Source organism: Pseudomonas sp. W2Oct36 (genome assembly GCF_041060465.1).
GTDB lineage: Bacteria > Pseudomonadota > Gammaproteobacteria > Pseudomonadales > Pseudomonadaceae > Aquipseudomonas > Aquipseudomonas graminis_B.
On sequence record NZ_JAUERW010000006.1, the window covers coordinates 1 to 57671 of the forward strand.

Sequence of the window (57671 nt, forward strand, 5' to 3'; positions counted from 1 at the left end):
TGGGGTTTCCCCATGTGAGAGTAGGTCATCGTCAAGATTAAATTCCAGAACCCCATTTGCGAAAGCAGATGGGGTTTTGTTTTTGCGCGCGGAAATAGCTGCCAACCTCTTATCGCTGCATCACCACCCATAAGGGAATGTTCGCCAGTCGCCCTAGCAACATCGAACGCTAACAAGTCCGCTCCCTCTGGTAGTCTTCTTCCTCTTTTGAAAGACCAAGGGGCGCAGCTATGCCGGTGACATCCAATCTTAACCCCGGATTTATGGTGGTCCATGGGAATCGCCTGGATGAGCTGCGTGGCCTAGTGGTGTCATGGATGCGGCGTTACCCGCTGACGCCCCTTGAGAACGAAGTGGCGCTGGTACAAAGCAACGGTATTGCTCAATGGCTGAAGCTCGCGTTGGCCGAAGATGCACAGGACGATGATCAAGGGGGTTGCGGCATTGCCGCTGCGATTGATGTGCAGTTACCTGGCAGCTTCATGTGGCAGCTGTATCGGGCGGTGTTGGGCAAGGCCGAGATTCCGGAAACCTCGTTACTCGATAAAGCTCCCTTGACCTGGCGTTTGATGCGATTGCTCCCAGGCCTGATCAATCAGCCACACTTCGAGCCACTGCAGCGATTCCTGACGGCCGATACGGACCTGCGCAAGCGTTACCAACTGTCCGAGCGACTCGCTGACCTGTTCGACCAATATCAGGTGTATCGCGCCGACTGGTTGGAAGACTGGGCTGCTGGCAAGCACCAACTCAGGACCGGTCGGGGAGAGGCAAAGCCGCTGAAAGCAGAGAACTGCTGGCAAGCCGAACTGTGGCGTGCGCTGCTCCATGATGTCGGGGCAGAGGGCATGGCCCAGAGCCGTGCCGGTGTGCATCAGCGTTACATCGAGCGCATCAACAGCCTGACCGAGGCGCCGGCCGGTTTGCCTGCGCGGGTTATCGTTTTCGGTATTTCCTCATTGCCGGCCCAGGCACTAGAGGCGCTTGCCGGGTTGGCTCGTTTCAGTCAGGTCCTGCTCTGCGTTCATAATCCTTGCCGCCATCACTGGGCAGACATCGTGGCTGACAAGGATCTCCTGCGTCACGAATACAAGCGTCAGTCGCGAAAACCCGGCATGCCGGTGGTGCTGAATCCTGACGCGCTGCACCAGCACGCTCACCCCTTGCTGGCGGCGTGGGGCAAGCAGGGTCGTGATTACATCAATCTGCTGGACAGTCATGACGACCCAAACAGCTACCGATCGATTTTTCGCGACGGGCGCATCGATCTGTTTAGCGAGAGCGAGCCCACGACCCTCCTGAACCAACTCCAGGACGATATCCTCGAACTGCGCCCTTTGAGCGAGACCCGTGACGTCTGGCCGCCCGTGGACATCAAGACTGACCGCTCCATTCGCTTTCATGTCGCCCACAGTGCCCAGCGCGAAGTGGAGGTGCTGCATGACCAACTGCTCGCGCGCTTCAGCAAGGATCCGGACCTGCGTCCCCGGGACGTCATCGTCATGGTGCCGGACATCGACAGCTACGCTCCCCACATTCGTGCGGTATTCGGCCAGCTGGACCGTGACGATCGCCGCTTTATCCCCTTCACCCTCGCCGACCAGGGCCAACGCGGCCGTGATCCGCTGCTGATCGCCGTTGAGCATCTGCTGAAAATTCCGGACAGTCGATTCCCGGTCAGTGAAATCCTCGATCTGCTGGACGTTCCCGCATTACGCGCGCGGTTCGGCATTGATGAGCGTGACCTGCCAACCCTGCATCGCTGGATTGAAGGGGCGGGTGTGCGGTGGGGGCTCAATGCAGACCAACGCGAAGGGCTGGGTCTGCCGGAACAGCTTGAGCAGAACAGCTGGCATTTTGGCCTGCGTCGCATGCTGTTGGGCTACGCCGTCGGTGCGGGTGCGGCTTACGACGGCATTCAGCCGTATGACGAAATCGGCGGGCTGGACGCGGCTTTGATTGGCCCTCTGGTGTCCCTGATCGATGCGCTTCAGGTCGCGCACAACGAACTCTCCCGGCCCGCCACACCCGCCATATGGGGCGCGCGCCTTCAGGCGATCATGCAGCTGTTCTTCATGGCTGACAGCGAGCATGACGACTACCTGCTCAGTCAGCTGGAAACCCTGCGCGAAACCTGGCTGCAGACCTGCGAGACCGTTGCCCTGGAAGAAGAGCTGCCCTTGACGGTCGTGCGTGAAGCCTGGCTGGCCGGGCTTGATCAAGGGCGGCTATCCCAGCGCTTTCTGGCCGGTTCGGTCAACTTCTGCACGCTGATGCCGATGCGCGCGATTCCTTTCAAAATCGTCTGCCTGCTGGGCATGAATGACGGCGATTACCCCCGAGCGCAGCCGCCGCTGGATTTCGATCTGATGGGCAGCGACTACCGTCCCGGCGACCGTTCCCGGCGTGAGGATGATCGTTATCTCTTGCTCGAAGCGTTGCTGTCTGCACGTGATCAGCTGTACATCAGCTGGGTCGGGCGCAGCATTCGCGACAATTCCGAGCGGCCGGCTTCGGTGCTCATCGGGCAGCTGCGCGATCATCTGTCCAGCGGCTGGCGACGGGCCGATGCCATCGAGCCCGAGGACGATAAAAAGCGTGATCCGGGGCAACAGTTGCTGCACAAACTGACCGTTGAACATCCGCTCCAGCCATTCAGTGCCAAATACTTCCAGGAGAACCCCGAGTTCTTCAGCTTCGCCCGTGAGTGGCAGGTGCTGCACGAAGCCGTCATGGAAGCGGGTGAAACAAAAGCGCTGAAAAAGCACCAGCAGGAAGAGCCCTTGAGCCTGATGCAGTTGCAGGATTTCCTGCGCAATCCGGTGAAGCACTTCTTTAGTCAGCGCTTGAAGATATTCTTTGAGGTCGCCGAGGCGCCATTGGCGGACGAGGAGCCTTTCGTGCTCGACGCGCTTGAGCGCTATGGCCTCAGCGACAGCCTGTTGCAAGCAGCGCTAACAGATCCTGAGCACATTCAGGAATCCCTATATGCTCAGGCAACGCGCTTGCAGGGAAGCGGCTTGCTGCCGATGGCCGGCTTCGGCACGTTGCTTCAGGATGAATTGATCGAACCGCTGCCCGACCTCGTCGCCCGTTATCACGAGCTACTGATTCGCTGGCCGGTGCGGCTGCACAGCGCGCTGCCGGTCAGTTATCAGCATCAGGGCGTCGAGCTCGATGGCTGGGTCGATGGGCTTTATCAGAACCCTCAGAACGAGTTACTCGCGATCACCGCTATTCCCAATGCCATCGCCAGCAAGAAGACGCGCAAGTGGCATCGTCTGACCAAGCCGTGGGTGAACCACTTGGTGGCCTGCGCGTGCGATCTGCCGTTGACCACGGCGCTGGTGGCCAGCGACGAGACGCTTTTGCTGCCGCCGCTGGACAAAGACACCGCCACGCGCACGCTGAATGACCTGCTGCTTGCCTGGCATCAAGGCATGCAACGACCGCTGCCGATTGCGGTCAAGACGGCGTTTGCCTGGCTAGGGCAGAACGATGAGGCCAAAGCCGACGCTGCCGCGCGCAAGGCCTATGAAGGCGATGGCCAGAACAGCAAGGGTGAGCGTGCTGAAAGCACCGCCCTGGCGCGTCAGTTCCCGGACTTCGACGCGTTGCTGGGCAGCGAGGAATTCGTGGGCTGGTGCGAGGCGCTGTACAAACCGATTTTTGAAGCGCCCTGGCAGGCACTTTCTCGCGAGGAGGCCGGCGCATGAGTGACGCACAACAACCATTGGCCCTGCGCTTCCCGCTGAAAGGCAGCCAGCTGATTGAGGCCAGCGCCGGCACCGGCAAGACGTTCACCATCTCGGCGCTGTACCTGCGTCTGGTGTTGGGGCATGGCAGCGAGGACTCAGGGTTTGGCCGTGAGCTGTTGCCGCCGCAGATTCTGGTGGTGACGTTCACCGACGCGGCGACCAAGGAACTGCGCGACCGCATTCGCACGCGACTGACTGAAGCCGCGCGGTTCTTCCGTGAAGAAATTGAAGCGCCCGACGCGTTGATCGCTGGCTTGCGGGATGAGTTCGCCATTGAGCAATGGCCCGCCTGCGCCAGCCGTCTCGACATCGCGGCGGAGTGGATGGACGAAGCGGCGGTATCGACCATTCACAGCTGGTGTCAGCGGATGCTGCGCGAGCACGCCTTCGACAGCGGCAGCCTGTTCACCCAGAGTCTGGAAACCGATCACACCGATTTGCTGAGCGAAGTGCTGCGCGATTACTGGCGCAAGTTCTGCTATCCCATGAGCGGTGACGCGCTGATCTGGGTGCGCGAGAACTGGGGCGGCCCTGCGGCGCTGCTGCCAAGGGTGCGCGCGTTGTTCGGCAGTGAGCGGGCGAGCGTGACGCAAAGTCCGACGCAGATCATCGAGCAGTCGATCCAGGAACGGCGCGAAACCCTCCGCCAGCTCAAGGCGCCCTGGGCCAACTGGGCCGCGGAGCTGCACGCGATCTGCATCGACGGCGTCGCGTGCAAAGTCGTCGATGGTCGCAAGATGCAGGAGCGTTATTTCCGGCCTTGGTTCGACAAGCTGATTGCCTGGGCCAATGACGATGAGCAGGAGCAACTCGACCTTGGCACCGGTTTCACTCGGCTGACGCCCGACGGCATTGCTGAGGCGTGGAAGAACAATCCGCCGTCGCACCCGGCGTTCGAGGCGATGGTCGAGCTCAAGGTGGCGCTGGACACGCTGCCAACGCCCGATGCGGCGGTGCTCGAACACGCAGCTCAATGGGTCGGCGCCCGCTTTGAAGAAGAGAAGCGACGCCGCGCGGAAATGGGTTTCGACGACATGCTGCTGCGCCTGGATGCGGCATTGCGCGGAAGTGGCGGCGAGCGCCTGGCGACCCTGATCCGCGAGCAGTTTCCCGTCGCCTTGATCGATGAATTCCAAGACACCGACCCGGTGCAGTACCGCATTTTCGACGGCATCTACCGGCTTGAGGCCAACGACGAAAGCACTGGCCTGTTCCTCATCGGCGACCCGAAGCAGGCGATCTACGCCTTTCGCGGCGCCGACATCTACACCTACTTGCGCGCCCGGCAGGCCACGACCGGACGCTTGCACACGCTGGGCACCAACTTCCGTTCCAGCCACGCGATGGTCGATGCGGTGAACCACGTGTTCACGCGCGCGGAAACGAGCGAGGCCGGTCGCGGTGCGTTCTTGTTCCGCACGCCTGAGGACAATCCCGTGCCGTTTCTGGCAGTCGGGTCTCAGGGCCGTAAAGAGACGTTGCAGGTCGACGGTGAGGTCCTCGCGGCGCTCAACGTCTGGCAGCTGGAAACCGATCAGCCGGTGTCGGGCACGGTCTATCGTCAGCAACTGGCGGCGAGTTGCGCCAGTGAGATCGTCCGTTTGCTCAACGCCGGTCAACAAGGGCAAGCGGGCTTTGCGAAAGCTGGGGAGCCGTTGAAGAACCTGTTGCCCGCCGACATCGCGATTCTGGTGCGTGACGGCAAGGAGGCTCAGGCCGTGCGAGGCGAGTTGTCGGCGCGGGGCGTGCGCAGTGTGTACCTCTCGGACAAGGACTCGGTGTTTGCGGCGCAAGAGGCCCATGACCTGCTCGCCTGGCTCAAAGCCTGCGCCGAGCCTGACGCCGAGCGAACCCTGCGCGCGGCCTTGGCCTGCATCACCCTTGCGTTGCCGCTGGCCGAACTTGAGCTGCTGAATCAGGACGAACTGGCGTGGGAAAACCGCGTCATGCAGTTCCGCGATTACCGGCGCATCTGGCGCACCCAAGGCGTGCTGCCCATGCTGCGTCGGCTGCTGCACGACTTCAAACTGCCGCAGGCGCTGGTTCAGCGAACCGATGGCGAGCGTGTGCTGACCAACCTGCTGCACCTCAGCGAACTGATGCAGCAGGCCGCCGCCGAGTTGGATGGCGAGCAGGCGCTGATTCGTCATCTGAGCGAGCACTTGGCGCTGTCAGGTCAAGCGGGAGAAGAGCAGATCCTGCGCCTCGAAAGCGATGAACAACTGGTCAAGGTGGTGACCATCCACAAATCCAAAGGCCTGGAATACCCGCTGGTGTTCCTGCCCTTCATCTGCTCGACGAAGCCAGTGGACGGCAGCCGTTTGCCGCTGCACTTTCACGACGCCGATGGCCACGCGCAGATCAGCCTCAAACCCACGCCTGCGCTGATCGAGCAGGCGGATGACGAGCGTCTGGCGGAGGACCTGCGTCTGTTATATGTGGCCCTGACCCGCGCGCAACACGCGTGCTGGCTGGGCGTTGCCGATCTCAAACGCGGCAGCAACAGCGCCTCGACACTCCATCGTTCGGCGCTGGGCTACTTGCTTGGCGGCGGGCAGAAGCTGGCTGAATCGGTGGCGTTGGGGCAGTGGCTGCGTTCGCTGGCAGAAGGTCATCCCGCCGTTAAGGTTGAGCCTGTGCCGCTGCCCACGACCGAGTCCTTCAGCGCGCCGCGCAGCGAGGTCGCGTTGAGCAAGCCGCGCGTGCCCAGGCGCAGCGCTCGGGAGAACTGGTGGATTGCGTCCTACAGCGCGCTGCGCATCGGCGACACCATCACCGACAGCGGCGATCAGTCGCCAGACAGCCCGCAAGCGCAGAAGCTGTTCGACGATGAGCGTCTTGCCCCGGATGCGCCGCGGGAGGTGATGGTCAGCGGCGGCGATATCCACCGATTCCCGCGCGGCCCCAACCCCGGCACCTTTCTGCACGGCTTGCTGGAATGGGCCGGTGAGAAGGGCTTTGCCGAAGCGACGGCTGATCCGCTGGCGCTGGAGAAAGTCGTCGCCCAACGCTGCAACCGGCGCGACTGGAAAGGCTGGATCAACACGCTGACCGACTGGCTGCAGCATCTGCTGACCCTGCCGCTGCGTTTGGGCACAGACGTACAGCCCATGGCCTTGTGCGAGCTGGATCAGCCGAACCAGTACCGCGTCGAAATGGAATTCTGGTTCGCCTGCTCGAAGGTCGATGTGGCGCAGATGGACGCGCTGGTGCGCCGCTACACCCACAACGGCGCCCCTCGTGCGGCCGCTGAGACGGTTTCGCTGAACGGCATGTTCAAGGGCTTCATCGACCTGACGTTCGAGCACGAAGGTCGTTACTTCGTCGCCGACTACAAATCCAACTGGCTGGGCGTCGACGACGATGCCTACACCGAGCAGGCGATGGAAAACTCGATTCTGGAGAACCGCTACGACCTGCAATACGTGCTCTATCTGCTGGCCTTGCACCGTCAGCTCAAAGCGCGTCTTGCCGATTACGATTACGACCAGCACATGGGCGGAGCGGTCTACCTGTTCGTGCGCGGCAGTCGCGCAGCGAGTCAGGGCGCGTGGTTTACCCGACCGCCCCGCGCGCTGATCGAAAGTCTCGATCTGCTGTTTCAGGGCCGAGCGCCGATTACGGAAGACGTGCTGTCAGGAGACCTCGTATGAACCGCACCTTCGCTCACTTGATGCCCACGGCGCTGGACGCCGACAGCCTGGCCGACCTGAAACCCCTCAGCCGCGTGGAGGATTTGCTGCTGTTGCTGCAGCGCTGGGTCGAACGCGGCTGGTTGCGCGCGCTGGACAAAGCCTTCGTGGCGTTTCTGGCCGACCTTGATCCTGCCGCCGATTCCCTAGTGCTGTTGGCGGCCACGTTGACCAGTCACCAGTTGGGTCACGGCCACGTTTGCCTGGACCTCTACGAAACCCTGAAAGAGCCGGACTTCGCTTTGTCGCTGCCGCCCGAGGGTGATGTGTTGTCGACGCCGATGCTGTTGCCGTCCTCACTGCTCAAATCGCTGGACGGCGCAACGTGGTGCAAGGCGCTGGAAGCCAGCGCGCTGGTTGCTCACGCGGGGGATGTCTCTGAAGCGGCGGCGCAGAGGCCGTTGGTTTTATCCGATCGGCGCCTGTACCTGCGCCGTTACTGGACCTATGAGCGGCGGATCGATGCGGCGTTGCGTCGTCGGCTGGCTCAGGTGGAAACGGGGTTCAGCGATTTGCCCCAGCGGCTGGATGCGCTGTTCGGCCCGGCCAACCCCGCGCCTGACGCGTTGATCGACTGGCAAAAGCTGGCCTGCGCCCTGGCGACCCGTGGCGCTTTCAGCATCATTACCGGGGGCCCCGGCACGGGCAAGACGACCACGGTCGTGCGTTTGCTGGCGCTGCTGCAATCGCCGGCGGTTGAGCGCGGCAAGCCGTTGCGCATTCGCCTGGCGGCACCGACCGGCAAGGCCGCGGCACGGCTGACCGAGTCGATCAGTCATCAGGTGCAGTCGCTGCAAGTGCCGGAAGACGTGCGGCAGAAAATCCCCAGCGAAGTCACCACGGTTCACCGCTTGCTGGGCAGCCGTCCGGGCACACGGCATTTTCGTCATCACGCGGGCAACCCGCTGCCACTGGACGTGCTGGTGGTGGATGAAGCTTCGATGATCGACCTGGAAATGATGGCCAATCTGCTCGACGCGCTGCCGCCCCATGCGCGCATGGTGCTGCTGGGCGACAAGGATCAATTGGCGTCAGTTGAGGCGGGCGCCGTGCTGGGCGATTTGTGCCGCGATGCGGAGGCGGGGATGTACAGCCCGCAGACCCAGGCGTGGCTTGAATCGGTCAGTGGCGAGGATCTTTCCAGAAGCGGTTTGCAGCAGGGCGACGATCAGCATCACGCGTTGGCCCAGCAAGTGGTGATGCTGCGCCATTCCCGGCGCTTCGTCGCGGGCAGCGGTATCGGTCAGTTGGCCAAACTGGTCAATCAGCAGCAGGACCAGGACGCGCGTGCATTGCTCGCGGCTCGCCAGTACCCGGATCTGTTTTCCCTGGTGCTCAAGGGAGAGCAGGACCGTGCGCTGTCGCGGCTGTTGCTCGACGGTCACGGCGATGGCCCACAAGGCTACCGTCATTATCTGGGCGTGATGCACGCGCAGCGGCCGCAAGACCTGACGCAGATCGAAGACCCGCGCAGCGTCGAGTGGGCGCGGCAGGTGCTGAACGCGTTCGATGAGTTTCAGCTGCTGTGTGCCGTGCGCAAAGGGCCGTGGGGCGTGGAAGGGCTGAACCGAAGGATCACTGAAACGCTGTTCAGCGCCGGGCTGATCGAGAGTGATCATCAGTGGTACGAGGGCCGCCCGGTATTGATGACGCGCAACGATTACGGGCTGGGTTTGATGAACGGCGACATCGGCATTGCCCTGCGTCTGCCCGAGGGACCGATCGAGGAGAACCGTCAGGCGCTGCGTGTCGCGTTCCCCCGTAACGACGGCAGCGGCGGGGTGCGTTTCGTGCTGCCGAGCCGGCTCAATGACGTGGAAACGGTGTACGCGATGACGGTGCACAAGTCCCAGGGCTCGGAGTTCGCCCACACGGCGCTGATCCTGCCCGAGGCGCTGAACCCGGTGCTGACCAAGGAGCTGATCTACACCGGCATCACCCGGGCCAAGCACTGGTTCAGCCTGATCGAGCCGCGCCAGGGCGTGTTTGAAGAAGCCCTGCGGCGCAAGGTCAAGCGCCTGAGCGGGTTGATGTTGGGGCTGTGAGGCTCACGCCTCTTTGAGCGCAGGCGCTGATTGCGTAACGGCGTGATCCAGCCCCATGAACGTGCGCACGCGCGCGCCGCACTGGTCGGCAAGAATCGTTTGCGGTGCTGCGTCGACCTGCACGATGCCGTTTTCCATGAAGATCACCCGGTCGGAAATCGACAGGGCGAAGTCCATTTCGTGAGTCACGATGAGCATGGTCATGCCTTCCTTTGCCAGGTCGGCGATGACCTTGAGCACGTCGCCCACCAGCTCCGGGTCCAGCGCAGACGTCGGTTCGTCGAACAGCATGATCTGCGGGTCCATGGCCAGGGCCCGGGCAATCGCCACGCGCTGTTGCTGACCGCCGGATAATTGATGGGGGTATTTGTGCGCGTGGGCCAGCAGCCCGACCTTGTCGAGCAGGACGTAGGCGCGTTGCTCGCTGACGTCGCGGTCGCGGCCGTGATACCGCGGCGCGAGGGTCACGTTGTCGAGGATGGTGCGGTGGGGGAACAGGTTGAAGTTCTGAAACACCATGCCAATGCGCTGTACGCCCCGGCGAATCTGCGGCGCGTTGGGGTTGTCGCCGGCGTGAATGTAGCCCTCGCCAAACAGGATGATCTCGCCCTTGTCGATGGTTTCGAGGCTGTTGACCGTACGAATCAGCGAGGTCTTGCCCGAGCCTGACGGGCCAATGATGGAAATGACCTGCCCGGCGTCCACCTCCAGATTGATGCCCTTGAGCACTTCATGCTGCCCGTAGCTTTTATGGATGTTGACCAGTTGCAGCGCCGGTGCCGAGCCCGGTCCTGTTGTCGGCTGGCGCACCACCGTGGGCTGCACGACCAGGCTGGCGCGCAGGTCAGTCAGGGCAGTGTCGTCGAGGGTCTGCGGCTTGCGATTGCTCAGCTCCAGGTGCTGCTCAAGCCAGTGAAACAGCCAGCCGAACACCGTCACGATCATCACGTAATACACCGCGACGGCCGACAGCGTTTCCATGACTAAAAAGTTTTGCGCGTACAGGCGTTGGCCCACGGTGAGCAGTTCGGTGAGGGAAATCACTGACACCAGCGAGGTCAGTTTCACCACGGTGATGTATTCATTCACCAGCGTCGGCAGGGAGATACGGAACGCCTGGGGGATGACGATAAGCCGCTGCATGCCGATCAGACCGACGCCCAGGGCGCGGCCGGCTTCTTTCTGGCCCTTCGCAACAGAGATCAGGCCGCCCCGGTGAATCTCCGCCATGTAAGCCGCTTCCGTGACCACCAACGCAAGGAGGCCCGAATAGAAGGGGTTGGACAGCACGTCGCGGGTGACCGGAAACATCTGCGGCAGGTTGTAGGTAAACACCACCAGCACCAGCAGCGGGACACTGCGGAAGAACCAGATATAAATCGACGCCGGCACGCTGATCCAGCGCGCGGTCGACAGCTTGGCCGAGGCCAGCAGGAAACCCAGCAGCATACCGATGAACCAGCCCAGCGCGCTGAGCTCGATCACGGTGATGCAGGACTCCCAGAAGTCAGCGACCGAGAACAAAGAAAAAAAGTAGGACCATTCGAATTGCATACACACCTCAGCAGGGCGGGGCCCGGCGGGATTCTCTTATCAGACACGATCCCTGTAGGAGTGAGCTTGCTCGCGATGACTTCGGCACAGCCGACCCACCTTCATCGTCTGTCACGGCCAATCGCGAGCACGCTCACGCCTACACGGGATGAAGCATCAAGCCGTCAGTTGGCAGGCTCTTCCAGGTTGTATTTCTTCAACAGCGCAGCGTATTCGCCGGATTTTTTGGTCTCGTCGAAGGCCTTGAGCAACGCCTGATACAGCTCGTCATTGCCCTTCTTCACGTAGATGCCGAGCGTCTGCTGGTAGATCGAATGCTCGGTGCTGACCACCACGCGGCCTTTGGTGCGTTCGGCGATCATGCCGGCGGCGCCGTCGATTTCCACTTGCGCCTGAACGTTGCCCGACAGCAGCGCCTGGGTCACTTCCGGTGCCGACGGGAATTCGCTGACGGCGACCGGGCCTTTGCCCTTCGGCACGCAGTATTCGGCGGACAGCTTGTTGAACTGGGTGACCCACGTGGTGCCTTTTTCCAGGCCGATTTTCAGCCCGCACAGGTCTTCCGGCACCTTGGGTTTGAGCGGACTGTCCTTGAGCACCATGATCGCTGCGCCCGTTACGGCGTAGGGAATGGTCTGGGCCTGGGTCTGGCGCTCCGGCGTGATGTACATGCCCGAAATGATCGCGTCGTAGTGCCCGGCATTGAGGCTGAGGATCAGGCTGGAGAATTTGGTGTCGACAAACTCGGCCTTGAGGTCCATGTGCTTGGCGAGCAGGCGTGACAGGTCCGGGTCGGCACCAACGACGTTCTTCTTCTCGTCGTAGGATTCGAAGGGCGGGTAGGTGATCTCCATGCCGACCTTGAACTGCCCGGGCGTCACCGTGGTGGCAGCCTGAGCGGCGGTTGCAGCAAACAGGGACGCGCCGAGCACGGCAGAGGCAAGCACGGTCAAGCGGACAGCAGTGTTCAGAGTGTTGCGCATCGTCGGTGACTCCACGTCAGGAAGGTAGGGCTGGGTGTGCTGATTAGTCGGGCGGGGCAGAGGGACGTACCGCATCACGATGCGTCATGTGTCTGATTCTTCAGGTGGCCGAAGCTCGACGGCTTGCGTGCCTTTTCGTACAACTTGATTTCGCCGTTCTCGACCTTGCGCCGCAGGTACTGGTAGGTCTGCAGCGCCTGACCGAACATGTGCTCGCCGATGGTGATCTCTTCGTAGTCGGCCGTGCCCTTGTCGAACTGCGGAAGGGGCTTGATCTGGGTGTGGAAGTCGCAGGCGAAGAACAGCGGAAACGAATAGCGCTCCTCGCTGACGGTGCGTACCCGGTGAGCCGTAGCAACGAACGTACCAGCGGTCATGACCTCCAGCATGTCGCCGATGTTGACCACGAACGCGCCGTCCACCGGCGGCGCGTCGATCCATTGACCCAGGTCGTTCATCACTTCAAGACCGGGCTTGTCGGCCAGCAGCATGGTGAAGCACTCGTAATCGGTGTGCGCACCAATTCCGGGCGCGTCCTGGGCGGCGCCGTCGAACGGGTAATGAATCAAACGCAGCTTGGAGGGCGGACGGGTGACCATCCCTTCGAAGTAGCCTTCCTCCAGGCCCAGCGCCAGCGCAAAGCCGTCGAACAGGCGGCGGCCCAGGGCAAATACTGCCGCGTAATACGCCTCCACCGCAGAGCGAAAACCGGGCAGGTCCGGCCATTCGTTAGCGCCGATCAGCGGGGTTTTAGCGATCACCAGCGGGTCTTCGTCGCCCACTTCAAAACCGATATCGAAGGCTTCCTTGTGGTCCGGCTTGCCCTTGGCGTACACCTCTTCGCCCTCGGGTACGAAGCCTTTGTGGCTGCGTGAAGTGCCGATGTAGTGCTGCATTTTGTAGTCGAGGGATTGGGCGAACAGGTCCTTGGCGGCCTGGCGCAGATCGTCGATCAGCGACGGCGCGATGCCGTGATTCCTGACGTAAAGAAAACCCACTTCCCGCGCCGCCTTGCCCAGTTGGTCGGCGACGGCCTGACGCAGGGCGACGTCGGGGCTGAACAGCCCGGCGATATCGACCACCGGGATGCTGCTGAAATTGGCGACCTTTGGGGCTGCCGCGTGCGACGGATCTGGCATGACGAAACGCTCCTTATCGGCTTGTTGTGTGGGTGAAGCGCTGGAAATGTTCGCGTTCGGTCTGGCCCATCCACACGTTCAGCGACCAGAGATCGGCCACCGGTACATTGGTGAAGGGCAGGTGATGCAGATAGCCGTCGGCACCGAATTCAGGCGTCATCGTGCTGACCTGACAACCCCGCGAATGCTGGGATTTCCACACGGCTTCCCAGTGCTGCTGATGGAAAGCCAGCTCGCGGGCGTACTCGGGGGCAGCGGGATGGGGGACTTGCGGGCCCTGGTCGTAGCCGACCCGGGCCTGAATGTGATGAACGCGCTCGACGAACGCGCTGAGGTCGTCTTCGGGGTCGTCGAGCAAACGCTCGCAGGCGACGATCCAGTGACTGATGTCGCTGGTAAAGCGCAGATCGGGCAACTGGCGGATCAGCTCAAGGGTGACCCAAGGATTGAAAAGCGAGCGCGCGCGGTGGGTTTCAAAAGTGACCGTCTGCCCGTGCTTGCGTGCGACCTCCAGCGCCTGACCGAAGAAGTCCACCTGCTGCGGCAATTGCCAGCGATCGTTGCCGGCCAGCACGTTGACGAAGCGTGGCGCCAGTTCGGTTGACCAGGCGAGCTTCTGCTCTAGGTCAGTGAGGTGTTCTGCGGTGGTCGCTGATTGTTCCGGGAGGACATCGTAGGCGGTGAAAACGGTGGCGATGTAAGGCACGTGATTGGCGCGCAGGAAGGCGCCGAATTCCGCGCGCTCCACCGGCGTCAGCGGCAGGCGTGCTTCCATGCCGTCGAACCCGGCTTCCAGCAGCTCATCCAGCGCCTGGGCCTTGCTGGAGCGGTAGCCCCAGAGCGTGCGGAAGATTTCCAGTTTCATCGAGCGTCCTCAAAGATTGCGTCGTGCGGCTGACGTGTGACCCCAGACAGGGCTCCGCCACGGCGCAGGCCGAGACGGGGTACAGTGGCAGTCACATCAGAAAAGGCAATCTTCGGGCCGTGTCTCTACTGGACGGGCTCCTTTATTGGGGCCGATCTTAGATTCGGCCGATGAACGGGAAGAATAGGAAAGCTTAAATGCATAGTTCAGAGATTTCTGAACTATGACGGGGAGGGGCCTTCTAGACGGCAAATCCTGCGCGTACCCCGTAGGAGCAAGGCTTGTCCCGCGATCTGCCGGGTACCGGCAGCAGGAGCAGCAGATGTATTTTTTCCTGATATACCGCGGGAGTCGGGACGACGACTGCGTCGCCGATCGCGGGACAAGCCACGCTCCTACACAGGCTCGGCAGGTCTAATCCACAAACGCCATCCGCCCGGTCTTGCCCAACAGAAACGCCTGATTGCGCTCGGTGGCCTCGCGGATGTAGTCCCACAACAACGTAATCCGCTTGAGCTTTCTCAGGTCCTCCCGGCAGTACATCCAGAACTGCCGCGTGATATCCACCTCACTCTCCAGCACCGGCAGCAGTCGCGCATCCTGCGCCGCCAGAAAGCACGGCAGAATCGCCAGCGCTCGTCCCTGCAATGCAGCGACGTATTGGGCGATGACGCTGGTGCTGCGCAGGGTGGCATGGGCGCCGGGGAGGAGGTTGCTGAGGTAGAGCAATTCCGAGCTGAAGGCCAGATCGTCGACGTAGCTAATAAACGGATGGTCAGCGAGGTCTTCGGTCTTGAGGATCGGCGCGTGGTTGTCGAGATAATCCTGGGTGGCGTAGAGCCTCAGGCTGTAGTCGCACAGCTTGCAGCACACGTAAGGCCCGTGCTCCGGACGCTCCAGCGCGATAACGATGTCTGCCTCGCGCTTGGACAGGCTGATGAAGTGCGGCAGCGGTAGGATATCCACTGAAATGGCCGGGTACGTGTCGGTGAAGTGACTCAATTGCGGGGTGATGAAGAAGCTGCCGAAGCCTTCAGTGCAGCCCATGCGCACATGCCCCGACAATGCGACGCCGGAGCCGGACACCTGCTCGCAGGCGATGTGCAGCGTGCTTTCGATGGACTCGGCCGCGCCCAATAATCGCTGGCCTTCTGCCGTGAGGATGAAGCCGGTGTTGCGGGATTTCTCGAACAGCAGCGTGCCCAGTGACGTTTCCAGCGAGCTGATCCGTCTCGACACCGTTGTGTAGTCCACCGCGAGGCGTTTGGCCGCGGAACTGGCCTTGCGCGTGCGCGCCACTTCGAGGAAAAACTTCAGGTCATCCCAATTGAGGGCGCTCAAGGACGTGATGTTTTTTTGCATGTTGAACCTGCTTTTATGTGCGTTCTTATTAGAAGTTTGCACATCTATACTCCGAAGCGCGGCCGGATCCAACCAGCCCTTTAATGCCTGATGCAGTGCCTGAATCCAACGAGGAAACGCCCCGGCAAATCGCTCTACCCCCAAACGCCATAACACCCTGCACAACAATAAATAAGCGGAGGAGTTTATGAAGAACGCTATTACGGCGGACGCTGGCGCACTCGATGCCAGTCCCGTGAAAAACGCCCGATCCTACCGGCTTGCCGGCGCGGCGAGCATGGCTGGCACGACCATCGAGTGGTACGACTTTTTCCTCTACGGCACAGCTGCCGCACTGATCTTCAACAAGATCTTCTTTCCTGCACTGGACCCGATCATCGGTGTGCTGGCGGCGTTCGCCACCTACGCCGTGGGCTTTCTCGGCCGGCCGCTGGGCGGCATTGTGTTCGGTCATTTCGGCGACAAGATCGGGCGCAAGTCCATGCTCCTGTTCACCCTGATGCTGATGGGCATTCCGACCATCATCATCGGCCTGATTCCGACCTACGAACAGATCGGCTATTGGGCCGCAGTGCTGCTCGTCGCGATGCGTTTCTTGCAGGGCATGGCCGTCGGCGGCGAGTGGGGCGGGGCGGTGCTGATGGCCGTCGAACATGCGCCCGAGGGCCGCAAAGGTTTCTACGGCAGCCTGCCGCAAACCGGCGTTGGCGCAGGGCTGGTGCTGGCGTCGCTGGCGATGGGCATGGTCGCCAAACTGCCGGAGGCCGACATGCTCAGTTGGGGCTGGCGGATTCCGTTTCTCGCCAGCGTCGTGCTGCTGGGCGTGGGCTGGTTGATTCGCTTGAAAGTGCCGGAGTCGCCCGATTTCGAGAAGCTCAAAAAAGACAACATCGCCGTCAAGGTGCCGCTGTTCAAAGTGTTCCGCGAGCACCCGAAAGAAACCCTGACCATCATCGGCGCACGCACCGCCGAGAATGCCTGGTTTTACATGTCGGTGACCTTCGCGTTGGCGTACGCCGCCAACCAGTTGCTCATCCCCCGCGCTGACGTGCTGAGCGCGATCACGGCTGGCGCTGCACTTTCTCTGGTCACGATGCCGCTGTGTGGGCACCTGTCCGACAAGGTCGGTCAGAAACGTCTGTATTTCGCCGGGCTTTTGCTGCTCTGCGCCTTCGTTTATCCGTTCTTCGCCATGCTCGGCACCCGCGAACCGCAGATGGTGTGGTGGGCGATGGTGTTGGCGGTGGGCGTGGTCTTCCCGATCCTCTACGCGCCGGAATCTCTGCTGTTTGCCCGTCAATTTCCGGCGGAAATTCGCTACAGCGGCATCTCCGTCTCGGTGCAGTTGGCGGGCGTTCTGGGCGGCGGATTCGCGCCGATGATCGCCACGCAATTACTGGCCATGGGCGGCGGCAGTCCGCGCTACGTGATCGCCTACCTGATCGGCATGGCGCTGGTGGCTTTGGTCTGTACCGCGCTGATGAAGCGCGATCCCCCTCGCCATCGCGCTGCCTGAAATCGACTTTTTTCAGCGCGGCCAGGCCGGCGCGCTGCCTTGAATGGAGCAATGGCAATGAACGTGTCACTGAACAAACACAACACCACCGTGGCCCGCGTGAAGCTGCTGATCGGCGGTGAATGGGTTGAGTCGCAAACCACCGAGTGGCTCGACGTGGTCAACCCCGCCACCCAGGAAGTGCTGGCCCACGTGCCCTTCGCGACGGCCGCCGAGGTCGATGCCGCTGTCGCCGCCGCGCAGAAGGCATTCACCACCTGGCGGCACACGCCTATAAGCGCCCGCATGCGCATCATGCTCAAGTTGCAGGCGCTGATTCGCGAACACTCCAAACGCATCGCCGCCGTACTCAGCGCCGAACAGGGCAAAACCATCGCAGACGCCGAGGGCGATATCTTCCGCGGCCTGGAGGTGGTCGAGCACGCGTGCTCCATCGGCACACTGCAGATGGGGGAATTCGCCGAGAACGTCGCCGGTGGCGTGGACACCTACACGCTGCGTCAGCCCATCGGCGTCTGCGCAGGGATCACGCCGTTCAACTTCCCGGCGATGATTCCGCTGTGGATGTTCCCGATGGCCATTGCCTGCGGCAACACCTTCGTGCTCAAGCCATCCGAGCAGGACCCGATGTCGACCATGCTGCTGGTGGAGCTGGCGGTTGAGGCGGGCGTGCCAGCGGGCGTGCTCAACGTTGTGCATGGCGGCAAAGAGGTGGTCGACGGGATCTGCACCCACAAGGACATCAAGGCGGTGTCCTTCGTCGGCTCGACGGCGGTGGGCACTCACGTTTACGACCTGGCGGGCAAACACGGCAAGCGCGTGCAGTCGATGATGGGCGCGAAGAACCATGCCGTTGTGCTGCCGGATGCCAATCGCGAGCAGACCCTCAACGCACTGGTCGGCGCCGGTTTCGGTGCGGCGGGTCAGCGCTGCATGGCGACGTCGGCGGTGGTGATGATCGGCGCGGCGAAGCAGTGGATTCCCGATCTGAAGGCGCTGGCGCAGAAGCTCAAGGTGAACGCGGGAAGCGAGCCGGGTACCGATGTCGGGCCGGTTATCTCAAAGCGCGCGAAACAGCGGATTCTTGATCTGATCGAAAGCGGCGTTCAGGAAGGTGCGACCCTCGAATTGGACGGGCGCGGTATCACGGTGGCAGGTTTTGAGGACGGCAATTTCGTCGGGCCGACGCTGTTCACCGGCGTGACGACGGAGATGCAGATCTACACTCAGGAAATCTTCGGGCCGGTGCTCGTGGTGCTGGAGGTCGATACGCTGGATCAGGCCATCGCCCTGGTCAACGCCAACCCGTTTGGCAATGGCGTCGGGCTGTTCACTCAGAGCGGTGCGGCGGCGCGCAAATTCCAGAGTGAAATCGACGTGGGTCAGGTCGGCATCAATATCCCGATTCCGGTGCCGGTGCCGTTCTTCAGCTTCACCGGGTCGCGCGGTTCGAAGCTGGGGGATCTGGGACCGTACGGCAAACAGGTGGTGCAGTTCTACACTCAGACCAAGACCGTCACCAGCCGCTGGTTCGATGACGACAGCGTGAATGACGGCGTGAATACGACGATCAATTTGCGTTGAGTGCGACGCGCTTTGAGCGGGCCTTGCTTGCTCGCGATCGCTTCGCGAGCAAGCTCGCTCCCACAAGGGGCCTGCGTCGCCGGTGGCACTGGAATTGAACAAGGAGAACAACCATGAAAATCGCCTTCATCGGCCTGGGCAATATGGGTGCGCCGATGGCGCGGAACCTGATCCGTGCCGGGCATCAGCTGCATTTGTTCGACGTCAACCAACAGGTCTTGTCCGAGCTGGCCGAATTGGGCAGCCGGATCAGCGAGTCGCCCAAACATGCGGCTCAGGGCGCCGACCTGGTCATCACCATGCTTCCGGCCGCCGCTCACGTTCGCGCGGTTTACCTGAATGAAGACGGCGTACTGGCTGGCATCAGTGCAGGGGTGCCGGCGGTGGATTGCAGCACGATTGATCCACAGACCATCCGCGATGTGGCGGCGGCAGCGGCGAAACAAGGCGTGGTGGTCGGCGATGCGCCGGTGTCCGGCGGCACTGGCGGCGCGCAGGCCGGGACGCTGACGTTTATGGTCGGTGCGAGTGTTGAACACTTCACGGTGCTCAAGCCGATCCTGGCGCAGATGGGCCGCAACATCGTCCATTGCGGCGAGGTCGGCACCGGGCAGATCGCGAAGATCTGCAACAACATGCTGTTGGGCATTTCCATGATCGGCGTGGCGGAAGCCATGGCGCTGGGCAATCGCCTGGGCATCGACACCGGCGTGCTGGCGACCATCATCAACAGCTCGACCGGCCGGTGCTGGAGCTCGGAGATGTACAACCCCTGGCCCGGCGTCGTCGAAACCGCCCCGGCGTCCCGTGGTTACACCGGAGGGTTTGGCGCAGAGCTGATGCTCAAGGACCTGGGCCTGGCAACCGAAGCCGCCAAAGCCGCGCGCCAACCCGTGATTATGGGCGCGCTGGCGCAGCAGCTGTATCAGGCGATGAGTTTGCGCGGTGACGGAGGCAAGGACTTTTCTGCGGTGGTTGAGGCGTACATCAAGGAGGAAAACTGAGGGTGCACATCCGCCGGCCTCTTCCCGGCTAAAGCCGGTCCCACTAGGTAATCGAGTACATCCTTGGGGCTCGCGATTCCACTAAGGTTTTGCATGCGCCGCACTACGTTGTGGGAGCGAGCTTGCTCGCGAAGAGGCATTAACATCCGCTGAATATTTAGCGGCTGGAATGCCGTCTTCGTGAGCAAGCTCAATCCCACAGGTGCTGTGTTCACAGGAAGACGGCGGTGAAGAGAGCAGCATAAACAGCCTCATTTCACGGCGTCCTGTCCGAGGCATTCCCGGCTAAAGCCGGTCCTACTATGCGCACGCGGTCGCACCACAATTAACCCCGCGGGCCGTTGTAATTCTTGGCCCACTGCTCCTGGGCCACCAAATGCGCCTTAAATCGCGCGATCTGCTCGGCCACTCGCACCGGGGACGTTCCGCCCCAGCCGCCGCGCGCCGCCAGTGCCGCTTCCAGCGTCAGGCTCTCCAACACCTCTGGCGTCAGGCGCGGGTCGGTGTCGGCGAGCATCTTTGGCGTCAGCTCTGGCAGCCCGATGTCCTGCGCCTCGCACAGCTGAACCAGTTGTCCGGTGATCTCGTGGGCTTCCTTGAACGGCACGCCGCGAACGGCGAGCCAGTCCGCAATTTCCGTCGCCAGGGTGAACCCCAGGGGCGCCTGACACAGCAACTCGTCCTTGCGCACCTTCATCGTGCGGACCATGCCGGCAAAGGCAGGCAGCACCAGATTCAGCGTGTCCAGAGCGTCGAAGATGGCGTGTTTGTCTTCGCTCAAATCGCGGTTGTACGACAGCGGCTGCGCCTTGAGCACCGACAGAATCGCGGTCAGCGAACCGATCAAACGGCCTGATTTACCCCGGGCCAGCTCGGCGATGTCCGGGTTCTTCTTCTGCGGCATGATCGAGCTGCCCGTGGCGTAGGCATCATCCAGTTCGACCCAGCGAAACTGCCGCGACGTCCAGATGCAGAACTCCTCGGCCATGCGCGAAATATTGATCCCCAGCATGCTCGCGCAGAACAGAAACTCGGCCACGTGATCACGGCTGGCGACGGCGTCGATGGAGTTTTCACACGGGCCGGCGTAGCCCATTTCCGCCGCCGAACGTTGAGGGTCGCGGGCGATGGCGGAGCCGGCCATGGCAGCGGCACCGAGGGGCGATAGATTGAAGCGCTGATCCCAATCCTGCAGGCGCTGGATGTCACGATGAATCGCCTGGGCGTGGGCCATCAAATGGTGACCAAAGACAATCGGCTGCGCTTGTTGCAGGTGAGTAAAACCGGGCGCAATGGTCTCGACATGGGCTTCGGCCTGACTGACCAATGCCTGCTGCAGATCAAGAATCGACAGGGTCAGCACGCGAATCCGGTCACGCAGAAACAGCCGCATGTCATTGGCCGTCTGATCGTTGCGCGAGCGCCCGGCGCGAAGCTTGCCGCCCAGTGCGCCGAGGCGTTCGGTGAGCAGGCGCTCGATAAAGGTGTGCACGTCCTCGTCGGCGGGAATTGGCTGAATCGTGCCGGCGGCAAAATCCTCGTCAATCGATTGCAGCGCATCGATGATGCGGCGGGTTTCGTCGGCGTCCAGCAAACCGGCGCGCTCAAGCTCGTGGGCGTGGGCCTTGGAGCCTGCCACGTCATAAGGCGTCATGCGAAAATAGACGGCGGGCGAGCGTGACAGGTTGGCCATCGCTTCCGCCGGCGCGGACTTGAAGCGCGCGCCCCACAGGCGCTCAGTTGCATCGGACATATGCATTCCCCCTCAAACACGTGATTGCTGGCGAGCCAGGCGTCGACGACGTCAAGGGATCCTAGGAAAAACCGGCTGCCGATGAAACGTTACAAATGGCAAGTCGGGTTGGCAGAAATGGAAAGCTGACATCAACCCGCTCTTCAGATGAGTGGCGCTGATTATTTTTCTGTTACCGCAGGTGCCCGAATGTGCTGAAGTGGCACCCATTGCACCACCCGATTTTTCCCCTCGTCGACCTTTTCGCAGGATGCGCCCATGGATGGTTTCCTATCGCTTTATCAACACCTCGGCTGGACGTTGTCAGTGCTGGTGCTGCTGACGTTTCTGCTGGCCGGCACGGTCAAGGGCGTCATCGGCATGGGGCTGCCGACGGTTGCGATGGGCCTGCTGGGGGTGATGATGCTGCCGACCCAGGCGGCGGCGCTGCTGCTGATCCCCTCAACCTTGACCAACCTCTGGCAATTGGCGACCGGCGGGCATCTGCGCGGACTGTGCACGCGGTTGTGGCCGCTGCTGCTGACGATCGTCATCGGCACCATGCTCGGCTCCTACGCGCTGGGGCTTGGCAACGGGCACGGCATGGCGAGGGCGCTGGGCGGCGCGCTGTTTGTCTACGCGCTGTGCGGCTTGTTTCTGCCGACGCTCAAGGTGCCGCCTGCTGCCGAGCGCTGGCTCGGGCCTTTGTGCGGGTTTATCACCGGCCTGGTCACCGCGGCCACTGGCGTTTTCGTCATTCCGGCGGTGCCCTACATTCAGGGCCTGGGGCTGGATCGTAACGAACTGGTGCAGGCGCTTGGGCTGTCCTTCACTGTCTCGACCCTGGCGCTGGGCGTCGGTCTTTTCTGGAACGGCGCGGTGGGCAGCGCTGAAATGGGCGCTTCCTTGCTGGCGCTGATTCCCGCGTTGCTCGGCATGATGTTCGGCCAATGGCTGCGTCAACGCATCAGCCCGTTGGTGTTCAAGCGCATGTTCTTCATCGGCATGGCGCTGCTGGGCGCGCACCTGATGATCGCTGGGTAAGCCAGCCGGATTGATCGGCTTTCTCACCCGCCTGCGTGATAACAAGGATTCATTAATCACCGGCCCATTCGTGATTCCCCCGCAAAGGTATTTTGCCCGCTGCCTGCTTATTCGCTGCTCGCCTGACCGCTATTCTGCCGTCCATTCCAATTGAAGACCCTCAATCCGGTACCGCTGAACGGCGGACTGCATTGACGGCGGACGAGGCTTGATATGAAAAAAGTACTGTTTCTCAACGGCGGCAAACAATTCGCCCATTCCGACGGCCGCTACAACACCACGCTGCATGAAGCCGCCATGGCGCTTCTCGATCACGCCGGGTTCGACGTGCAGCAGACCTTCATCGACGGCGGCTACAACGTGGCCGAGGAAGTGCAGAAGTTTCTCTGGGCGGACGTGATCATCTGGCAGATGCCGGGCTGGTGGATGGGCGCGCCGTGGACGGTTAAAAGGTACATCGACGAAGTCTTCACCGAAGGTCAAGGCAGCCTGTACGCCAACGACGGTCGCACTCGCTCCGATGAGTCCCGGCGGTATGGCAGCGGCGGCTTGCTGCACGGCAAGCAGTACATGATTTCCGCCACCTGGAACGCGCCGCAGCAAGCGTTCGACGACCCGGCAGACTTTTTCGAAGCCAAGGGCGTGGATGCCGTGTACTTCCCGTTCCACAAGGCCAACCAGTTCCTCGGCATGACCGGCCTGCCAACCTTTCTGGCCGTGGACGTGATGAAAATGCCGAACGTCGAAGCAGACGTGAAGCGGTACGAAGCGCATCTGGCCTCGGTGTTCGGAATCTGAGCGCGGGCCCGCAAGCGCGCTAATATCCGGTCTCTTGTGAGCGGGAGACAACAGTGAAAGCCAGGTCGGATGAGTTGCAGGTGTTTGTCACGGTGATCGAAAGCGGGTCGATTTCAGCCGCCGCCGAGCAGGTCGGGCAGACGCCCTCGGCGATCAGCCGCACCTTGTCTCGACTCGAAGGCAAGCTGGGCACGACGTTGATCAACCGCACCACGCGGCGCATGGACCTGACCGAGGAGGGCAAGTATTTCCTTGAGCGGGCCCGGCAGATTCTGGATCAGATGGAAGAGCTGGAAGAGCGCATGTCGGTGCGCCAGCAGACGCCGTCCGGCCGGTTGCGGATCAACGCGGCGTCGCCCTTCATGCTGCATTCAATCGTCCCGTACGTCGCCGAGTTTCGCACAATGTATCCGGACATCCAGCTGGAGCTGAACAGCAACGATCTGATCATTGATCTGCTGGAGCAGAGCACCGATGTGGCGATCCGCATTGGCGTACTGGCCGATTCGACCCTGCATGCCCGGCCCCTCGGCAGCAGCCCGCTGAACATTCTGGCCAGTCCTGAATACCTCGAAAAACACGGCACGCCGACAACCGTTCCAGCGCTGAGCGGGCATTCACTGCTCGGCTTCACCCAGACCGAAACCCTCAATCACTGGCCGTTGCGCCACGCCGACGGGGATCGGCTGTTCATCCAGCCAACGGTGTCGGCCTCCAGCGGCGAGACGTTGCGCCAGTTGGCGCTGGCGGGAGAGGGCATCGTCTGCTTGTCTCACTTCATGACCCACGAAGACATCCGCCAAAGCCGCCTCAACGTCATCCTGCCCCAGGCCAACAGCGGCTATCGCCAGCCGACCCACGCGGTGTACTACCGCAACTCGCAGCTGGCGTTACGGATTCAGTGCTTTCTGGATTTCATTCAGGAGAAGCTGGCGGTGTACGCCGCGTGAACCTGCTTACATTCCCTGTGGGAGCGTGGCTTGTCCCGCGATCTGCCGGGAACCGGCAGCAAACCCTGCAAACGCGGTCTGTCTGGAGGACTTGATTGGAATGGTTTTGCTACTGCTGCGCAGCAGATCGCGGGACAAGCCACGCTCCTACAGGCAGGTATCACGCCTCACTAATCCCGCTGAACTCCGCCCGCAACATCTCCACAAATGCCTCCCGCGCCGGGTGATGTTCGGCGTTCTCGTGCCAGTAAAACAGGTTGTCGATGGAGGTCAGTTCAGGGAATTCATAACCGACCCAGCCAGAGCCTTTGCGGTACTGCTCGTAAACACCCTTGGGCACCAGCGCCACGCCAGCCCCGGCGCTGACGCAACCGACGATGGTGCCGTAGTTGGCGATGCTGACGATGGGCTGAGTCTGGCCGTCGTGCTGCAACCATCGCTCCAGCGCTGCGCGATAAGGGCAGCCTTCGGGCCACATGAAAATCGATTTGCCCTGCAGATCCGCCGCGCTGCGTATCGGGCCCAGCGACTCGGCCGCAATCAGCACCAGATCCTCCCGGTACATCGACGTGCGTTTGAGCCGGGGGCGTTTTACGTCGATGGCGACAATGGCGCCATCGAGCTTCTGGTTAAGCGTCGCTTCCAGCAGTTGTGCGCCGGTACCGGTGGTCAGTTCCAGCGACACTTGCGGATAACGCGCATGAAAGCGCGCCAGCAGTCGCGGCAGCCGCGCCGTGGCCGAGGACTCGATGGCGCCGATGCGCAACGGCCCCGACGGCGCCGCATCCGGATGCACCGCGCGCTTGGCTTCGTCGGCCAGGCTGAGCATCTTGCCGGCGTAGGTGAGGAAAATTTCCCCCGCCGGGCTGATGCGCAATCCACGGCCCTGACGGTAAAACAGCTCGGTGCCCAGCTCCGCCTCAAGCGCCTTGATGCGCGCGGTGATGTTCGACGGGACGCAATGCAAGACCTCCGCCGCGCGGGCAATGCTGCCGGTGTCGACGACGGTCTTGAACATGCGGATCTGGGCCAATTCCATTCATCACCAACAGTGAGGGGTTGCGTCATTATTGTTCGGTTGTGGTGAGCATAGGTTGTTTCGATACTCGCAGCCATGGGCAGGCGTCGGGCTTGTCGGTGGGAGTATCGAGATGAGCGTGGTGGCTGAGCCGGTTGTTGATTCGAATATCGTGGTTAAAGGCACTGTGCCTTGGCAGGGGATGAAAGTTGCCCTTGCCACTGTCTTTGTGGTCGCCTGCTGGGGGTTCTCGCCGACCGGCATTCGCATCGGTTTGCAGGCCTACGAGCCCGGGCATCTGGCGCTGCTTCGATTTCTGATCGCGTCGGTGTTCATGCTGTTAATCGCCTCGTCGCACCGTATCGCGTTGCCGCGCCTGAAGGACCTGCCGTTGCTCGCGGTGCTGGGTTTCTTCGCCGTCAGCCTACACCACATCGCCCTGAATTTCGGCCAGGCCGGCGTGAGTGCCGGGGCGTCCAGCGTGCTGGTTCAATCGACGCCGTTGTTTACCGCGCTGCTGGCGCATTTCGTGTTCAAGGAGCGGGTCAGCGCCTGGCGTTGGGGCTGTGTCGCGCTCGGCCTGGTGGGCGCCGCGATTGTCGTCACCGGTGATCGCGGCATCGGCCATATGGATGCGCGCGGGCTGCTGATTCTGTTGGCGGCGTTTTCCTGGAGCGTGTATTTCTCGCTGCAGAAGCGTCACAGCCATCGGTACGACGGCCTGACCATGGTCTGTTACACGGTCTGGGCCGGCACGGTGTTCCTGCTGGTTTATCTGCCGGGGCTGATCGGCGAAATCCTCAACGCGCCGCTGCGGGTCAATGTGGCAGTGGGGGTGTTGGGGCTGTTCCCCAGCGCACTGGCGTATCTGGCTTGGGCGTATGTCTTGAAGCACATGGACGTCAGCCGCGCGTCGATGAGTTTGTACCTGACGCCACCGATGGCCATCGCCATTGCTTCGTTCATGTTGGGCGAGTTGCCTTCGCAGCGGGTGATCGTGGGGTCGATCGTGGTGCTGGCGAGTGTCTTGGCACTCAATCTGCGGCGGGAGAGGGCAGTGGTGTTTCCCGTCCGGGACCAACCTGAGCGTGCTGCGGTTTAGGGGCCTGGCCGTTTGCGTTTGTGGCAAGTTTCATCATTAATGTGCAGCCGGACCGTTAGTCTCTTCAGCCTCCAGACAGCACATCAGTAACAAGCTGTCGCATTCGTCATCAAGGAAGCCCCATGCGTGCAGTGACCCTCAAAACCCTTGCCCTGTCGGTGATCTTCGCCGCGAGTTCGCCGGTGTACGCGGTGATGCTGGAAGGCGGCGCCGTCGCGTCCCCGGATCAATACGGTGCCCAGGTCGCCGCGCAGATTCTGAAAAAAGGCGGCAACGCCGTCGATGCCGCAGTCGCCACGGCGTTCACCCTGGCGGTCACCTACCCCGAAGCGGGCAACATTGGCGGCGGTGGCTTTATGACCCTGTTCATGAACGGCCGACCATACTTTCTCGACTACCGCGAAGCCGCGCCGAAAGCGGCGACGCGCAACATGTACCTGGACGAGAAGGGCGAGGTCATTCCGGGCATGAGTCTGGTGGGCGCACGCGCGTCTGGGGTGCCCGGCACGGTGATGGGGCTGTGGGAAGCCCATCAGAAATTCGGCAAGCTGCCGTGGGCCGAGTTGCTGACGCCGGCCATTGGTTACGCCAAAAACGGTTTCAAGGTCGCCGACAAGCAGTACATGTATGGCGCCGAGGCGATCAAGCAGCTCAACGGCAAAACCAATTTCGCGGATTACTTTGGCGACATGAAGACCGGCGAGACCTTCCGTCAGCCGGAGCTGGCCAAGACCCTGGAACGCATCGCCAACAAGGGCGCCAACGAATTTTACCAGGGCCAGACGGCTGACTTGCTGGTGGCGCAAATGCAGCACGACAACGGCCTGATCACCAAAGAGGACCTGCACGATTACAAGGCGATCTGGCGCAAGCCGCTCCATGTGAACTTCAACGGCAACACGCTCTACACCGCGCCGCTGCCCAGTTCCGGCGGTATCGCGCTGGCGCAGTTGATCGGCATGAAGCAGCTGCTTGCTGATGATTTCAAAGACGTGCCGCTCAACTCGGCGCGCTACATCCACTTGCTCGCTGAGATTGAAAAACGCGTGTTCGCCGATCGCGCCAACTACTTGGGGGATCCGGACTTTTCAGTGGCGCCGGTGAGTCAGTTGACCGACAACGCCTATCTGGCCAAGCGCGCCCACGAGGTCAACCCGACGGCAATTTCGCCCACCGAGAACGTAAAGGCCGGGCTTGAGTCGCACCAGACCACCCACTTCTCTATCGTCGATGCCAAGGGCAACGCGGTCAGCAACACCTACACCCTGAACTGGGATTACGGCAGCGGCGTGGTGGTGAAGGGCGGGGGCTTTTTGCTGAACGACGAGATGGATGATTTCAGTTCCAAGCCGGGCGTTGCCAATGCGTTCGGCGTGGTGGGCGGGGATGCCAATGCTATCCAGCCCGGCAAGCGCATGTTGTCCTCGATGAGCCCGAGTCTGGTCACCCGCGACGGCGCAGTGACGCTGGTGCTGGGCACGCCGGGTGGCTCACGGATTTTCACCACGGTGTTTCAGGTGCTGAACAATATCTATGACTTCCACATGCCGCTCAAAGACGCGGTTGCGGCGCAGCGGGTTCATCACCAGTTGCTGCCGAAGGACACGATCTACACCGAGAAATTTGCACCGCTGGCGACCCCAGTGGCCGACGAGCTGACGGCCATGGGTTACACGGTGAAGGACCAGGGCTGGTCGATGGGCAATGTGCAGGCGATCAAGATTGACGGCGCGAAAGTCGAAACCGCGTCCGATCCCCGTGGGCGGGGCGTGGGGATGGTGGTGAAGTGAGGGCATGACGGCTGACTGATCGTTCCCACGCTGCGCGTGGGAATTCATCCCTGGACGCTCCGCGTCCGGAGTCAGGTGACGCGGAGCGTCAGGAGCGGCATCCCCACGCAGAGCGTGGGAACGATCACTTGGAGGAGTGAGCCTTAGTGATGCTCCCGCGTTGCGCGGAATTTCACGTCAGGCCAGCGCTCTTCCATCAAGGCCAGGTTGACCCGGGTTGGCGCGAGGTAGGTCAGGTGACCACCGCCGTCCACGGCCAGGTTTTCCACGGCCTTGTTCTCGAATTCCTCGAGTTTCTTTTTGTCGCTGCAATCGATCCAGCGGGCTGACCACACGGTGATCGGCTCGTAGGCGCATTCGACTTTGTATTCTTCCTTCAAGCGGCTGGCGACCACATCGAACTGCAGCACACCGACGGCGCCGAGGATGATGTCGTTGCTGCGCTGCGGGAAGAACACCTGAGTGGCGCCTTCCTCGGCCAGTTGCTGCAGGCCCTGACGCAGCTGCTTGGACTTCAGCGGATCCTTCAGGCGTACGCGGCGGAACAGCTCCGGTGCGAAGTGCGGGATGCCGGTGAAACCCAAGGCCTCGCCTTCGCTGAAGGTGTCGCCGATCTGAATCGTGCCGTGGTTGTGCAGGCCGATGATGTCGCCGGCGTAGGCTTCTTCCAGCTGTTCGCGCTCGCTCGAGAAGAACGTCAGCGCGTCACCGATGCGCACGTCCTTGCCGGTGCGCACATGGCGCATTTTCATGCCCTTGTCGTACTTGCCCGAGCAGATGCGCATGAACGCGATGCGGTCGCGGTGCTTGGGGTCCATGTTCGCCTGGATCTTGAACACGAAGCCGGTGAACTTCTCCTCGACCGGCTCCACCGTGCGCTCGTTGGCGACGCGGGCGAGCGGCTTCGGCGCCCAGTTCACGACCGCATCCAGTACGTGGTCGACACCGAAGTTGCCGAGCGCGGTACCGAAGAACACCGGCGTCAGTTGGCCGTCGAGGAATTCCTGCTGGTTGAACTCATGACAGGCGCCTTGCACCAGCTCCAGCTGATCGACAAAGCGATCGTACTCATCACCCAGATGAGCGCGCGCTTCGTCGGAGTCGAGCTTCTCGATGATCTTCACCTCGGTGCGCTCATGACCGTGACCGGCGGTGTACACGATGATGTAGTCGTCGGCGAGGTGATAGACACCCTTGAAGTCGCGGTAGCAACCGATCGGCCAGGTGATGGGCGCGGCCTTGATCTTCAGGACCGCTTCGATCTCGTCGAGCAGCTCGATCGGGTCGCGAATGTCGCGGTCGAGCTTGTTGATGAAGCTCACGATCGGCGTATCGCGCAGGCGGCAGACGTCCATCAGTGCGATGGTGCGGGGCTCAACCCCTTTACCGCCATCGAGCACCATCAGCGCCGAGTCGACAGCGGTCAACGTGCGGTAGGTGTCTTCGGAAAAGTCTTCGTGGCCCGGAGTGTCGAGCAGGTTGATCATGTGATCGCGATACGGGAACTGCATGACCGAGGTGGTGATGGAAATGCCGCGCTGCTTCTCCATTTCCATCCAGTCGGACGTGGCGTGGCGGTCGGATTTACGCGACTTCACCGTACCGGCGACGGAAATGGCCTTGCCCATCAGCAGCAGCTTTTCGGTGATGGTGGTCTTACCCGCATCGGGGTGGGAAATGATGGCGAAAGTGCGGCGTTTCGCGACTTCGGCGGCCTGTCTGGTCATGGGAAATCGCCCGAGAGGTGATTCAAAAAAAGGGCGGCGATTATAGCCCAAACCGGAGCAATAACCGAACCGTTCAGTCAATAAAGGGTGGCCAGATACCATCGCACGTGGGAACCTTTGCGGTTAAGGAGACGTCCATTCCCTGGTATCGCTACACGCCAAGGGTTGCAAAATCAGCAAGTTAGCTTGACGAAGCTGCGCTCATGGCTTGTGTTTTCGCCGAGTTATCAACCTTTCCGGCGACCCACCCGCTGCTCTTCGCGAACGTTCGCGTGCTGCCTGAAGAGGCCAGTTTCACGCCAGACGTTCGCCGACTGAAATAAGGAGTCCGCCCGTGGCAAATCGCTATGGCAAGGGGCTGTTGGGAGGTGTGATTGTCATCGCACTCCTGGCCCTGCTGGTCCAATGGATCGGCATCAGTACCATCAGGCAATATCAGGATGATCTGCTGTTTTATCTGCAAGCCCACGTGGTGCTTGTGCTGGCGTCAATGCTGGCGGCACTGGTGGTCGGGATCCCGACCGGCATTGTCCTTAGCCGACCGAACATGGTTGGCCGCGCCGAACGCTTCATGCAGATCTTCAACATCGGTAACACCGTTCCTCCTCTCGCCGTACTGGCCATCGCTCTGGGTATTCTGGGCATCGGCAGCGGTCCGGCGATCTTCGCTTTGTTCCTCGCTTCGTTGTTGCCCATCGTGCGCAACACCTACGAAGGCCTGAAAAACGTTCAGGGTTCCCTCAAAGAAGCCGCCCGCGGCATCGGCATGACACCGCGCCAGGTGCTGTGGCGTGTCGAGTTGCCCAATGCCGTGCCGATCATCATCGGCGGTGTGCGCGTGGCCCTGGCGATCAACGTCGGGACGGCGCCACTGGCGTTCCTCATTGGCGCGAACAGCCTGGGCAGCCTCATTTTCCCCGGCATCGCCCTGAACAATCAGCCACAACTGGTGCTGGGCGCCGCGTGTACCGCGTTGCTCGCATTGTTGCTCGATGGCGCCGTGACCCTGGCAAGCCGTCTCTGGCTGGAACGCGGCCTGGCTCGATAAGTCGAGCCCCGCTGAGAAAGGAATTGGTATGAAGAAGTTATGCACATTAATCATGGGCGTCGGGATGTTGCTGTCCGGTTTCGCCCAGGCCGCGGATGCACCGGCCGAAATGCCCGTGCTTCGCATCGGCGCGCGGGTGTTCACCGAGCAGACCATGTTGGCCGAACTGACCGCGCAGTACCTGCGCGACAAGGGCTATCAGGTTCAGATCACCGGCGGCCTTGGCAGTAACCTGGCGCGCAGTGCCCAGGAAAGCGGCCAGCTGGATCTGCTGTGGGAGTACACCGGCGTGTCGCTGGTTGCCTACAACCATGTTGATGAGAAGCTCGACAGCGAGCAGACCTATCAGCGCGTCAAGGAGCTGGACGCCAAGAAGGGGCTGGTCTGGCTGTCCCCCTCCAAGTTCAACAACACCTACGCGCTGGCGCTGCCGGACAAAATTGCGCAGCAGTATCCGCAGGTCAACAACATGTCCGACCTGACCACGGTGCTCAAGGCTGAGGCCGATAAAGGCCACATCGTTGCGCTGGACACCGAGTTCGCCAACCGTTCCGACGGTCTGGTGGGCATGGTCAAGCATTACGGCATGAACCTGGGCCGTGAAAACACCCGTCAGATGGACGCCGGCCTGGTCTACACCGCGCTGCGCAACGGGCAGGTTTTTGCGGGCCTCGTCTACACCACCGACGGCCGTTTGAACGCGTTCAAGCTCAAGGTGCTGGCGGACGACAAGCACTACTTCCCGGACTACACCGCGGCGCCGGTCATCCGCAAAGAGTACCTGGACAAGCACCCGCAGCTGGCCGACTTGCTCAAGCCGCTGGCCGCGCTGCTGGATAACCAGACCATGCGCACGCTGAACGCGCGCATCGACGTCGACCATGAAAGTCCTACCGTGGTGGCGGCTGAATTCCTGCGCGAGCATCCGATCAATCCTTCCGCCGACAGCGTGCCTGTCCCTCCGGCGCCGGCGGCAAAACAGGAGGAGAAACCATGAGTTTCCTCAGCGCTTTCTCCCATCTGGACTGGAATCAGGTCATGCACCTGACCCTGCAACACATCACCCTCGTCGGCATCGCGGTGACGCTGGCGATCGTCGTCGGTGTGCCGCTGGGCGTGTTGATGACGCGCTTCCCGACCCTCGCCGGGCCGTTGCAGGCCAGCGCCACCGTGCTGCTGACCATCCCGTCGATTGCCCTGTTCGGCTTGCTCTTGCCGTTCTATTCGAAGTTCGGTCAGGGCCTTGGCCCGATGCCGGCGATCACCGCCGTGTTTCTCTACTCGCTGCTTCCGATCATGCGCAACACCTACCTGGCGCTGACCGGCGTCGAGCCCGGCATTCGTGAAGCCGCCAAGGGCATCGGCATGACTTTCGGCCAGCGCCTGCGCATGGTTGAACTGCCGATCGCCGTGCCGGTGATTCTCGCTGGCGTACGCACTGCCGTGGTCATGAACATCGGCGTCATGACCATCGCCGCCACCATTGGCGCCGGCGGCTTGGGTGTACTTATTCTTGCTTCTATCAGCCGCAGCGATATGTCGATGCTGATCGTCGGCGCCGTACTGGTCAGCATTCTGGCCATCTTCGCCGACCTGCTTCTGCAATGGCTGCAACGCTCGCTGACTCCAAAAGGACTCCTGAAATGATCGCCAAACAAATGATTGAGCTGCAGAACCTCACCAAGACTTTCCAGAGCAACGGCAAGGAAGTGAAGGCCGTCGATTCAGTGAGCCTGACCGTCAATGAAGGCGAGATCTGCGTGTTCCTGGGCCCGTCGGGTTGCGGCAAAAGTACGACGCTGAAAATGATCAACCGGCTGATCATGCCGACCTCCGGCAAGGTGCTGATCAATGGCGAGGACACCACCGGTCTGGACGAAGTCACCCTGCGCCGCAACATCGGCTACGTGATTCAGCAGATCGGCCTGTTCCCCAACATGACCATCGAAGAAAACATCGTGGTCGTGCCCAAGCTCCTGGGTTGGGACAAGCAGAAATGCCACGACCGCGCCCGCGAACTGATGAGCATGATCAAGCTGGAACCCAAGCAGTACCTGCATCGCTACCCCCGCGAGTTGTCGGGTGGTCAGCAACAGCGGATCGGCGTGATTCGTGCGCTGGCTGCAGACGCGCCCCTGCTGCTGATGGACGAGCCGTTCGGTGCGGTCGACCCGATCAACCGCGAGATGATCCAGAACGAGTTTTTCGAGATGCAGCGCGCGCTGAACAAGACCGTGATCATGGTCAGCCACGACATCGACGAAGCCATCAAGCTGGGCGACAAGATCGCTATCTTCCGCGCCGGCAAGCTGCTGCAGATCGACCATCCGGACACGCTGCTGGCGCACCCGGCGGATGATTTCGTCAGCAACTTCGTCGGCCAGGACAGCACGCTCAAGCGCCTGCTGCTGGTCAAAGCCGAGGACGCGGCGGACAACGCGCCGTCCGTGAGCCCGGAAACCCCGGTCGCCGATGCGCTGGAAATCATGGACGAAAACGACCGCCGCTACGTGGTCGTCACCGATGCCGAAAACAAGGCCATGGGTTACGTCCGCCGCCGCGACCTGCACCGCCAGGCCGGCACGTGCGAGCAATACCTGCGCCCGTTCAACGCCACCGCTGCCTACGACGAACACCTGCGCATCCTGCTGTCGCGCATGTACGAGTTCAATCGCTCGTGGCTGCCGGTGCTGGATGCCGAAAACGTGTTCCTGGGTGAAGTGACGCAGGAATCCATCGCGGCTTACCTGAGTTCCGGCCAGTCCCGCGGGATGAAGACCAGCATCGTTTCGCCGGCCGAGTTGGCGGAGCAGGCTGCGTTGAGTTGAGGTGAATGGCCTGGGTGCTTTTGGTGCCCGGGCCTTTTTTGACGGTGGTGCCGCTGACTCGTCACCGCTGACATGTCAGGTTGCTCTTGGTCTGCACGAACGACATGAGGACCACGCCCAGGGCGTTCCCTAAAATCGTGATGACCATGAGAGAGTCAACGGACTGTTGGAAAAACGCTAGCTGTGCGATCAGTGTATAAAGGGCGGTTCCAGCAAAACCCACCGTCAGGATAGGCCGGCTGATTGTTCTTATAGACAGCACAAGTGCTGATTGCATCAAGATCAGGAAGAGCACTGTCAGCGCCGCCAACTGAGGCGCCTCAGAAACGATGGTCGCGAGGGCGCCATCCAGCAATCCGATCGTTGTGCACACTAGAAACGCGAACAGTGATCGACGGACCTGTATCTTGTGAAAAGATTGGCCGAGATCGTTGAGTCGCTTACTTAGGCGTGCGATGAAGTAAAGCGAAATACCGCACGCTATTGAAAAAGTCGCGCCTATTTCCAGCTCGTAATCATCATGTAGGCCTGCGCCTTGTATGACTGAGCTATATGAAGTTGACAGCACCCAAACTGTGCCCAATGCAAGCATAGAGCCGACTATGCCCAGCCTCCCCAGCTTTTGTACGTCCGTCAACGCCATGATGAGCGCGCTGACGGCTAGGGCGATGGCGGCAAACGCGGCTGGGTTTAGATTTAACAAGGCGGTATAGCCGCTGGTCCAGCAGGTAAACGTAAACAGGGTGATCCAGAGGTAAGGCTTGATCAGTCTTTTTGAAGATACAGCAGTGAGTGGCGGAGAGCGGGTAAACAGGAGCAGGGGTAACGCTATGATGATAGATGCCAGCGATGCGACGCTGGCAAGGACGACGGGTTCCAGGTCCACGTTTTGCTTGTAAGTGATGTAGTTCATCATCATGGCATTGCTGAATACAAATAGGATTAGCGTGGTAAGGCCTAGTGGTTTGGGTTGGGTCATAAGCGAGTCAATGTGCCGTAAATGTGAGGTTCGGTTGTATGTGTTTTTTGGTTTTGAGTGAGCTCTGATAGAAGGCGATATTTTTATTCTCGTAGTGGTCTGTGTAGGCCGGTGGTGGCGCGTACCACGTTAACGAAACCCATCCCAATGTTTCCTGGGCAGATTTTTGCTTCTTTGGTGTCTTGGCGAGGAAACTCCCTATGGCCGCCAAAGAAATTGATCGAGAATACGCTTTTTAGTGCGGTGATCAGGTTTATAGTTGCGCTCTTTTGAGGGGTGGGGAGTTCGTTGGCAGTGCTGAGCCCCATATGATTCAACGTGATTCGGGCCTTTGCAATGAAATCAGTCCCTTCCTCCTCGGTCGTCAAGTTGTTCAACAAGACGATGCCGATGGCATTCGAGTTATAGAGAATTAGATGCTCGCCTTTGAAGCGAATGTCCCTTCCTTCATAAATGATGCCCGCGCAATCAATTGCAAAGTGGTAACTGAAGTCGTCAAATATCTTGCCTTGTTGCTTCGCCTGAGTGTCCAGCATTTGCTCACTCCCCACACCACACGAATAACTCCTCCCTGCATGATGAAGCGCAATCATTGTGTAATCCCAGTCGCGAACCAAAGGTTTTTTAGGCGGCTTCGCGTGCCACTCCGACCGCTCAACAAACCCGTGGCCCAACTCCCGCACTTTCCTAATAATCGCCTCTCGCGTCGCGGCCCGATCATTCACGGTGACCACCATGGGCTTGGGCGTTTCCCCGTGGATCAACGTCTCGACACGCGTCGTACTGGTCACCACCCGGGTGTTCATCCCTGCAAGCTCCTTCAACTCGCGTACGGGCGAGCGGAACATGACGTGGAGGGAAACGACGGAGTCTGCTGAAGAACCCTCAATGCGGGCCAGTCCATAGTTGTCGGTGGTACCTGACTTTTGCTGACCATCCACCGCCGCCGTGAATGTCCGGTTCGCGAGCGGCTGCCCCGTTTCGCTGTCGCGGATGACGAACGTACGGGCGAAGATGTTCCCCGGCGCCGTAGTGGTGTGTGGATAAACAGAAGACGAGGTGTTCGACATGGGCATAGCAGGATGTGGCGCCGCAGCGGCGTCCGCTGCCGCTCGACTGGCTCCCGCACGCCCTGACCGCGGAGCAATCAATCGATTCGCGCCCGGCGGACACGCGCACAACACGAGCGCGTCATGCCCGGCGGTCGGTATGCCATCCCACGTGAAGCTGTCTTCCCCTTCGACAATTTCGCCCACTTGCCCACACACGCCGCAAGGGCTGGTCTTGTCGCCGAGCCGCAATGCCATGCGGCCATCTTCCAGCGAAGTTTGAACAAGGCTGGCGTGGCAGATGGCGCCGGTGGTGGTTAGGTCGCCGTCGAGGCCTTGCTCCCGGCCGTTGATATCGAAGATTGTCATGCTTCAATTCTCCACGTCGGGCAGAAAGTCATCCGGCCAGGCGACATCCTTGCGCTGGAGCAGAAGAAGAGAACCCTGCGGCGTGTTGATGATCTCGTCGCCGTTGCTCAAGCGGCTGCCCACCAGCGCCATTTGGCTGTTCGCCTTTCCTGCACCAGTGACGACCTGTGCCTCAGTGCCGTCGGGGTAAACGGCGCAGTCACCGACGCGAGCACCCGCAACCTCACGGCCGTCCGCCAGTCTGAACTCCACCCCAAGGGTGCCTCTCACGATCACACCACCATTGCGGGTGTGGCCGCCTTCCGCCGCCACCCGGAAAATGCCGGTGCAGGGGTGGGCTTGCTTGTAGGCCTCACTCTCTCTCACCTGAGCCAGCGCCGCCGGACTGAACGTGGCGAGAGCCTCTTCCGAAACAGGGGGTCGATCCAGACCACGCAGGTACTCGTAAGTGACGTCATTGTTGTACAGCGGGGAATAGGCAGTCTTTTGCATGACTTTGATCCTTGGTCGGGTTGATTCATCGCCTCGCACAGTTCGTGCGAGGCGAATGGACGCCAACCCTAGTGATCGGGATCAGTGGGATACGTGTGGGAAAGAGATTGGCAGGGTAGGGCATTTCGGGTGACTGAGTAGCCGACGTCTGACGGACACGTGGCTTTCGTGGCGAATCCCTGACAGGGCGCTGCGGGTGGCAACGTCCTGTCATGCAGCGGACTACCGCGTGTTCATAAAACGACGCGCACATTTGCGCACCCATGCTTGCACTCTGCGCCACAGGCTGCGGGAACGCCTCACCGGTGCTGAGACCCGGAATGTGGTTTCGGCCGGAAGAGAGCTCTGGTTGAAGATGTCGGTGACAGTGAGTGTCACCTCGTAATCTCCGGCAGCGAACACCGCCGTGCTAAAAATGGACGATCGTTTTTGAGGAAGCGCTTCGGCATCGAACGCCACGAGCACATCTCCCGGGAGAGAGCGGATTTCTATTGAGTAGCTCAACTGCGGTGGCGTCGACTCGTCATTCTTCCAGGCCACGATCACTGCTTCGGTACCCACTTGCGGTACGACGGATACGGATAAGATGGCTGCCGTCAACATCGCCGGTTTCGGCTTAGGATCAAACTGGTTGGGCTCCAACTGGATCGTGCTGTGGGTATTGCCATAGCTGCCACCGGCAATAAGCATGATGTTGGCGTCGCCAACGTTATCGCCGTCACCCACCAGCATGGCATTCCAGGTGTCAGGGTCGCCTCCGGCAGTTGCCACGTAATGAGACGGTTTTTGCCACGAACCGTCTTTGCTCATCCGGAAGTGCTGGCCGTAATAACCGTGGTAGCCCAGCGCGTCGCCATTGAAACGTTCCAGAAAGCCCGTGCAGGTAGCCCCTGAAATGGGAATATCAGGACCGGGAACGGAAGCAGACATATAGTGCGTCCATTTCGCATCGGCGTAGGCGTACATGAACATGCCCATGCGGGTCACCGATTCGCCGGGAATGAACCAACGTCTGATCACGATGGCGTACCACTGATTCAGGCGCCATGGCATCGGGTGCGAGGTGTGCAGGCCAGTGCCCTCGCCGCCGAAATGCCCTGAATACAGGCCTTCAATCCCATAATCCAGGTGGACCTCGGCTTCAGCCGGGTCGGAGGCGAGGTCCCAGATCGAACAGATATTGTTGTATGTAAAAATCTGGCCCCCCACCAGGTTATCGTTTTGGTGCTGGATGCCTGCGTATCCCCCGCGCTCACCAAAATAGAAATTACAGCCTGACCAGTAAATATGGATGTTGTCCCCGGCTGTGGGCACGTACTGCTCTACGTATAGCAGTTCGGCCTCATTTTTCGAGAACCAGGAGGTTATCGACGGACCGGAAGTCGGTACATCGGCTCGTTCAGTCGGGTGGTTGATCGGCGGTGTTTTCATGGGGCGCATCCTCTCGTCATGAGGCACCAGTGTTGAGCATCTGCGGTCGTTTGAAACCTGTCAGAAATGACAGTGGACGACAGATGGCGGGGAGGGGCGTCGAGCGGTCGGGAGCACCCAGGCACCGTGTTTTTTTCGGAAAGGTGAACATCACCCTGTCACATCGGTCGGTTACTACGGGTTGATTGAACGCGCGTGGATTCCCGTCTGGCAAAAACGGGCAGAAACGCGACATTTTTAGTTGATCTCCGGCCCCTCAGGTCCTACAGTTCGCGCCGAACGTCCATGCTGGAAACGATCCATCCGGCTCAAGTACTGACGACGAGACAGCAAGGCCAACCGTGGTGTATCACCGGATGGCCTTTTTGCTTTCGGCCGAGCAGCCTTGGGAAGTAGGCGAACCAAAGTGGGGATACGGAGGACGTTCACGAGCCGCGCGCTCACACCCATTGTTTTTTACCGTTTGCCAACAGGAGTCCCCGCATGTCGATCCAGGTCGAAGACTATTTCGAGAAAAGCACCTTCGAGAAAATGAAGGCGTTTGCCGACAAGCAAGAAACCCCGTTCGTGGTCATCGACACCGCGATGATCAGCAAGGCCTACGACGACCTGCGTGCAGGCTTCGAATTTGCGACAGTTTATTACGCGGTCAAAGCCAACCCTGCGGTCGAGATCATCGACCTGCTGAAGGAAAAAGGCTCGAGTTTCGACATCGCCTCGATCTACGAGCTGGATAAAGTGATGGATCGCGGCGTTGGCCCGGATCGCATCAGCTACGGCAACACCATCAAGAAATCCAAAGACATTCGCTACTTCTACGAGAAGGGCGTGCGTCTGTTCTCCACCGACTCCGAAGCCGACCTGCGCAACATCGCCAAGGCTGCGCCGGGCTCGAAAGTCTACGTGCGTATTCTCACCGAAGGCTCGACCACGGCTGACTGGCCTCTTTCACGCAAGTTCGGTTGCCAGACCGACATGGCGATGGACCTTTTGATTCTCGCCCGTGAACTCGGCCTGGTGCCTTACGGCATCTCGTTCCACGTCGGTTCGCAGCAGCGTGACATCAGCGTCTGGGACGCTGCGATCGCCAAAGTGAAAGTGATCTTCGAGCGTCTGAAAGAAGAAGACGGCATCGTGCTCAAGCTGATCAACATGGGCGGCGGCTTCCCGGCCAACTACATCACCCGCACCAACAGTCTGGAAACCTACGCTGAAGAAATCATTCGCTACCTGAAAGAAGACTTCGGTGATGACCTGCCGGAAATCATCCTGGAGCCGGGCCGTTCGTTGATCGCCAACGCCGGTATCCTGGTCAGCGAAGTGGTGCTGGTGTCGCGTAAATCCCGCACTGCCGTCGAGCGTTGGGTGTACACGGATGTGGGCAAGTTCTCCGGCCTGATCGAAACCATGGACGAAGCCATCAAGTTCCCGATCTGGACCGAAAAGAAAGGCGAAGTGGAAGAAGTGGTTATTGCTGGCCCGACCTGCGACAGCGCCGACATCATGTACGAGAACTACAAGTACGGCTTGCCGCTGAACCTGGCCATCGGTGACCGCCTGTACTGGCTGTCCACCGGTGCCTACACCACCAGCTATAGCGCTGTAGAGTTCAATGGCTTCCCGCCGCTGAAGTCTTACTACGTGTAAACGCTGCCGTTCATAAAGAAACCCGCGAGCGATCGCGGGTTTTTTGTTTCACTGCCTTGTGTGGCTGATCAGTTTTTCAGCCAACTCAAGACGAGGCATCGCTGATTCAATCATCTCCCCAAACCGCTCAATCGAAATCGACGTGAACAGGTCTTTGAAGTCACTCAACGAGCCGGACAGAAAACTCGCCAGATTTGCATACCCCTCACCCAGGTCCCTCGTGGCGTCTGCGATTTGCGCATGCAGATTCTTCGTGTCATTGATCATCGCCCTGACCCCGACAATTCTGCCGTCGGAACCCATGGGGTCGAGCTTCCGATTATTAGCGTATGCGTTGATGGCTCCCTGCATAAAGTCCACCAGTCGCGGCAAAACAAGCGATGAACGCGAATACAGATCTTTGGCCGTAAAAGCAGCGCGATCGTATTTGATCCACAGATCAAAAACCTGCTGCTTCACTTGCATGGCGAAAGGGTAGCCTGCTGTCGGACTCAGTATTTTCAGGCGACCGTTCAACTCGAAGGGCGGTTGAGATAGATCCAGTGTCGAGAGCAATTTTTTGCGTTCAGAGCGGGTTAGCGCATCAACGACCCGGAAATAGTCCGAACTGAAGCGCTCAAGATCGGCCACCAGATCCGACTGTTCGTAAAAGATCCTGTAGGGCCACTCCAGTATCTCGGGCCAGTATCGAAGCTGTGCCTGTACTTGAATGTGCAGGTGTTCAAGTGCTGGCTGGTGAAGGTGGATGAACGCCTGATCCGACGCCAGGCCAAGATCTGCCCTGATTCGTTCGGTGGTCTCGAATGCCTGATGCAAGGTAATGCGGTAGCGATTGAGCGCATCGAAATGGGCCCACTTAAACAGAGGTGCTGACATATCGACATCCTTGTCCTGTGCAGGCCGTGACGGCGTCCTTGCCGTCACGGCTGTGAATAGTGAGCTTTCAGCGGATGGTTTTCAGGTAATCAATCAGCGATGGCGCGATGGAGACGAAACGGTCCTCATAACCTGCCTGGTCACCCAGTTTCAGATGGTCGAAGAATGCAGTAATCCCCTGATTGAACTTTGCGTATTCAGCTCGGGCATTGAAAAAGCTCTGATACAGGGCATGAACGCTGTCGATCAACGTGATTTTAGCGGCGGTCATGTTCAGGTCGGCCGCTCGCTCATCGCGGCCGGATTTAAGCGCCTCGATTTGCTTGATCAGGCGTTCGCGCTGATCGTACATGGTCAGATAGTTGAGCGCTTTGCTGATGTCTTCCAGGGTCTTTTTCATGTGCTCGACAGCCAGCCTGATGAGCTCTGCTTCGGGAGCCGTAATGCCGACTGCGGAGATGTTTTCCACACTGAGCACGGTGTCCTTGGCGATGTCTGCAAAGTTGCGTTTCTCAAGCACCGCCATTGCATCGCTCAAAACCTTTCGTGAAACCTCCAGCGCCTCGATTTTTTCTTCGGAGGCGATCTGCGCCAGATTCAATTGCGCCAGCTCGGCGTCCAGCTCGCTTTTGTATTTGCGGGTGAGTGCCGGGTCGAACCTCACATCTGAAAGCGATTTGAAGCGTTGCTGTGCGTCCTTCTCGGCAGCGTTTATCCCTCGCTTGAGGATACTGATCGCATGCGCTCGGAAGTAGGCGTTATCTTCCAGGTCATCGTCAGAGGCTGTTTCCGTGATCGCGCCGCGCAGGGCATTGAGCTTCTTGAGTCCTTGGGAGGCGCTCACTTCCATCTTGAGTGCCGCCTCATCCAGTGCTCGCTGGGCTTGAGTGAGCGAGCCATACAGTCCTGCCGCTTTTACATGAATCGACGGCAGATAGCGTGTTTGATCGAACGAAAAATTGGCGACGGCAGTGAGGTCGAGCATTTGCTGAATGCAGACGTTGATCATGCCAATGTCAGGCGATACGGCGTTTACATCGGTATTGAAACGAAGGATATTCATTGGAAAAACCTTAAGAGTATTGATTAACGATTTTTGTTGATTTCTGCATCGGCTTCGGCGAAGACGGCATACAGTTCGTCCGCCTCGTCTCTAATCAGCGCCCAAGGCTCGATGACCTGTTCAAAGTGGAAGGCCAGGAAGCTAACTTTCAGCGCATCGGTAATGACTTCTGATTCTTCTTGAGACGTTTTGATGTACAGATAAAGTTTGTTCCAGACGGTGACGAGGTTTTGGGTTGCCACATCAGCCTGTAGCGTCAGCAATTCGAGGTCCTGCATATCGCCTTTAACGTCGTTAAGGCGCCGAAGGACTGTGCTTTTGGTGCCCATCTCGGTGTTTTTAACATGGCGCTCTTTTTTAAGAGCGTTTCTTTCCTGTCGGACGTTTTCTGCCTCTACACCAAAGTAGATGGCCATGCCCAAACCAATCACATTCAGTTTGGACGCAGCGCTTAGCGAATCATTGACCATCTGTTTGTAGCTGGCGCTCTTCTCGTCGATTTGTTTATCGAGGTCTTCAATTTCTTTTTGAAGCCGGACCACATCACCTTTGAAGTTGTTATTGTCGATGGCGACCAGGCGAAGCGAGATTTCGGGCCGAACCGTGTTGGACAGTTCCCGAGAAAATGCGTCCAGATCCGCTTTCAAGCGATTGCTGCGCTTCTCCTCAGTATTGACGCGCATCAGTACCCGCTCCAGGATGTAGCTGACGCTTTTAACCGCTTCTTTGTCATCGTCGTCCAGTGTGATGTCCGGAAGCGCGGGGCCCATCTCCTGTTCGACCCGCTTGAGGTCTTCGAGCGTGATAATTCCCAGATCTTTCAGTACTTTCGACGCAGAGACAGTGTCCAGCTCCCGAACCACGCGTGCCCCCGTCGAGGTCATGAAGTTCGCGAAGAGTTTGAGCTCGCTGCTGATCAGTTTGATTCGCTGGCGCAGACCGTCCCATTTACTGGCATGGACCTTGATAATGTTGAACGTTTTGGTGAAGTCGCTGACTGCCAGCCCACGGCCTGGAGGGTTTTGCTGATGATAGCCAAGATAAACACTGACGGCTTCTGCGGTAGTCGGTAAGTGCAGGCCTTTTTGTTCATAGCGATACAGATCAATGATCTGCTCTTTGGTCAGGATAAGACCCGTGGTGCGCACACTGTCGTCGCCTTGTCCAAGGGAGGCGTCAATAAGCGCCCTTGGTGCCAGCGCTGCTTCTTCGGCGGCCTTGTTAGTTGAGGTGTTGAAGGCATTGTTCAATGCATGATTCATGAAAGAGTCCTTTCTTTAATAGTGGCGCCATCCTGGTGCCGGTTACGGAGTTTCTATCACTGCCTTTATGACAGTGGCCTGAGACTAGTGGGCGCTTGAGTCTTATGTCAAAGCATCCATGCCTTCAGCTGTTGTAGGAGAACTTACAGGCAGAACTCACCACGGCTTGCGCCCCGCTAATTCGGGGGAATGCCGTTAAATTCAAACCTGTGTCAGAACGTGTTTATGCAGCCGTTTTGGCGTTTTTGAGAAAGTGAGACAGGGCTGCTTTATCTTCAGCATTGCCAATGGCCGATGCTTTGGTGAAGTAGTCGATGGCCAGGCTTTTAATCTCTGGATGGGGTGACGACAACAGCGTCTGGCGACTGACCCGCAGAAAGTTGAGGTTGCCATTGCGCAAAGCCGTTCCAAACCAGTACAGCGATTGTTGAATGTCTCCTTGATCAGCCAGAACGGCCGCATGACTGAACTGACCGCGAAAATCGCCGGCCTCTGCCGAGCGTCGGTACCAGTGGTGCGCGGCGGGCAGATCCTGCTCGCAGCTCACGCCTTCTTCCAGATAGCGGCCGAGCATGTTCATTGATTTGGCATGACCCATGTGTGCGGCCTTGCGGTAGCAGGCCAGTGCGCGTGCCTGATCCTTATTGACGCCCCGACCAGTGGCCAGCAGGTTGCCGTAGTTATAGAAGCCCCAGTCGAGGTCGGCCTGCGCTGCCAGTCGATAGCACTCGGCGGCCTTCGCCGCATCTGGCTCGCACCCCCAGCCATGTTCGTGGCAGCGACCGAGCATGTTATGGGCCATCGCATGCCCGTTGCGTGCGGCGATCTGGAACCACGTCATCGCCAGCGACGGGTCCTGCTCGATGCCGGCGCCGTCGAGCAGGATCTGCCCGAGCAGCGCCTGGGCGTCGACGATGTTGGCCTGCGCGGCGCTGAGAATCGCCCGTGCGGCACTCGCCGGACTTTCTTCCAGCATGGCGCGCAGCTGGTCGCCATCGAGCACTTCTTCACGTCGCAGATTCCAGGTCATGACTCAGACCTCGACCCACTGCCGCAGCAGGTTGTGATAGGTGCCGGTGAGCTGAAGCAGCGAGGGGTGATCAGGCACGTCGCGGCTGAGTTGCTGGATGGCCGCGTCCATGTCGAACAGCAGCGTGCGGTGGCCATCGTCCCGCACCAGGCTCTGGGTCCAGAAGAACGAGGCGTACCGCGCCCCCCGTGTGACGGCGTTGACCTTGTGCAGACTGCTGGCCGGATAAAGCAGCAGGTCACCCGCCGGCAGCTTGACCTGACGGGTGCCAAAGGTGTCCTGAATCACCAGCTCGCCGCCGTCGTAGTCGTCGGGATCGCTGAAGAACAGCGTCGATGACAGATCTGTGCGCACGCGCTCGGCGCTGCCCTTGGCCTGACGCACGGCGTTGTCGATGTGCAAATCGAAACTGCCGCCGCCGGTGTAGCAATTCACCAATGGCGGGAAGACCTTGTGGGGCAGGGCAGCGGACATGAACAGTGGGTTCTGCCACAGGCGCTCAAGCATCGCCGCGCCAATCTCTACGGCAAGTGGATGACCTTCCGGCAGTTGCAGGTTGTGCTTGGCTTTCGCCGATTGGTGCCCGGCGGTGATCTTGCCGTCGGCCCATTCGGTGTCTTCCAGCGCCTGTCGGATGCGAAGCACCTCCTCGGGTGAAAACAGACCGGGGATATGTAGGAGCATGAATCGCGACCTGCGTGAAGAATAAGGCGGCGGATGATAGTGATTCTTATTGGTCGTGTAAAACGTCGCCCGCGCGCGTGAATGGGTCGATGTGAAAATTGGGTAATGGGAAAGTGTAAAGAATGTAAGTTTTCTGCGAATGCGAAGCAGTCTCAACTATATTCCGCCGCCTTATTGTTTCCTTGGGGAAGGAAAATGTCGCGCCAAGCACAACCGGTTACCGCACATTCGCAGCGTTCCATCGTCAGCGCCGTCGGCGTCGCACTTGCAGCGATGTCAGCCGCCCACATGGTGCAGGCCGCGGAACCCGCATCGGACAACGCGCTGAATCTCGGGGCAACCAACATCGACGGCGAGCGGGCCGACACGGCTTACAAGACCGAAGAATCGGCCTCGAAAAAGTACACCGCGCCCCTGCGCGAGACGCCAAAGAGCGTCACGGTGATCCCGCAGCAAGTTATCCGCGACACCGCGGCCACGAGCCTGACTGACGCCTTGCGCACCACCCCCGGCATCACCTTTGGTGCGGGCGAGGGCGGTAACCCGAATGCGGATCGCCCGATCATTCGTGGCTTCAACGCGGAGAGTGACGTGTTCGTCGACGGCATGCGCGATGTCGCGGCGCAGAGCCGGGAGATTTTCAACGTCGAGTCGGTCGAGGTCAGCAAGGGCCCGGGTTCGGCGTTCACCGGTGCAGGCTCCACGGGTGGCAGCCTGAACCTCGTCACCAAAGGCGCTCACCTGGGCGATGCCTTCAACGGCGGCTACACCTTCGGCTCGGACCAGACCCAGCGCTACACCCTCGACGTCAACAAGCAGATGACCGACACGTCCGCCTTCCGGCTGAACCTCATGAAGCATGATTCCAACGTCGCCGGCCGCAACGATGTCGATAAAAGCCGCTGGGGCGTTGCGCCTTCGTTCGCGTTCGGTCTGGGCACGGACACGCGGGTCAAGGTCGATTACTACCACCTGTCCACCGACGACATGCCCGACTACGGCATTCCGCTGACCAACACCACCGGCCGCAGCCAGTACGTGGTCGACAAGCCGGCCCACGTCAACGAAAACAACTTTTACGGCCTGACCGACCGCGACTACCGCAAAAGCGTCAACGACAGCGGCACGATCCGCCTCGAACATGACCTCAACGACAACCTGACGATCTCCAACAGCTTCCGCATGTCGCGCTCGACCCTGGACTATATCGTCACCAACCCGGACGACAGCCGCGGCAACGTCGCCAGGGGACTGGTCTCGCGCTCGGCGAAGAGCCGCAACTCCACCTCCAGCGGCTTCGTCAACCAGACCGACCTGCAAGCGAAATTCGACACCGGCTTCATTCAGCACAGCCTGGTGACCGGTCTCGAATTTTCGTATCAGGACACCCACAACCGCGGCTACAACGTGCTCAGCGCCAGCGGCGGGACCATCGGCTCGACCTGTAACGCTGCGCTGCTGGCGTCGGGCGACTGCACCAGCCTGTCCAACCCGTCGCCGAAAGACGACTGGAACGGCACCGTCACCGACAGCCGCGCGTTCACCGATACCGACACCAAAACCAGTGCCGCCTATGTCTTCGACACGTTGAAATTCAACGAACAGTGGTCGTTGAACCTGGGCCTGCGCTATGACGATTACGACGTGCGCTCCAGCGGTTACAGCACCGGTGGCCGCGGTTCGGTGGCGGGCAGCTTCAAGCGCGAGAACACCAGCCAGCTGTGGAATTACCAGGTCGGCGTGACCTACAAGCCGCTGCCGAACGGCAGTATCTACGCGGCGTGGTCGACGTCCAGCAACCCGTCGGGTGAGACCAGCGGCAATGGCGGCCTGGAAATCGCGGCGAACAACGCCAACCTCGATCCGGAAAAGAACCGCAACTACGAGCTGGGCACCAAGTGGGATTTCTTCGACGACAATTTGTCGCTGACGGCTGCGCTGTTCCGCACCGAGAAGACCAACGCGCGGGTGACCGATCCTGACAACGCGACGTTTCAGGTGCTGGACGGCGAGCAGCGTGTCGACGGTCTGGAGCTGACCTACAGCGGCAACATTACCGGCAAATGGAAAGTCTACGGCGGTTACACCTACATGGAGAGCGAGATCGTCAGCGCAACCAGCAAGGCGGACGAGGGCAATCACATGCCGAGCACGCCGCGCAACAGCTTCAATTTCTGGTCGACCTACGAACTGATGCCGAAGCTGACCGTGGGCGGCGGCGCGACCTTCGTCGATTCGCGTTTCGGCAACGAAGCCAACTCGGTGGAAGTGCCGTCCTACTGGCGCTACGACGCCATGGCCACGTACGCGCTGACCAAGAACGTTGACTTGCAGCTGAACGTGCAGAACCTGACCGACAAGCGTTATTACGATCAGGTCTTCACCACCCACTACGCCCACATGGCCGCCGGACGTACCGCGCTGATGAGTGCCAGCTTCCACTTCTGATCCGGATTCGGACACGTCACTTGTGGGAGCGAGCTTGCTCGCGAATGCTTACTTTCAGTCTTCAGAGAAAGTGGCTGAATGTACCGGCCTCTTCGTGAGCAAGCTCACTCCCACAAGTTTTGCGCTGGCCAGGCGAGCGCGGGGTGTCAGGGCAAGACCGCTCCCACTGGTTCTGCATCAAGAATCAGCCACAGATGAGAATGTATGCCGTTTGTGCGCATAATGCGCGCCGCAGCGGGTGAGTGAGGGGTCGAGGGTGTTGAAGAAAGTCCTGTTTCAAGTGCACTGGTTCTTCGGGATCACGGCCGGTCTTGTGCTTGCCCTGATGGGGATCACGGGCGCGCTGTACTCCTTCGAAGACGAAATCGTCGACGCGCTCAACCCTGACGTGTTGTTCGTGCAGCCCCAGGGTCGCCAACTGTCACTGGCGGAAATGGTCGGCAAGGTTGAAGCCCAGGGCAAAGACAAGGTAGCGATGTTCCGCATCGATGTCGGCGGCGACAGGATCGCCCAGGTCTGGTTCACACCGCCGCCCGGCCAGCGCCGCGGCGAGATGCACAACTTCAATCCCTACACCGGCGCGTTCACCGAGGATGCCGTCGGTCAGGACTTCTTCGGGTTCATCCTCAACCTGCACCGATTCCTGGCTGCAGGGGAATACGGCAAGCAAGTCACCGCAGCCTGCACGTTGATCCTCATTTTCTTCTGCCTCTCCGGGCTCTATCTGCGCTGGCCGCGCAAGCCGCTGAACTGGCGCGTCTGGCTGACCATGGACTGGGCGAAGAAGGGACGCAGTTTCAACTGGGACCTGCATTCGGTATTCGGCACCTGGTGCCTGATCATCTATCTGCTGCTGGCGATCACCGGTCTGATGTGGTCCTACGACTGGTTCAGCAACGGCATGACCAAGCTGATTGGCGATCCTCCCGTGGCGGGCGATCAGCGCCGTGGCGCAGGGGCGCGTCCAGTCCCTGCTGCGAAAGAGGCACCCAAGGAAATCGCGGCCTCGGCGCCGGACTATGACGCCATCTGGCAGACCATCCAGAGCGCTGCCGGCCCGGATCTCAAGGCCTACAACCTGCGCATGCCCCAGGCACCGGGCCAGATGGCCACGGTGTTTTACCTCCTTAAAACCGCGCCGCATGCCCGTGCCTTGAACCAGATCAGCCTCGATCCGGCCGATGGCACGCTCAAGGCGGTGTCGCGCTATTCCGAGAAAGGCCTCGGTTCTCAGTTGTTGATCAGCAACTATGCGCTGCACACCGGCAGCTACTTCGGCCTGATCGGACGCATCGTTGTGACCGTTGCCGCGTTGTTGATGCCGCTGTTCTTCATCACCGGCTGGTTGCTCTACCTGGACCGCCGACGCAAGAAGCGCGACATTCGCAACGCTCGCGGTGAAGTGTCGACGACGACGGGCGAGCAGGGCGCGGCCTGGTTGATCGGCTTTGCCAGCCAGAGCGGGTTCGCCGAGCAACTCGCCTGGCAGACGGCCGGCCAGCTGCAAACCGCAGGTGTGCCGGTGAAGGTGCAGCGTCTGGGCGACATCACCGAGCAGGACCTCTATCAGAGCCGCAATGCGCTGTTCGTCGTGAGTACCTTCGGCGACGGCGAGGCGCCCGACAGCGCCCGCGGATTTGAGCGCAAGGTGCTGGGTCGGCCGCTGGCGCTGGACAATCTCAACTACGCGGTGCTTGGGCTGGGCGATCGTCAGTATCAGCAGTTCTGCGGGTTCGCTCAGCGGCTGCATGGCTGGCTGGCGGAGCGCGGCGGACGCACGCTGTTCGCACCGGTGGAAGTGGACAGCGGCGACGGTGCGGCGCTGCAACACTGGCAACAGCAACTGGGCCAGTTGACCGGCTCGACGCCGACGACCGTCTGGCAAGCGGCGGAGTATCACAACTGGAGGCTGGTGGCCCGGGAATGGCTGAACCCCGGAAGCGTGGGTTCGAAAGTGTTCTTGCTCGGCCTGACAGCCGATTCGACAACCCTCTGGGAGGCCGGCGATCTGGTGGAGGTATTACCGCGCAACCCGGCCTCTGCGGTCGAGCAGTTCCTGTCCGGTCTGGGCATTCCTGCTGATACGCAGGTCACTGTCGATGGCTTGAGCGAGACCCTCGGCCAAGCCTTGTGCTCGCGGCAATTACCGGTGAATCGCAGCCATCTGGTGGGCTTGCACGCGCAGGCGTTGATCGACGCGCTGATTCCGCTGGCGATGCGCGAGTATTCAATCGCGTCGATTCCCGAGGACGGTGTATTGCAGCTGATCGTGCGTCAGGAACTGCACCCCGATGGCCGCCTCGGGCTGTGTTCGGGCTGGCTGACCGAGCATGCTGCGGTGGGCGGCGCGATCAGTCTGCGGGTGCGCCGCAACAGTGGTTTCCACCTGCCGGCCGAATCGGCACCCATGATCTTGATCGGTAATGGCACCGGACTGGCGGGCCTGCGCAGTTTGCTCAAGGCGCGCGTCGCGTCGGGTGAGCAGCGCAACTGGCTGCTGTTTGGCGAGCGCCACGCTGCCCACGATTTCCACTGCGCGGATGAGCTAAAGGGCTGGCTGGCGAGTGGGGAACTGGCGCGTCTGGACCTAGCGTTTTCCCGGGATCAGGCTGAGAAGATCTACGTGCAGGATCGCGTGCGGGAGGCCGCTGATGAGCTGCGTCGCTGGCTGGCCGAGGGCGCTGTGATCTACATCTGCGGCAGCCTCGAAGGTATGGCGGCGGGTGTCGATGCGGCGTTGAACGCGCTGCTGGGTGAAGACGCCGTTCGGGATTTGATCGAGCAGGGTCGGTATCGGCGTGATGTGTATTGATCGGATCTGCTTGTGAGCCTGTCGGGTCATTCCCGGCTAAAGCCGGTCCTACTAAAAGCAATTCCCGGCTAAAGCCAGCCTACACTGCAATTCCCGGCTAAAGCCAGTCCTACGCCAGCCACAAAAAAAGCCGTTGCGCTCGCACGCAACGGCCTTTTTCTTACTCAACCATCACGCCACAAACTGTTCCGCGTAATGGCAGGCAACCTGACGGTTGTCGACCCAGCGCAGCTCCGGCACTTCGGCGGCGCAGCGCTCTGTCGCGTACGGGCAGCGCTTGTGAAACGCGCAGCCGGACGGCGGGTTCAGCGGGTTAGGCAATTCGCCGACGATTTTGATCTTCGGCTTCGACGGGTCCGGGTGGATCGTCGGGGTCGCCGACAGCAGCGCCTGGGTGTACGGGTGCAGAGGGCGGTTGTAGATCTCATCCTTGGGACCCATCTCGGCCGGGCGACCGAGGTACATCACCAGCACGGTGTCGGCGACGTGACGCACCACCGCCAGGTTGTGGGAGATGAACACGTAGCCGGTGTTGAACTCTTGTTGCAGGTCCATGAACAGGTTCAGCACCTGAGCCTGAATCGACACGTCGAGCGCGGAAGTCGGTTCGTCCGCCACCAGCACTTTAGGCTGCAGCATCATCGCCCGCGCCAGTGCGATACGTTGACGCTGACCGCCGGAGAACATGTGCGGGTAGCGCTGATAGTGCTCGGGACGCAGACCGACCTGAGCCATCATCGCCTGCACTTTCTCGCGACGTTCGGCGGCGGAAAGGCGGGTGTTGATCAGCAGGGGCTCGCCCAGTTGATCGCCGACCTTCTGCCGCGGATTGAGCGACGCATACGGGCTCTGAAACACCATCTGTACGTCTTTGCGCAGCTGTTTGCGTTGTGCCTTGGTCGCGCCGGTGACTTCCTGACCGGCGATTTTCAGCGATCCCGAAGAAGGCTCTTCGATCAGCGTCAGCGCGCGGGCCAGCGTGGACTTGCCGCAGCCGGACTCACCGACCACCGCCAGGGTCTTGCCAGCTTCGAGTTCGAACGACACGCCATTGAGCGCGCGCACGGTTGCATGGGGCTTGAACAGCCCACGGGACACATCGTAGTGACGAGTAAGGTCACGAGCGGTCAGTACGATTTCGCTCATCACGCCACCTCCTGATTCAGCGGAAAGAAGCAACGCGCCAGGCTATGGGCTTTCGGGTCGAGGCCCGGGCGTTGCTGGCGGCATTTGTCCTGGACGTAAGGGCAGCGCGGCGACAGCAGGCAACCACTTGGGCGGTCGTAGCGACCCGGAACGATACCCGGCAGCGTCGACAGGCGCGCGGCGCCCATGCTGTGCTCGGGAATCGCCGCCAGCAGTGCTTCGCTGTACGGGTGCGCCGGGACGTCAAACAGCCCCGGCACCTGACCCACTTCCACGGCTTGGCCGGCATACATCACGCAGACCCGCTGAGCGGTTTCAGCCACCACGGCAAGGTCGTGGGTGATGAGCACCAGCGCCATGTCCTGCTCTTTTTGCAGGGCCAGCAGCAGGTCCATGATCTGCGCCTGGATGGTCACGTCCAATGCGGTGGTCGGCTCGTCGGCGATCAGCAGCTTCGGCTCGCCGGCGATGGCCATGGCGATCGCAACACGCTGGCTCATGCCGCCCGAGAGTTGATGCGGGTAGGCGTCCAGACGCTGTGCGGCGCCCGGAATCTCTACTTTCTGCAACAGCTCAAGCGCGCGCTGGTGGGCCGCGCGTCCGGACAGACCCAAGTGCTGCTTGAGCACTTCCTTGATCTGGAAGCCCACGGTGTAGCTCGGGTTCAGCGCGGTCATCGGGTCCTGAAAGACCATCGACATGTCTTTGCCGACGATCTTGCGACGCTGGCGCGCATTGAGCGTGAGCATGTCCTTGCCGTCGAAGACCAGGGCGTCGGCGGTGACGATGCCGGGGTGCTCGATCAGGCCCATGAGCGCCATCATGGTCACGGATTTACCCGAACCCGATTCGCCCACGATCGCCAGCACTTCGCCCTTGTCGACGGCCAGATCCAGGCCGTCGACGACCGGGGTGGCCGTGGCGTCGCCGAAGCGCACGTTGAGGTTCTTGATGTTTAAAAGAGACATTCGGACGTCCTCAGGCGGCGTTCTTGAGTTTCGGGTCCAGCGCATCGCGCAGACCGTCGCCCATCAGGTTGATTGCCAGCACGCTGAGCAAAATGGTCAGACCCGGGAGGCTCACCACCCACCAGGCGCGTTCGATGTAGTCGCGGGCCGAAGCGAGCATGGTGCCCCACTCAGGCGTCGGCGGTTGTACACCCAGACCCAGGAAGCCCAGCGCCGCAGCGTCGAGGATCGCCGAGGAGAAACTCAAGGTGGCCTGAACGATCAGCGGCGCCATGCAGTTGGGCAGCACGGTGATGAACATCAGGCGCGGTAGCGTTGCGCCGGCCAGACGCGCGGCGGTCACGTAGTCACGGTTCAGTTCGCCCATAACGGCTGCACGGGTCAGACGCACGTAGGACGGCAGGGAAACGATGGCGATGGCGATGACGGTGTTGATCAGGCCAGGGCCGAGGATCGCGACGATGGCCACCGCCAGCAGCAGCGACGGCAGCGCCAGCATGATATCCATCAGACGCATGATGGTCGGGCCGAGGATTTTCGGGAAGAAACCGGCCAGCAGGCCCATGAGGATGCCCGGAATCAGCGACATCACCACCGACGACAAACCGATCAGCAGCGACAGGCGCGAACCCTGAATCAGACGCGACAGCAGGTCGCGGCCCAGTTCATCGGTGCCCAGCAGAAACTGCCATTGGCCGCCTTCAAGCCAGACCGGCGGGGTCAGCAGGAAATCGCGGTATTGCTCGCTCGGGTCATGGGGGGCAACCCACGGCGCGAACAGGGCGCAGAACACGATCACCAGCATGAACGCCAGGCCCGCGACGGCGCCCTTGTTCTTGGAGAAGTGCTGCCAGAACTCTTTGTAGACGGACGGGTAGAGCAGGCTTTGATCGACTGCTACTACGGGAGTAGGTGTGCTCATAAAAAGGGATCTCAGCGCTGATGACGAATGCGTGGGTTGGCAAAGCCGTAGAGGATGTCCACCACGAAGTTGACCAGAATCACCAGGCAGGCGATTAGCAGGATGCCGTTTTGCACGACAGGGTAGTCACGGGCGCCAATGGCCTCGATCAGCCACTTGCCGATACCCGGCCAGGAGAAGATCGTTTCGGTCAGAACCGCACCGGCCAGCAGCGTGCCCACCTGCAGACCAAACACCGTCAGCACCGGGATCAGCGCGTTGCGCAGGCCGTGAACGAACACCACGCGAGCCGGCGACAGGCCCTTGGCGCGGGCGGTGCGCACGTAGTCTTCACGCAGGACTTCGAGCATCGAGGAGCGCGTCATCCGGGCGATGACCGCCAACGGGATGGTACCCAGCACGATGGCCGGCAGAATCAGGTGACGCAGGGCGTCCATGAACGAACCTTCTTCATCGCTGAGCAGAGTGTCGATCAGCATGAAGCCGGTTTTGGGGGGAATGTCGTACAGCAGGTCGATACGTCCCGATACCGGGGTCCAGCCCAGGGATACCGAGAAAAACATGATGAGGATCAGGCCCCACCAGAAGATCGGCATCGAGTACCCCGCCAGGGAGATGCCCATGACCCCATGGTCGAACAGGGATCCTCGCTTCAATGCCGCAATCACACCGGCCAGCAGCCCGAGAATGCCTGCGAAGATCAGCGCCGCAATCGACAGTTCCAGGGTTGCCGGGAACAGCGAAGTGAATTCGGACCACACGCTTGTGCGCGTACGCAGCGATTCGCCCAGGTCGCCATGGGCGAGCTTACCGACGTAATCGATGTATTGCGCATAAAGGGGTTTGTTCAGGCCAAGACGTTCCATGGCTTGGGCGTGCATTTCCGGATCGACCCGGCGTTCACCCATCATGACTTCGACAGGGTCGCCCGGAATCAGGCGAATCAGGGCGAAGGTCAGCAAGGTGATGCCGAAGAAGGTGGGTATGAGCAACCCCACTCGGCGAGCGATAAAACTAAACATCTTCTCGTGTACCTCATCAGGTACCGGCAGGTCTCTGGGTAGCAGAGCCCGCCGGATTCTTCTTCTACTTCACTTGGGTGGTAGCGAAGTTATTAGTGGTGAGAGGGCTGATGTGGTAACCCTCCACGTTGTTGCGCATTGCAGTGAACACCTTGGTGTGGGCCATGCTGATCCACGGCAGGTCCTGATTGAAGATCACTTGAGCCTGCTCGTAGAGCGAAGCGCGTTCGGCCGGGTCGGTTTTTTCCCTAGCCTGATCGATCAACGTCTGGAACTTCTGATTACACCAGCGCGAGTAGTTTTCGCCGTTCTTGGCGGCCTCGCAACTGAGCAGTGGGGTCAGGAAGTTATCAGGGTCGCCATTGTCACCTGACCAGCCGGCCGACACCATGTCGTGTTCGCCGTTTTTGGCACGTTTGAGCATTTCGCCCCATTCCATGACGCGTATATCTAACTTAATGCCGACTTTGGCCAGGTCGGACTGCATCATTTGTGCGCCCATGGCCGGATTAGGGTTGGTCGGACCGCCGCCGTTGCGCGTGAACAGGGTCAGCACGGTGCCTTCCGGAACGCCGGCTTCCTTGAGCAGGGCGCGCGCCTTGTCCAGATCGTGGGCAGGGTTTTTCAGGTCTTTGTTGTAACCCAGCAGCGTGTCCGGATACGGGTTCACGGCGACGGTGGCATTGTCCTTGCCAAACAAAGCTTTGACGTAGGCTTCCTTATCAAACGCAATCTCGATCGCTTTACGCACTCGCACATCGCTCATGTATTTGTGCGTGGTGTTCATGGCGATGTACGCGGTGGTCATCGAGTTCAGCTCATCGACCTTGAGGTTCGGATCTTTCTTGATGTTCGGAATGTCGTCCGGCTTCGGGTACAACGCAACCTGACACTCGTTGGCCCTGAGCTTCTGCAGGCGCACGTTGTTGTCGGTAGCGATGGCGAAGATCAGGGTGTCAGCCGGCGGCTTGCCACGGAAATACTCCGGGTTGGCCTTGAAGCGGACCTGAGCGTCCTTGGCATAACGCTGGAAAATAAACGGACCGGTGCCGATGGGCTGGCTGTTGAGGTTGCCGGTCTTGTTGGCCTTGAGTAACTGATCGGCGTATTCCGCCGAGTACACCGAGGCAAAGGCCATGGCGACGTCAGCCAGGAACGGTGATTCGCGGCGTGTCAGGGTGAACTTGACGGTGCTGTCGTCGACTTTCTCGACGCTCTTCAGCAGCTCTTTGAAACCCATGCTTTCGAAGTACGGGTAACCGACCTCCGACTGTTTGTGCCAAGGGTGGTTGGGGTCCAGTTGACGCTGGAAGCTCCAGACCACGTCATCGGCGTTCATGTCGCGGGTCGGTTTGAAGTATTCGGTGGTGTGAAACTTGACGCCCTTGCGCAGGTGGAACGTGTAGGTCAGGCCGTCATCGCTGATCTCCCACGTGTCGGCCAATGCCGGAACGATTTCCGTGGTGCCTGGCTTGAAATCCACCAGACGGTTGTAAATGGTTTCCGCCGAAGCATCGGCGGTCACGGCGGTGGTGTAGAGCGCCGTGTCGAAACCTTCCGGGCTGGCTTCGGTGCAGACCACCAGAGGCTTGGCCGATACGCCGACCGCAACGCTGAATACCGCCAGTGCGATCGCGCTGCGCAATGTTGCGAGTTTGAATGTCGATTTCAAGTAACGCACTCCGCAAGTGATGAAGCCATTAGTGAGTCGGTATCGGGCCACGAAGTTCGGTAAACCGCACCTTGAGGCCCGATCGATCGTGCTGATTACATAATGTTGAATGGAATGGTGGTCACCAGACGGAACTCGTTGATGTTGCCGTCGGCCTGGTTGGCGCTCGCGCGGTGAGTGGTGTAGGTCGCACGCATCGTGGAGGCCTTCAGCGGGCCGGACTGCAGGGTGTACGACGAGCCGACACCGTATTCGTAGTGATTTTCGCCGTCCATGCCGCGGACATCGTAAGCGGTGCCTTTGTAATGGGTGCCGTCGATGTCGAAACCGCGCGCTTGATAGATGTTGAATTTCAGACCCGGCACGCCGTAGTCAGCCATGTTCAGCAGGTAGCTCAGCTGCACCGACTTCTCGTTCGGGCCGTTGAAGTCCGACAGCAGGGAGTTGGCCAGGAAGATCGCGTTGGTGTCGTGGACGTAGTCGAAGTAGGTGTCGCCTTCGACTTCCTGGTACGCGACGCTGAAACTGTGCGCCTTGTGAGTGGCGGTCAACGACAGGCTGTACGTGTCGTTGTCGATCTCGCCCATCTTCTTCTGACCGGAATCCTTGGTCTTGTAGTAGTTCAGGTTGGTGCTCAGGCCCAGTACATCGGGGTCACCCAGTTCGTGGGTGAAGGCGAAGTAGTACTGATGCCAGAAGTCTTCGACGTTGGACGCGTAGAAGCTGGTGGTCAGGCTTTTGAAGGGTTTGTAATCAACGCCCGCCATGTCAACGCGATCGGCGGTGGCGGTGTTGTTGGTGTACTCGGAACGGAACTTGGTCAGGCTCTGCTCGGTGCGTGGCGATACGCGGTCGAAGCTGCCGGCCTGGATCGAGATGTTGTTGAACTCTTCACTCAGCACGCTCACCCCTTCGAAGCTCGAAGGCAGCGCACGGTTGCCGATGTAAGCCAGCACCGGGGTGTTCATCGACTGACGGCCGGCGGTCAGGGTCGTGTTGGAGACGCGCGCCTTGATATTGCCCAGGCCCAACTTGCTCCACTGCCCAACAGGGTCACCATTGTTTTCGGTCAGCGTACGGTTGGCGCCGCCCATCAGGTCGTCTTTGTCACGGTCCAGCGCGACGGCGTTGTAGACCGCCATTTGCGTGGCGAAGCCGACAGTGCCCTGGGTGAAGCCCGAGCTGTAATCAACGATGGTGCCCTGAACCCAGTTGATCCGGCGCGGGTCACTGTCGACCACAACGCCGTTCTCGCTGCGGCGGAACTCGCCGCCACGGCGCAGCAGTTCGTTGGCGTACCAGTTCTTGGTCGAACCGGTCAGTTTCGAGTCTTCCAGAAAGCCCTTTGCTTCGCCCTGGAGGTTGGTGGTGGCCAGTGTGGTCGGAACGAATTCCTGACTGGTCGGCTCTGCCTGGGCCGCGACGCTGATGGCGAGGACGGATAAGGCGAATACAGCGGTGCTGGCTTTTTTCACGTTCTGAAGCTCCCGATTGCTGCTTTTTTAGAGGCGGGCTTTTTATGGTGTAGCCCGCTCGGTGGTGCGGCCCCATGGGCCATTTTCTTGCCTATCCGGCGAAACGCGGATAAAGCAATGCCAAAGGGCGTGGTTGCGCCCCCAGGCATGTTTTTGAATCAGTCGGCGATGCTGACGCCCGAGAAGTTGTTGCGGTTGAACGGGCTCACCAGGAAACCTTGCACTTCCTTGCGCATCGGCTGAATCACCGTCGAGTGGGCAATCGGCGTAATGGGCACCTGTTCTTTCAGGTAATGCTGAGCTTGTTTGTACAGCGCGATCCGCTGGTCTTTGTTGGTGTTCGAGACGGCGGCCTTGACCAGGGCGTCGTATTTCTCGTCGCACCACATCGAGTAATTATTGCCGCCGATGGACGCGCAGCTGTAGAGCGTGCCCATCCAGTTGTCCGGATCGCCGTTGTCGCCGGTCCAGCCGATCAGCGAAATGTCATGCTCGCCGTTCTTGCTGCGCTTGAGGTATTCGCCCCACTCGTAACTGACGATGGTCGCCTTGATGCCCACCTTGGCCCAGTCGGCCTGGAGCATCTGGGCCATCAGCTTGGCGTTGGGGTTGTAAGGGCGCTGGACCGGCATCGCCCACAGGGTCAGTTCGGTGCCTTCCTTGACGCCGGCGGCGCGCAGCAACTCGCGGGCTTTTTCCGGGTTGTAGGGCGCGTCCTTGACCGTGTCGTCGTAGGACCACTGGGTCGGTGGCATGGCGTTCTGGGCCAGTTGCCCGGCGCCCTG

General features: G+C 60.5%; 42 protein-coding genes (1 of these 42 running past the window's edge). 18 read left to right on the forward strand and 24 right to left on the reverse strand.

Going from position 1 to position 57671, the window contains the following annotated elements; translation table 11 throughout:
• Window positions 1-230 precede the first annotated feature (230 nt).
• The 3 genes from recC to recD are packed head-to-tail and all read left to right on the forward strand — an operon-like array spanning window position 231 to window position 9495.
• Window positions 231-3716 (forward strand): exodeoxyribonuclease V subunit gamma, encoded by a 3486-nt coding sequence (recC, locus tag QWI18_RS10755; RefSeq protein ID WP_369318811.1) that lies wholly within the window; start codon window positions 231-233, stop codon window positions 3714-3716.
• Window positions 3713-7411, forward strand: a complete 3699-nt coding sequence (recB, locus tag QWI18_RS10760) for an exodeoxyribonuclease V subunit beta (protein ID WP_369318812.1) — start codon at window positions 3713-3715, stop codon at window positions 7409-7411. The genes recC and recB overlap by 4 nt, the downstream gene beginning before the upstream one ends.
• Window positions 7408-9495 carry an exodeoxyribonuclease V subunit alpha gene (recD, locus tag QWI18_RS10765; RefSeq protein WP_369318813.1) on the forward strand — a complete coding sequence of 696 codons (2088 nt, stop codon included), beginning with the start codon at window positions 7408-7410 and terminating at the stop codon, window positions 9493-9495. The genes recB and recD overlap by 4 nt, the downstream gene beginning before the upstream one ends.
• Before the next feature lie 3 nt (window positions 9496-9498).
• Here recD and QWI18_RS10770 read toward each other — a convergent pair whose 3' ends face one another.
• The 5 genes from QWI18_RS10770 to QWI18_RS10790 all read right to left on the reverse strand — a co-directional run bounded on the left by QWI18_RS10770 (window position 9499) and on the right by QWI18_RS10790 (window position 15398).
• Complete coding sequence (locus tag QWI18_RS10770; RefSeq protein ID WP_369318814.1) at window positions 9499-11049, reverse strand: amino acid ABC transporter permease/ATP-binding protein; 1551 nt, start codon at window positions 11047-11049, stop codon at window positions 9499-9501.
• 164 nt (window positions 11050-11213) lie between these two features.
• Window positions 11214-12032, reverse strand: coding sequence for an ABC transporter substrate-binding protein (locus tag QWI18_RS10775; RefSeq protein WP_296315997.1), 819 nt, complete (start codon window positions 12030-12032; stop codon window positions 11214-11216).
• Between the two features lie 74 nt (window positions 12033-12106).
• A complete protein-coding gene (locus tag QWI18_RS10780) occupies window positions 12107-13171 on the reverse strand; it encodes an isopenicillin N synthase family dioxygenase (RefSeq protein WP_369318815.1) in 1065 nt (354 codons plus the stop codon).
• Between the two features lie 13 nt (window positions 13172-13184).
• A complete protein-coding gene (locus QWI18_RS10785; protein WP_369318816.1) occupies window positions 13185-14036 on the reverse strand; it encodes a sugar phosphate isomerase/epimerase family protein in 852 nt (283 codons plus the stop codon).
• A gap of 414 nt (window positions 14037-14450) precedes the next feature.
• On the reverse strand, window positions 14451-15398 hold the full coding sequence (locus QWI18_RS10790; RefSeq protein WP_369318817.1) for a LysR family transcriptional regulator: 948 nt from the start codon (window positions 15396-15398) through the stop codon (window positions 14451-14453).
• Window positions 15399-15585: 187 nt separating this feature from the next.
• Here QWI18_RS10790 and QWI18_RS10795 point away from each other — a divergent pair, with 187 nt between their 5' ends.
• The 3 genes from QWI18_RS10795 (at window position 15586) to mmsB (ending at window position 19502) form a co-directional block, all read left to right on the forward strand.
• On the forward strand, window positions 15586-16914 hold the full coding sequence (locus QWI18_RS10795; RefSeq protein ID WP_192132469.1) for an MFS transporter: 1329 nt from the start codon (window positions 15586-15588) through the stop codon (window positions 16912-16914).
• Window positions 16915-16971: 57 nt separating this feature from the next.
• On the forward strand, window positions 16972-18498 hold the full coding sequence (locus tag QWI18_RS10800) for a CoA-acylating methylmalonate-semialdehyde dehydrogenase (protein WP_369318818.1): 1527 nt from the start codon (window positions 16972-16974) through the stop codon (window positions 18496-18498).
• Window positions 18499-18611: 113 nt separating this feature from the next.
• Window positions 18612-19502, forward strand: a complete 891-nt coding sequence (gene mmsB, locus QWI18_RS10805; protein WP_192132465.1) for a 3-hydroxyisobutyrate dehydrogenase — start codon at window positions 18612-18614, stop codon at window positions 19500-19502.
• Window positions 19503-19827: 325 nt separating this feature from the next.
• Here the strand turns inward: mmsB and argH are convergent, their stop codons facing one another.
• Window positions 19828-21255: an argininosuccinate lyase gene (gene argH, locus QWI18_RS10810; protein WP_369318819.1), complete on the reverse strand. Its 1428-nt coding sequence runs from the start codon at window positions 21253-21255 to the stop codon at window positions 19828-19830.
• A gap of 258 nt (window positions 21256-21513) precedes the next feature.
• Here argH and QWI18_RS10815 point away from each other — a divergent pair, with 258 nt between their 5' ends.
• From QWI18_RS10815 to QWI18_RS10825, 3 genes are all read left to right on the forward strand, one after another.
• A complete protein-coding gene (locus tag QWI18_RS10815; protein WP_369318820.1) occupies window positions 21514-22278 on the forward strand; it encodes a sulfite exporter TauE/SafE family protein in 765 nt (254 codons plus the stop codon).
• 213 nt (window positions 22279-22491) lie between these two features.
• Window positions 22492-23076 (forward strand): NAD(P)H-dependent oxidoreductase, encoded by a 585-nt coding sequence (locus QWI18_RS10820; protein WP_369318821.1) that lies wholly within the window; start codon window positions 22492-22494, stop codon window positions 23074-23076.
• Window positions 23077-23129: 53 nt separating this feature from the next.
• A complete protein-coding gene (locus QWI18_RS10825) occupies window positions 23130-24026 on the forward strand; it encodes a LysR substrate-binding domain-containing protein (protein ID WP_369318822.1) in 897 nt (298 codons plus the stop codon).
• Window positions 24027-24186: 160 nt separating this feature from the next.
• Here the strand turns inward: QWI18_RS10825 and QWI18_RS10830 are convergent, their stop codons facing one another.
• Entirely contained in the window at window positions 24187-25065 is an 879-nt protein-coding gene (locus tag QWI18_RS10830; RefSeq protein WP_369318823.1) for a LysR family transcriptional regulator, read from the reverse strand.
• 181 nt (window positions 25066-25246) lie between these two features.
• Here QWI18_RS10830 and QWI18_RS10835 point away from each other — a divergent pair, with 181 nt between their 5' ends.
• Together QWI18_RS10835 and ggt are read left to right on the forward strand one after the other, a co-directional pair.
• Window positions 25247-26146: a DMT family transporter gene (locus QWI18_RS10835; protein ID WP_244656971.1), complete on the forward strand. Its 900-nt coding sequence runs from the start codon at window positions 25247-25249 to the stop codon at window positions 26144-26146.
• Between the two features lie 122 nt (window positions 26147-26268).
• A complete protein-coding gene (gene ggt, locus QWI18_RS10840) occupies window positions 26269-27936 on the forward strand; it encodes a gamma-glutamyltransferase (protein WP_369318824.1) in 1668 nt (555 codons plus the stop codon).
• Between the two features lie 143 nt (window positions 27937-28079).
• Here the strand turns inward: ggt and QWI18_RS10845 are convergent, their stop codons facing one another.
• Window positions 28080-29663, reverse strand: a complete 1584-nt coding sequence (locus QWI18_RS10845) for a peptide chain release factor 3 (protein ID WP_065990225.1) — start codon at window positions 29661-29663, stop codon at window positions 28080-28082.
• A 334-nt stretch (window positions 29664-29997) separates the two neighbouring features.
• Between QWI18_RS10845 and QWI18_RS10850 the strand changes: the two genes are divergently transcribed.
• Genes QWI18_RS10850 through QWI18_RS10865 form a run of 4 tightly spaced genes read left to right on the forward strand, consistent with a single transcriptional unit; the run spans window position 29998 to window position 33539 of the window.
• Window positions 29998-30711 carry an ABC transporter permease gene (locus QWI18_RS10850; protein WP_065990221.1) on the forward strand — a complete coding sequence of 238 codons (714 nt, stop codon included), beginning with the start codon at window positions 29998-30000 and terminating at the stop codon, window positions 30709-30711.
• A gap of 28 nt (window positions 30712-30739) precedes the next feature.
• A complete protein-coding gene (locus tag QWI18_RS10855) occupies window positions 30740-31708 on the forward strand; it encodes a glycine betaine ABC transporter substrate-binding protein (protein WP_192132449.1) in 969 nt (322 codons plus the stop codon).
• Window positions 31705-32358 carry an ABC transporter permease gene (locus tag QWI18_RS10860; RefSeq protein WP_065990219.1) on the forward strand — a complete coding sequence of 218 codons (654 nt, stop codon included), beginning with the start codon at window positions 31705-31707 and terminating at the stop codon, window positions 32356-32358. The genes QWI18_RS10855 and QWI18_RS10860 overlap by 4 nt, the downstream gene beginning before the upstream one ends.
• Before the next feature lie 11 nt (window positions 32359-32369).
• Entirely contained in the window at window positions 32370-33539 is a 1170-nt protein-coding gene (locus tag QWI18_RS10865; RefSeq protein WP_065990273.1) for a betaine/proline/choline family ABC transporter ATP-binding protein, read from the forward strand.
• Between the two features lie 61 nt (window positions 33540-33600).
• Here the strand turns inward: QWI18_RS10865 and QWI18_RS10870 are convergent, their stop codons facing one another.
• From QWI18_RS10870 to QWI18_RS10885, 4 genes are all read right to left on the reverse strand, one after another.
• Entirely contained in the window at window positions 33601-34518 is a 918-nt protein-coding gene (locus tag QWI18_RS10870; protein WP_369318825.1) for a hypothetical protein, read from the reverse strand.
• Window positions 34519-34601: 83 nt separating this feature from the next.
• Window positions 34602-35936 (reverse strand): N-acetylmuramoyl-L-alanine amidase, encoded by a 1335-nt coding sequence (locus QWI18_RS10875; RefSeq protein WP_296310089.1) that lies wholly within the window; start codon window positions 35934-35936, stop codon window positions 34602-34604.
• 3 nt (window positions 35937-35939) lie between these two features.
• Window positions 35940-36428 (reverse strand): hypothetical protein, encoded by a 489-nt coding sequence (locus tag QWI18_RS10880; RefSeq protein ID WP_296310087.1) that lies wholly within the window; start codon window positions 36426-36428, stop codon window positions 35940-35942.
• A 222-nt stretch (window positions 36429-36650) separates the two neighbouring features.
• Window positions 36651-37859, reverse strand: a complete 1209-nt coding sequence (locus tag QWI18_RS10885) for a DUF3472 domain-containing protein (RefSeq protein ID WP_369318826.1) — start codon at window positions 37857-37859, stop codon at window positions 36651-36653.
• A 483-nt stretch (window positions 37860-38342) separates the two neighbouring features.
• Between QWI18_RS10885 and QWI18_RS10890 the strand changes: the two genes are divergently transcribed.
• Window positions 38343-39506, forward strand: coding sequence for a type III PLP-dependent enzyme (locus tag QWI18_RS10890; protein WP_065990209.1), 1164 nt, complete (start codon window positions 38343-38345; stop codon window positions 39504-39506).
• 48 nt (window positions 39507-39554) lie between these two features.
• Here the strand turns inward: QWI18_RS10890 and QWI18_RS10895 are convergent, their stop codons facing one another.
• The 5 genes from QWI18_RS10895 to QWI18_RS10915 all read right to left on the reverse strand — a co-directional run bounded on the left by QWI18_RS10895 (window position 39555) and on the right by QWI18_RS10915 (window position 44421).
• Window positions 39555-40382: a hypothetical protein gene (locus tag QWI18_RS10895; RefSeq protein ID WP_369318827.1), complete on the reverse strand. Its 828-nt coding sequence runs from the start codon at window positions 40380-40382 to the stop codon at window positions 39555-39557.
• A 67-nt stretch (window positions 40383-40449) separates the two neighbouring features.
• Window positions 40450-41367: an alpha-xenorhabdolysin family binary toxin subunit B gene (locus tag QWI18_RS10900; RefSeq protein WP_369318828.1), complete on the reverse strand. Its 918-nt coding sequence runs from the start codon at window positions 41365-41367 to the stop codon at window positions 40450-40452.
• A 101-nt stretch (window positions 41368-41468) separates the two neighbouring features.
• On the reverse strand, window positions 41469-42707 hold the full coding sequence (locus QWI18_RS10905; RefSeq protein ID WP_369318829.1) for an alpha-xenorhabdolysin family binary toxin subunit A: 1239 nt from the start codon (window positions 42705-42707) through the stop codon (window positions 41469-41471).
• A gap of 223 nt (window positions 42708-42930) precedes the next feature.
• Window positions 42931-43737: a tetratricopeptide repeat protein gene (locus tag QWI18_RS10910; RefSeq protein ID WP_192132430.1), complete on the reverse strand. Its 807-nt coding sequence runs from the start codon at window positions 43735-43737 to the stop codon at window positions 42931-42933.
• A 3-nt stretch (window positions 43738-43740) separates the two neighbouring features.
• Window positions 43741-44421 (reverse strand): Fe2+-dependent dioxygenase, encoded by a 681-nt coding sequence (locus QWI18_RS10915; RefSeq protein WP_192132428.1) that lies wholly within the window; start codon window positions 44419-44421, stop codon window positions 43741-43743.
• A 195-nt stretch (window positions 44422-44616) separates the two neighbouring features.
• On the opposite strand from QWI18_RS10915, the gene QWI18_RS10920 reads away from it, so the two are divergent.
• Window positions 44617-46869, forward strand: coding sequence for a TonB-dependent receptor (locus QWI18_RS10920; protein WP_369318830.1), 2253 nt, complete (start codon window positions 44617-44619; stop codon window positions 46867-46869).
• Window positions 46870-47128: 259 nt separating this feature from the next.
• The gene (locus QWI18_RS10925) at window positions 47129-49681 is read left to right on the forward strand and encodes a PepSY domain-containing protein (protein ID WP_369318887.1); all 2553 of its coding nucleotides are present in this window, start codon (window positions 47129-47131) and stop codon (window positions 49679-49681) included.
• 171 nt (window positions 49682-49852) lie between these two features.
• Here QWI18_RS10925 and QWI18_RS10930 read toward each other — a convergent pair whose 3' ends face one another.
• The 7 genes from QWI18_RS10930 to QWI18_RS10960 all read right to left on the reverse strand — a co-directional run.
• Window positions 49853-50827 carry a peptide ABC transporter ATP-binding protein gene (locus tag QWI18_RS10930; RefSeq protein WP_296314329.1) on the reverse strand — a complete coding sequence of 325 codons (975 nt, stop codon included), beginning with the start codon at window positions 50825-50827 and terminating at the stop codon, window positions 49853-49855.
• Complete coding sequence (locus QWI18_RS10935; RefSeq protein WP_065990186.1) at window positions 50827-51795, reverse strand: ABC transporter ATP-binding protein; 969 nt, start codon at window positions 51793-51795, stop codon at window positions 50827-50829. Before QWI18_RS10935 ends, QWI18_RS10930 begins: the two co-directional genes overlap by 1 nt.
• 10 nt (window positions 51796-51805) lie before the next feature.
• Window positions 51806-52717: an ABC transporter permease subunit gene (locus QWI18_RS10940; protein WP_133776273.1), complete on the reverse strand. Its 912-nt coding sequence runs from the start codon at window positions 52715-52717 to the stop codon at window positions 51806-51808.
• Between the two features lie 11 nt (window positions 52718-52728).
• The gene (locus QWI18_RS10945; protein WP_065990182.1) at window positions 52729-53739 is read right to left on the reverse strand and encodes an ABC transporter permease subunit; all 1011 of its coding nucleotides are present in this window, start codon (window positions 53737-53739) and stop codon (window positions 52729-52731) included.
• A 64-nt stretch (window positions 53740-53803) separates the two neighbouring features.
• On the reverse strand, window positions 53804-55411 hold the full coding sequence (locus QWI18_RS10950; protein ID WP_369318831.1) for an ABC transporter substrate-binding protein: 1608 nt from the start codon (window positions 55409-55411) through the stop codon (window positions 53804-53806).
• A gap of 95 nt (window positions 55412-55506) precedes the next feature.
• Window positions 55507-56886 (reverse strand): OprD family porin, encoded by a 1380-nt coding sequence (locus QWI18_RS10955; RefSeq protein ID WP_065990179.1) that lies wholly within the window; start codon window positions 56884-56886, stop codon window positions 55507-55509.
• A gap of 158 nt (window positions 56887-57044) precedes the next feature.
• A protein-coding gene (locus QWI18_RS10960) for an ABC transporter substrate-binding protein (RefSeq protein ID WP_369318832.1) crosses the window boundary here: on the reverse strand, window positions 57045-57671 show its 3' portion. Its footprint extends 975 nt past the window's final position; the window shows 627 of its 1602 coding nt (coding positions 976-1602); its start codon lies off the right edge, out of view — the gene reads right to left on this strand; the stop codon is at window positions 57045-57047.

What these genes read in the sequence shown, in the direction of transcription:
- QWI18_RS10875 (WP_296310089.1), bottom strand. Translation starts at nt 35,936, where the DNA reads ATGACAATCTTCGATATCAACGGCCGGGAGCAAGGCCTCGACGGCGAC.
- QWI18_RS10845 (WP_065990225.1), bottom strand. Translation starts at nt 29,663, where the DNA reads ATGACCAGACAGGCCGCCGAAGTCGCGAAACGCCGCACTTTCGCCATC.
- QWI18_RS10940 (WP_133776273.1), bottom strand. Translation starts at nt 52,717, where the DNA reads ATGAGCACACCTACTCCCGTAGTAGCAGTCGATCAAAGCCTGCTCTAC.
- recD (WP_369318813.1), top strand. Translation starts at nt 7,408, where the DNA reads ATGAACCGCACCTTCGCTCACTTGATGCCCACGGCGCTGGACGCCGAC.
- argH (WP_369318819.1), bottom strand. Translation starts at nt 21,255, where the DNA reads ATGTCCGATGCAACTGAGCGCCTGTGGGGCGCGCGCTTCAAGTCCGCG.
- recB (WP_369318812.1), top strand. Translation starts at nt 3,713, where the DNA reads ATGAGTGACGCACAACAACCATTGGCCCTGCGCTTCCCGCTGAAAGGC.
- QWI18_RS10880 (WP_296310087.1), bottom strand. Translation starts at nt 36,428, where the DNA reads ATGCAAAAGACTGCCTATTCCCCGCTGTACAACAATGACGTCACTTAC.
- QWI18_RS10800 (WP_369318818.1), top strand. Translation starts at nt 16,972, where the DNA reads ATGAACGTGTCACTGAACAAACACAACACCACCGTGGCCCGCGTGAAG.
- QWI18_RS10820 (WP_369318821.1), top strand. Translation starts at nt 22,492, where the DNA reads ATGAAAAAAGTACTGTTTCTCAACGGCGGCAAACAATTCGCCCATTCC.
- QWI18_RS10900 (WP_369318828.1), bottom strand. Translation starts at nt 41,367, where the DNA reads ATGCTCGACCTCACTGCCGTCGCCAATTTTTCGTTCGATCAAACACGC.
- QWI18_RS10855 (WP_192132449.1), top strand. Translation starts at nt 30,740, where the DNA reads ATGAAGAAGTTATGCACATTAATCATGGGCGTCGGGATGTTGCTGTCC.
- QWI18_RS10795 (WP_192132469.1), top strand. Translation starts at nt 15,586, where the DNA reads ATGAAGAACGCTATTACGGCGGACGCTGGCGCACTCGATGCCAGTCCC.
- QWI18_RS10870 (WP_369318825.1), bottom strand. Translation starts at nt 34,518, where the DNA reads ATGACCCAACCCAAACCACTAGGCCTTACCACGCTAATCCTATTTGTA.
- QWI18_RS10780 (WP_369318815.1), bottom strand. Translation starts at nt 13,171, where the DNA reads ATGCCAGATCCGTCGCACGCGGCAGCCCCAAAGGTCGCCAATTTCAGC.
- QWI18_RS10915 (WP_192132428.1), bottom strand. Translation starts at nt 44,421, where the DNA reads ATGCTCCTACATATCCCCGGTCTGTTTTCACCCGAGGAGGTGCTTCGC.
- QWI18_RS10835 (WP_244656971.1), top strand. Translation starts at nt 25,247, where the DNA reads ATGAAAGTTGCCCTTGCCACTGTCTTTGTGGTCGCCTGCTGGGGGTTC.
- QWI18_RS10865 (WP_065990273.1), top strand. Translation starts at nt 32,370, where the DNA reads ATGATTGAGCTGCAGAACCTCACCAAGACTTTCCAGAGCAACGGCAAG.
- QWI18_RS10945 (WP_065990182.1), bottom strand. Translation starts at nt 53,739, where the DNA reads ATGTTTAGTTTTATCGCTCGCCGAGTGGGGTTGCTCATACCCACCTTC.
- QWI18_RS10860 (WP_065990219.1), top strand. Translation starts at nt 31,705, where the DNA reads ATGAGTTTCCTCAGCGCTTTCTCCCATCTGGACTGGAATCAGGTCATG.
- QWI18_RS10905 (WP_369318829.1), bottom strand. Translation starts at nt 42,707, where the DNA reads ATGAATCATGCATTGAACAATGCCTTCAACACCTCAACTAACAAGGCC.
- QWI18_RS10785 (WP_369318816.1), bottom strand. Translation starts at nt 14,036, where the DNA reads ATGAAACTGGAAATCTTCCGCACGCTCTGGGGCTACCGCTCCAGCAAG.
- mmsB (WP_192132465.1), top strand. Translation starts at nt 18,612, where the DNA reads ATGAAAATCGCCTTCATCGGCCTGGGCAATATGGGTGCGCCGATGGCG.
- QWI18_RS10885 (WP_369318826.1), bottom strand. Translation starts at nt 37,859, where the DNA reads ATGAAAACACCGCCGATCAACCACCCGACTGAACGAGCCGATGTACCG.
- QWI18_RS10775 (WP_296315997.1), bottom strand. Translation starts at nt 12,032, where the DNA reads ATGCGCAACACTCTGAACACTGCTGTCCGCTTGACCGTGCTTGCCTCT.
- QWI18_RS10910 (WP_192132430.1), bottom strand. Translation starts at nt 43,737, where the DNA reads ATGACCTGGAATCTGCGACGTGAAGAAGTGCTCGATGGCGACCAGCTG.
- QWI18_RS10920 (WP_369318830.1), top strand. Translation starts at nt 44,617, where the DNA reads ATGTCGCGCCAAGCACAACCGGTTACCGCACATTCGCAGCGTTCCATC.
- QWI18_RS10790 (WP_369318817.1), bottom strand. Translation starts at nt 15,398, where the DNA reads ATGCAAAAAAACATCACGTCCTTGAGCGCCCTCAATTGGGATGACCTG.
- QWI18_RS10895 (WP_369318827.1), bottom strand. Translation starts at nt 40,382, where the DNA reads ATGTCAGCACCTCTGTTTAAGTGGGCCCATTTCGATGCGCTCAATCGC.
- QWI18_RS10930 (WP_296314329.1), bottom strand. Translation starts at nt 50,827, where the DNA reads ATGAGCGAAATCGTACTGACCGCTCGTGACCTTACTCGTCACTACGAT.
- recC (WP_369318811.1), top strand. Translation starts at nt 231, where the DNA reads ATGCCGGTGACATCCAATCTTAACCCCGGATTTATGGTGGTCCATGGG.
- QWI18_RS10830 (WP_369318823.1), bottom strand. Translation starts at nt 25,065, where the DNA reads ATGGAATTGGCCCAGATCCGCATGTTCAAGACCGTCGTCGACACCGGC.
- QWI18_RS10890 (WP_065990209.1), top strand. Translation starts at nt 38,343, where the DNA reads ATGTCGATCCAGGTCGAAGACTATTTCGAGAAAAGCACCTTCGAGAAA.
- QWI18_RS10815 (WP_369318820.1), top strand. Translation starts at nt 21,514, where the DNA reads ATGGATGGTTTCCTATCGCTTTATCAACACCTCGGCTGGACGTTGTCA.
- QWI18_RS10770 (WP_369318814.1), bottom strand. Translation starts at nt 11,049, where the DNA reads ATGCAATTCGAATGGTCCTACTTTTTTTCTTTGTTCTCGGTCGCTGAC.
- ggt (WP_369318824.1), top strand. Translation starts at nt 26,269, where the DNA reads ATGCGTGCAGTGACCCTCAAAACCCTTGCCCTGTCGGTGATCTTCGCC.
- QWI18_RS10935 (WP_065990186.1), bottom strand. Translation starts at nt 51,795, where the DNA reads ATGTCTCTTTTAAACATCAAGAACCTCAACGTGCGCTTCGGCGACGCC.